Origin of the sequence: Chryseobacterium sp. LAM-KRS1 (assembly GCF_013184525.1) — a bacterium.
Lineage (GTDB): Bacteria > Bacteroidota > Bacteroidia > Flavobacteriales > Weeksellaceae > Chryseobacterium > Chryseobacterium proteolyticum.
The window spans coordinates 230,687-288,357 of the sequence record NZ_JAAOIZ010000006.1; the positions used below are offsets into that span (position 1 = coordinate 230,687).

General features: G+C 37.1%; 56 protein-coding genes and 1 riboswitch (2 of these 57 running past the window's edge). Of the genes, 16 read left to right on the top strand and 40 right to left on the bottom strand.

The genetic code is table 11. The annotated features are described in order from the left end of the window. Positions 1–657 carry the 3' portion of a hypothetical protein gene (locus G9C87_RS18525; RefSeq protein WP_172283914.1) on the top strand. Its footprint begins 192 nt before the window's first position, so 657 of the gene's 849 nt are visible here — the last part of the coding sequence; the start codon falls outside the window, past its left edge; its stop codon occupies positions 655–657. A gap of 27 nt (positions 658–684) precedes the next feature. Here the strand turns inward: G9C87_RS18525 and G9C87_RS18530 are convergent, their stop codons facing one another. The 3 genes from G9C87_RS18530 to tsaD are packed head-to-tail and all read right to left on the bottom strand — an operon-like array spanning position 685 to position 2,845. After that, a complete protein-coding gene (locus tag G9C87_RS18530; RefSeq protein ID WP_172283916.1) occupies positions 685–1,380 on the bottom strand; it encodes an RsmE family RNA methyltransferase in 696 nt (231 codons plus the stop codon). Positions 1,381–1,418: 38 nt separating this feature from the next. Continuing rightward, positions 1,419–1,784: a four helix bundle protein gene (locus tag G9C87_RS18535; RefSeq protein ID WP_172283918.1), complete on the bottom strand. Its 366-nt coding sequence runs from the start codon at positions 1,782–1,784 to the stop codon at positions 1,419–1,421. A gap of 44 nt (positions 1,785–1,828) precedes the next feature. Continuing rightward, complete coding sequence (tsaD, locus tag G9C87_RS18540; RefSeq protein ID WP_172283920.1) at positions 1,829–2,845, bottom strand: tRNA (adenosine(37)-N6)-threonylcarbamoyltransferase complex transferase subunit TsaD; 1,017 nt, start codon at positions 2,843–2,845, stop codon at positions 1,829–1,831. Positions 2,846–2,849: 4 nt separating this feature from the next. On the opposite strand from tsaD, the gene G9C87_RS18545 reads away from it, so the two are divergent. From G9C87_RS18545 to G9C87_RS18565, 5 genes are all read left to right on the top strand, one after another. Then, positions 2,850–7,652 carry a translocation/assembly module TamB domain-containing protein gene (locus G9C87_RS18545; protein ID WP_172283922.1) on the top strand — a complete coding sequence of 1,601 codons (4,803 nt, stop codon included), beginning with the start codon at positions 2,850–2,852 and terminating at the stop codon, positions 7,650–7,652. Positions 7,653–7,786: 134 nt separating this feature from the next. Then, entirely contained in the window at positions 7,787–8,257 is a 471-nt protein-coding gene (locus G9C87_RS18550) for an Lrp/AsnC family transcriptional regulator (protein WP_089029148.1), read from the top strand. Positions 8,258–8,295: 38 nt separating this feature from the next. Continuing rightward, the gene (locus tag G9C87_RS18555) at positions 8,296–8,703 is read left to right on the top strand and encodes a hypothetical protein (RefSeq protein WP_228457049.1); all 408 of its coding nucleotides are present in this window, start codon (positions 8,296–8,298) and stop codon (positions 8,701–8,703) included. A gap of 108 nt (positions 8,704–8,811) precedes the next feature. Next, positions 8,812–9,339: a TetR/AcrR family transcriptional regulator gene (locus G9C87_RS18560; protein WP_172283924.1), complete on the top strand. Its 528-nt coding sequence runs from the start codon at positions 8,812–8,814 to the stop codon at positions 9,337–9,339. A gap of 2 nt (positions 9,340–9,341) precedes the next feature. Beyond that, positions 9,342–9,755: a nuclear transport factor 2 family protein gene (locus G9C87_RS18565; RefSeq protein ID WP_172283926.1), complete on the top strand. Its 414-nt coding sequence runs from the start codon at positions 9,342–9,344 to the stop codon at positions 9,753–9,755. A gap of 77 nt (positions 9,756–9,832) precedes the next feature. On the opposite strand, the gene G9C87_RS18570 is transcribed toward G9C87_RS18565, so the two are convergent. From G9C87_RS18570 to G9C87_RS18655, 18 genes are all read right to left on the bottom strand, one after another. After that, positions 9,833–10,780 (bottom strand): transketolase family protein, encoded by a 948-nt coding sequence (locus G9C87_RS18570; RefSeq protein WP_172283927.1) that lies wholly within the window; start codon positions 10,778–10,780, stop codon positions 9,833–9,835. 10 nt (positions 10,781–10,790) lie between these two features. Then, a complete protein-coding gene (locus tag G9C87_RS18575; protein ID WP_172283929.1) occupies positions 10,791–11,954 on the bottom strand; it encodes a hypothetical protein in 1,164 nt (387 codons plus the stop codon). A gap of 32 nt (positions 11,955–11,986) precedes the next feature. After that, positions 11,987–12,841: a transketolase gene (locus G9C87_RS18580; RefSeq protein ID WP_273651083.1), complete on the bottom strand. Its 855-nt coding sequence runs from the start codon at positions 12,839–12,841 to the stop codon at positions 11,987–11,989. 104 nt (positions 12,842–12,945) lie between these two features. Next, positions 12,946–13,467 (bottom strand): hypothetical protein, encoded by a 522-nt coding sequence (locus G9C87_RS18585; protein WP_172283933.1) that lies wholly within the window; start codon positions 13,465–13,467, stop codon positions 12,946–12,948. 36 nt (positions 13,468–13,503) lie between these two features. Next, complete coding sequence (locus G9C87_RS18590; protein WP_172283934.1) at positions 13,504–15,003, bottom strand: sodium:solute symporter; 1,500 nt, start codon at positions 15,001–15,003, stop codon at positions 13,504–13,506. A gap of 109 nt (positions 15,004–15,112) precedes the next feature. Then, positions 15,113–15,397: a GNAT family N-acetyltransferase gene (locus G9C87_RS18595; protein WP_172283936.1), complete on the bottom strand. Its 285-nt coding sequence runs from the start codon at positions 15,395–15,397 to the stop codon at positions 15,113–15,115. A gap of 1 nt (position 15,398) precedes the next feature. Next, the gene (locus tag G9C87_RS18600) at positions 15,399–15,797 is read right to left on the bottom strand and encodes an OsmC family protein (protein ID WP_172283938.1); all 399 of its coding nucleotides are present in this window, start codon (positions 15,795–15,797) and stop codon (positions 15,399–15,401) included. After that, positions 15,797–16,015 (bottom strand): (4Fe-4S)-binding protein, encoded by a 219-nt coding sequence (locus G9C87_RS18605; protein ID WP_172283939.1) that lies wholly within the window; start codon positions 16,013–16,015, stop codon positions 15,797–15,799. The genes G9C87_RS18600 and G9C87_RS18605 overlap by 1 nt, the downstream gene beginning before the upstream one ends. Beyond that, entirely contained in the window at positions 16,015–16,593 is a 579-nt protein-coding gene (locus tag G9C87_RS18610) for a TMEM175 family protein (RefSeq protein ID WP_172283941.1), read from the bottom strand. Before G9C87_RS18610 ends, G9C87_RS18605 begins: the two co-directional genes overlap by 1 nt. After that, positions 16,593–17,126, bottom strand: a complete 534-nt coding sequence (locus G9C87_RS18615; protein ID WP_172283943.1) for an NADPH-dependent FMN reductase — start codon at positions 17,124–17,126, stop codon at positions 16,593–16,595. The genes G9C87_RS18610 and G9C87_RS18615 overlap by 1 nt, the downstream gene beginning before the upstream one ends. Before the next feature lie 33 nt (positions 17,127–17,159). Next, positions 17,160–18,059, bottom strand: coding sequence for a pirin family protein (locus G9C87_RS18620; RefSeq protein WP_172283945.1), 900 nt, complete (start codon positions 18,057–18,059; stop codon positions 17,160–17,162). A gap of 61 nt (positions 18,060–18,120) precedes the next feature. After that, positions 18,121–18,438: a GNAT family N-acetyltransferase gene (locus G9C87_RS18625; protein ID WP_172283947.1), complete on the bottom strand. Its 318-nt coding sequence runs from the start codon at positions 18,436–18,438 to the stop codon at positions 18,121–18,123. A 122-nt stretch (positions 18,439–18,560) separates the two neighbouring features. Then, complete coding sequence (locus G9C87_RS18630; protein ID WP_172284185.1) at positions 18,561–19,436, bottom strand: pirin family protein; 876 nt, start codon at positions 19,434–19,436, stop codon at positions 18,561–18,563. A gap of 117 nt (positions 19,437–19,553) precedes the next feature. Next, positions 19,554–20,954: an MFS transporter gene (locus G9C87_RS18635; RefSeq protein WP_172283949.1), complete on the bottom strand. Its 1,401-nt coding sequence runs from the start codon at positions 20,952–20,954 to the stop codon at positions 19,554–19,556. A gap of 236 nt (positions 20,955–21,190) precedes the next feature. Further along, on the bottom strand, positions 21,191–22,000 hold the full coding sequence (locus tag G9C87_RS18640; protein ID WP_172283951.1) for a hypothetical protein: 810 nt from the start codon (positions 21,998–22,000) through the stop codon (positions 21,191–21,193). 216 nt (positions 22,001–22,216) lie between these two features. Further along, positions 22,217–23,890: an asparagine synthase B gene (gene asnB / locus G9C87_RS18645; protein ID WP_172283952.1), complete on the bottom strand. Its 1,674-nt coding sequence runs from the start codon at positions 23,888–23,890 to the stop codon at positions 22,217–22,219. Positions 23,891–24,212: 322 nt separating this feature from the next. After that, complete coding sequence (locus G9C87_RS18650; RefSeq protein WP_172283954.1) at positions 24,213–25,877, bottom strand: GLPGLI family protein; 1,665 nt, start codon at positions 25,875–25,877, stop codon at positions 24,213–24,215. 193 nt (positions 25,878–26,070) lie between these two features. Further along, positions 26,071–27,276, bottom strand: a complete 1,206-nt coding sequence (locus tag G9C87_RS18655) for an RsmB/NOP family class I SAM-dependent RNA methyltransferase (RefSeq protein ID WP_172283955.1) — start codon at positions 27,274–27,276, stop codon at positions 26,071–26,073. Positions 27,277–27,495: 219 nt separating this feature from the next. Here G9C87_RS18655 and G9C87_RS18660 point away from each other — a divergent pair, with 219 nt between their 5' ends. Next, the gene (locus tag G9C87_RS18660; protein WP_172283957.1) at positions 27,496–27,840 is read left to right on the top strand and encodes a zinc ribbon domain-containing protein YjdM; all 345 of its coding nucleotides are present in this window, start codon (positions 27,496–27,498) and stop codon (positions 27,838–27,840) included. 307 nt (positions 27,841–28,147) lie between these two features. On the opposite strand, the gene G9C87_RS18665 is transcribed toward G9C87_RS18660, so the two are convergent. Beyond that, positions 28,148–29,083 (bottom strand): sulfate/molybdate ABC transporter ATP-binding protein, encoded by a 936-nt coding sequence (locus G9C87_RS18665; RefSeq protein ID WP_172283959.1) that lies wholly within the window; start codon positions 29,081–29,083, stop codon positions 28,148–28,150. Between the two features lie 75 nt (positions 29,084–29,158). Between G9C87_RS18665 and G9C87_RS18670 the strand changes: the two genes are divergently transcribed. Further along, complete coding sequence (locus G9C87_RS18670) at positions 29,159–29,818, top strand: YceI family protein (protein ID WP_172283961.1); 660 nt, start codon at positions 29,159–29,161, stop codon at positions 29,816–29,818. A gap of 130 nt (positions 29,819–29,948) precedes the next feature. Further along, the gene (pheS, locus tag G9C87_RS18675; protein ID WP_172283962.1) at positions 29,949–30,959 is read left to right on the top strand and encodes a phenylalanine--tRNA ligase subunit alpha; all 1,011 of its coding nucleotides are present in this window, start codon (positions 29,949–29,951) and stop codon (positions 30,957–30,959) included. A 45-nt stretch (positions 30,960–31,004) separates the two neighbouring features. On the opposite strand, the gene G9C87_RS18680 is transcribed toward pheS, so the two are convergent. Continuing rightward, on the bottom strand, positions 31,005–31,775 hold the full coding sequence (locus tag G9C87_RS18680; protein ID WP_172283964.1) for a DUF3108 domain-containing protein: 771 nt from the start codon (positions 31,773–31,775) through the stop codon (positions 31,005–31,007). Positions 31,776–31,925: 150 nt separating this feature from the next. Here G9C87_RS18680 and G9C87_RS18685 point away from each other — a divergent pair, with 150 nt between their 5' ends. Both G9C87_RS18685 and G9C87_RS18690 read left to right on the top strand, forming a co-directional pair. Next, positions 31,926–32,981 (top strand): NAD(P)/FAD-dependent oxidoreductase, encoded by a 1,056-nt coding sequence (locus G9C87_RS18685; protein ID WP_172283966.1) that lies wholly within the window; start codon positions 31,926–31,928, stop codon positions 32,979–32,981. A 12-nt stretch (positions 32,982–32,993) separates the two neighbouring features. Continuing rightward, positions 32,994–33,323 (top strand): 2Fe-2S iron-sulfur cluster-binding protein, encoded by a 330-nt coding sequence (locus G9C87_RS18690; protein ID WP_172283967.1) that lies wholly within the window; start codon positions 32,994–32,996, stop codon positions 33,321–33,323. Between the two features lie 180 nt (positions 33,324–33,503). Here the strand turns inward: G9C87_RS18690 and G9C87_RS18695 are convergent, their stop codons facing one another. The 3 genes from G9C87_RS18695 to G9C87_RS18705 all read right to left on the bottom strand — a co-directional run bounded on the left by G9C87_RS18695 (position 33,504) and on the right by G9C87_RS18705 (position 36,171). Further along, entirely contained in the window at positions 33,504–34,949 is a 1,446-nt protein-coding gene (locus G9C87_RS18695) for an aminoacyl-histidine dipeptidase (RefSeq protein WP_172283969.1), read from the bottom strand. Positions 34,950–35,057: 108 nt separating this feature from the next. After that, entirely contained in the window at positions 35,058–35,546 is a 489-nt protein-coding gene (locus G9C87_RS18700; RefSeq protein ID WP_172283971.1) for a hypothetical protein, read from the bottom strand. A 19-nt stretch (positions 35,547–35,565) separates the two neighbouring features. After that, the gene (locus G9C87_RS18705; protein WP_172283973.1) at positions 35,566–36,171 is read right to left on the bottom strand and encodes a hypothetical protein; all 606 of its coding nucleotides are present in this window, start codon (positions 36,169–36,171) and stop codon (positions 35,566–35,568) included. Between the two features lie 116 nt (positions 36,172–36,287). On the opposite strand from G9C87_RS18705, the gene recR reads away from it, so the two are divergent. Then, positions 36,288–36,899 (top strand): recombination mediator RecR, encoded by a 612-nt coding sequence (recR, locus tag G9C87_RS18710; RefSeq protein ID WP_172283975.1) that lies wholly within the window; start codon positions 36,288–36,290, stop codon positions 36,897–36,899. A 2-nt stretch (positions 36,900–36,901) separates the two neighbouring features. After that, positions 36,902–37,741, top strand: coding sequence for a glycosyltransferase family 2 protein (locus G9C87_RS18715; RefSeq protein ID WP_172283977.1), 840 nt, complete (start codon positions 36,902–36,904; stop codon positions 37,739–37,741). Positions 37,742–37,790: 49 nt separating this feature from the next. Here the strand turns inward: G9C87_RS18715 and secG are convergent, their stop codons facing one another. The 3 genes from secG to G9C87_RS18730 form a co-directional block, all read right to left on the bottom strand. Continuing rightward, positions 37,791–38,141, bottom strand: coding sequence for a preprotein translocase subunit SecG (gene secG, locus G9C87_RS18720; RefSeq protein WP_172283979.1), 351 nt, complete (start codon positions 38,139–38,141; stop codon positions 37,791–37,793). Between the two features lie 122 nt (positions 38,142–38,263). Beyond that, a complete protein-coding gene (locus G9C87_RS18725; protein ID WP_172283981.1) occupies positions 38,264–40,297 on the bottom strand; it encodes a M16 family metallopeptidase in 2,034 nt (677 codons plus the stop codon). 49 nt (positions 40,298–40,346) lie between these two features. Next, entirely contained in the window at positions 40,347–41,660 is a 1,314-nt protein-coding gene (locus tag G9C87_RS18730; protein ID WP_172283983.1) for a M16 family metallopeptidase, read from the bottom strand. A 170-nt stretch (positions 41,661–41,830) separates the two neighbouring features. On the opposite strand from G9C87_RS18730, the gene G9C87_RS18735 reads away from it, so the two are divergent. Next, positions 41,831–44,161: an ATP-dependent helicase gene (locus tag G9C87_RS18735; protein ID WP_172283985.1), complete on the top strand. Its 2,331-nt coding sequence runs from the start codon at positions 41,831–41,833 to the stop codon at positions 44,159–44,161. A 122-nt stretch (positions 44,162–44,283) separates the two neighbouring features. After that, positions 44,284–47,007, top strand: coding sequence for a TonB-dependent receptor plug domain-containing protein (locus tag G9C87_RS18740; protein WP_172283987.1), 2,724 nt, complete (start codon positions 44,284–44,286; stop codon positions 47,005–47,007). Between the two features lie 14 nt (positions 47,008–47,021). On the opposite strand, the gene hxpB is transcribed toward G9C87_RS18740, so the two are convergent. The 9 genes from hxpB to G9C87_RS18785 form a co-directional block, all read right to left on the bottom strand. Beyond that, a complete protein-coding gene (gene hxpB, locus G9C87_RS18745) occupies positions 47,022–47,675 on the bottom strand; it encodes a hexitol phosphatase HxpB (RefSeq protein WP_172283989.1) in 654 nt (217 codons plus the stop codon). Further along, positions 47,666–48,316 carry a thiaminase II gene (gene tenA, locus G9C87_RS18750; protein WP_172283991.1) on the bottom strand — a complete coding sequence of 217 codons (651 nt, stop codon included), beginning with the start codon at positions 48,314–48,316 and terminating at the stop codon, positions 47,666–47,668. Before tenA ends, hxpB begins: the two co-directional genes overlap by 10 nt. After that, positions 48,303–49,136, bottom strand: a complete 834-nt coding sequence (gene thiD, locus G9C87_RS18755) for a bifunctional hydroxymethylpyrimidine kinase/phosphomethylpyrimidine kinase (protein WP_172283993.1) — start codon at positions 49,134–49,136, stop codon at positions 48,303–48,305. The genes tenA and thiD overlap by 14 nt, the downstream gene beginning before the upstream one ends. Next, positions 49,133–49,768, bottom strand: a complete 636-nt coding sequence (thiE, locus tag G9C87_RS18760) for a thiamine phosphate synthase (RefSeq protein ID WP_172283995.1) — start codon at positions 49,766–49,768, stop codon at positions 49,133–49,135. The genes thiD and thiE overlap by 4 nt, the downstream gene beginning before the upstream one ends. Further along, positions 49,768–50,562, bottom strand: coding sequence for a hydroxyethylthiazole kinase (gene thiM, locus G9C87_RS18765; RefSeq protein ID WP_172283997.1), 795 nt, complete (start codon positions 50,560–50,562; stop codon positions 49,768–49,770). Before thiM ends, thiE begins: the two co-directional genes overlap by 1 nt. Positions 50,563–50,620: 58 nt before the next feature. Next, positions 50,621–50,713, bottom strand: a riboswitch (TPP riboswitch). Between the two features lie 55 nt (positions 50,714–50,768). Next, positions 50,769–52,610 carry a carbon starvation protein A gene (locus G9C87_RS18770; RefSeq protein ID WP_172283999.1) on the bottom strand — a complete coding sequence of 614 codons (1,842 nt, stop codon included), beginning with the start codon at positions 52,608–52,610 and terminating at the stop codon, positions 50,769–50,771. Positions 52,611–52,854: 244 nt separating this feature from the next. Then, positions 52,855–53,892 (bottom strand): alpha/beta hydrolase, encoded by a 1,038-nt coding sequence (locus G9C87_RS18775; protein ID WP_172284001.1) that lies wholly within the window; start codon positions 53,890–53,892, stop codon positions 52,855–52,857. A gap of 19 nt (positions 53,893–53,911) precedes the next feature. After that, entirely contained in the window at positions 53,912–54,295 is a 384-nt protein-coding gene (locus tag G9C87_RS18780) for a DUF3037 domain-containing protein (RefSeq protein WP_172284003.1), read from the bottom strand. Further along, positions 54,282–55,055 (bottom strand): HipA family kinase, encoded by a 774-nt coding sequence (locus tag G9C87_RS18785; protein WP_172284005.1) that lies wholly within the window; start codon positions 55,053–55,055, stop codon positions 54,282–54,284. The genes G9C87_RS18780 and G9C87_RS18785 overlap by 14 nt, the downstream gene beginning before the upstream one ends. 136 nt (positions 55,056–55,191) lie before the next feature. On the opposite strand from G9C87_RS18785, the gene G9C87_RS18790 reads away from it, so the two are divergent. Further along, complete coding sequence (locus G9C87_RS18790) at positions 55,192–56,040, top strand: alpha/beta hydrolase family protein (protein ID WP_172284007.1); 849 nt, start codon at positions 55,192–55,194, stop codon at positions 56,038–56,040. A 60-nt stretch (positions 56,041–56,100) separates the two neighbouring features. Here G9C87_RS18790 and G9C87_RS18795 read toward each other — a convergent pair whose 3' ends face one another. Together G9C87_RS18795 and fahA are read right to left on the bottom strand one after the other, a co-directional pair. Further along, positions 56,101–56,937 (bottom strand): flavin reductase family protein, encoded by an 837-nt coding sequence (locus tag G9C87_RS18795; protein WP_172284009.1) that lies wholly within the window; start codon positions 56,935–56,937, stop codon positions 56,101–56,103. A 109-nt stretch (positions 56,938–57,046) separates the two neighbouring features. After that, positions 57,047–57,671, bottom strand: partial view of a fumarylacetoacetase gene (gene fahA, locus G9C87_RS18800; protein ID WP_172284010.1) — the 3' portion only. Its footprint extends 623 nt past the window's final position; 625 of the gene's 1,248 nt are visible here — the last part of the coding sequence; its start codon lies beyond the right edge, outside the window — the gene reads right to left on this strand; it ends in the stop codon at positions 57,047–57,049.

Here is a 57,671-nt window from a genome sequence, read left to right on the forward strand (position 1 = left end):
TTTGCCGGACTTTTGATCGTATGTGCTGCTCTTTTGATTATTACGGTTTTCAAACCATCTTATCTTCTTAATTTTTTTATTTTTCTGTTAGTCGCTATTATTAATCTCCCTATTGCGGCCAACTTTGGAGTCCATCACGATGGGCACATCATCGTTCTGGGATTTTTTCTTGGTATTTTTTTACTCCCAAAGGAATTAGAAGACAAGGATTATAAACTTGTACAATACTTTTATTTGGGAATACTAATGACCTATACCCTTGCAGGAATGAGTAAAATCCTGGGTACGGTAAAGAATTTGATTAAAAATACGGATAAGCTCACCTGGGTTAGCAAAGATGCTGCAAAGCTTAATACCTATGATAATTATTGGATGGCAGATATGCAAATACCTCCTGTATTTAAAAGTATTTATGCCTATGATCATATTTGGGTTGTAATAACTGTATTAGGAATTTTGACGCAATTCCTTTGTTTTCTTGGGGCTTTTAATCGGAAACTGCTTACCTTCTTTTTAATATTCCTTTACATTTTTCATGTTTACACAGCTATATTTGTTTTAGCTGAATTTGAAAATGCAAATTATTTCCTGATTGTCATCTTTTTCCCTTATCATCTTTTGAGACCTCTGTTTAGAAAAAAATATTTGGTTGCTTAGAAGATATTATCTTGTAATCTTATGCAGCTATTTTAGATGAAGGTAATTCCATGATGCGACAAATATGCCTGCTGTTTCGGTTCTGAGTCTCTGATTTCCAAGGGACACGGCTCTTACTTTCTGATCTGCAAGAGTTTGAATTTCCTTTTCAGAAAAATCACCCTCAGGACCAATAAGAAAAGTGAAATGGTCCAGTTTGGGAATTTGATTAAGCTCAATTCTCTTCAGGTTTTCATGGCAATGAGCAACAAAAGTACTTTCCGGGGATATACCTTTTATAAAATCTGAAAACTTTACGGGATCATGAATGACAGGAAAGTGAAATCTCAGACTTTGTTTTGAAGCTGCAATAGCTTGTTTTCTTATCTTATCAATGTTGATATTTTTACGTTCTGTCTTTTCAGTTATTAAAAAACTGATTTCGGAAATGCCCATTTCTACAGCTTTTTCTACAAAAAACTCTATCCGGTCAATGCTTTTGGTAGGAGCAATCGCGATATGGAGTTTAGGATTGAAATCCGGAAGTCCGGTTTTGATGTCGGACACCTCCAAAAGAGCTTTTTTACCTTCCAAAATCAATTTTCCAAAGGCAAGATTTCCATTTCCATCTGTTACATGGATTTCCTCTCCGTTTTTCATACGAAGAACTTTTACAATATGCTGTTGTTCCTCATCATGTATTGTTACGGTATTGTTTTCTATATGTCCGTGAAATAATTTCATAAGTTGATAGCTTTTGATCGCTGAATTGTTAATTAGGGCTAAGATTCATTATCGATGGACTTCTTTAATGAATTAATTTGATTAGAAATGAATTCTGACTGACCTCTTAAATGAAGGTAGTCTTCATAATTTAAAAGTTGCAGATCGTGCGAAAGAATTAAAAAATTAATTACTTCTATTGTTGAGCCAAAAGCGATATCTAAAAAACGGGATTTATCTTTCTTTGATTTTCTTAACACACCTTTTGCTATATGAGCCGTAATGTTTATACTTGCTTTTCGAATTTGATCTGTGATTCCAAACCTCTCACTTTCTGGAAAAGATTGAGTTGCAATATAAATTTCCTTGACCAATTGCCGGGCATTTTGCCAGACTTCTAATTTTTCAAAGTAAAACTGATCCATCTTTTACGATTTTCAAATTTGCAACTTTACAATTTAGCAAAAAATTACAAATCATATTTCGATGTTGCACTCGTTCTCAAATCTGTAAATTCTCCTCTTTCGAACTTGAGTTGTGCTACCATAGCGATCATGGCTGCATTGTCCGTTGTGTATTCAAATTTTGGAATGTAGATGTTCCACCCAAGTTTTTGATGGTTGTCCTGCATTACTTTTCTTAATTCTGAGTTGGCTGATACACCGCCGGCAATGGCTACTTCAGTGATGTTAAGTTCTTTCGCGGCTTTTTCAAGCTTGTTCATTAATATCTCAATAATAGCTTTCTGTACGGAAGCACATAGATCGTTGAGGTTTTCCTTTATGAAGTCAGGATTCTTTTTTACCTCTTTCTGGATAAAGTAGAGTACTGAAGTTTTTATCCCACTGAAGGAGTAATCGTAATTTTCCAGTTTGGGTTTGTTGAATTTGAATGCGTCGGGATTTCCTTCTCTCGCTAATTTGTCGATAATAGGACCTGCAGGATAATCAAGATCAAATATTTTTCCGATTTTATCAAATGCTTCTCCCGCTGCATCGTCTGTGGTTTTACCAATAATTTCCATATCGAAATAGTCTTTTACCAAAACGATCATGGTGTGTCCTCCACTCACCGTAAGGCATAAAAATGGGAATTTTGGCGGCATAGGATTTGCATCGTCAATAAAATGCGCTAAAATGTGAGCCTGGAGATGGTTTACCTCGATCAATGGGACATCTAAACTCATAGCCAGGGATTTAGCAAAAGACGTCCCCACAAGAAGAGAACCTAAAAGTCCTGGTCCGCGTGTAAATCCTATAGCAGAGATCGCATTTTGTTGTATATTTGCTTTGGTGAGAGATTTTTCAACAACGGGAATGATGTTTTGCTGATGGGCCCTTGAGGCCAGCTCAGGAACAACGCCTCCATATTCTTTGTGAATAGCCTGATTGGCAGCAATATTAGAAAGAATAGTGTTCCCTTTGATGATAGCTGCTGATGTGTCGTCACAAGACGACTCGATACCTAAAATTATAGACTCGCTCATAATAATGGCAAAGTTAGAGAATAATAACGAAAATGAGAATAAAAAATCTGTAACTGAAAACTTAAGTGATCAGGTACAAAAGACTGTAGAAAATGTTGAGGAAAAAGTAAAAGAAACGGTAAAAGAAGCCTCTGAACTTGCTTCCGATGCTGTTCATCATCCGGTGGAAACTGTTCAGGAATTTGGGAAACAGGCCGCTAAAGATGTTACCAGCTATTCATGGTGGACGAGACTTTTACTTATTTTATTCTGGTTGGTCGTTTCTGTTGTTGTTGCCATTGTCATTATTATTAATCTTCCTGTTACCAAACAATGGGCTGCAGATCAGGCGTTGCAGATTGTCAATAAGGATTTTAAAGCAGATATGTCCACTGAAAGTGTGGAAGTAAATTATTTTGGAAATGTTACCATCAAAGGATTAAAAGTTAAAGATTATAAAGGATTAGAGTTTATTAAGGCACGTGAGTTCCGGGCAAATTCGGACTGGTTATCGCTGGCAGTAGGGGCTATTTCCGGGAAAAGCAACTCTTTGAGCTTTAATTCCCTTACGATGATTAATGCCGATGTTAAAGTAATTACATATAAAGGAGATAGCATTTCAAATTTTATTCGTTTTACCCAATTATTTGATAACGGTAAGAAAAGGGATCCGAAAAAGCCGGCTTTTGAATTGAATTCTCGCATACAAATCATTGACTCTAAAGTTTCTATCGTTAACCAAAACTCACCGGGAGAGGCAGGGAAGTGGCTTACTGCGACTAAGTTCAACCTGAAGGCTCCTAATCTTAAAGTGAGTGGACCTGATGTTTCTGCGTTGATCAATAATATGTCCTTCGTTACAACACGATGGGGAAAATCTCATTTTGTGGACACCTTCTCGACGGAATTATCTTTAACCCATAAACATCTTTCTCTTAAAGATTTAACGATAAATACAGATCATACCCTTTTGCAGGGAGATATTAAATTTAACCTCAATAACGGATCCTGGGCGGATTTTGCAGACCGGGTACGGTGGGACATGAATCTTAAACAGGGAAGCCAGTTGAGCGGATACGATATCAGTTATTTTGTCACCAACTGGGATAATTTTAAACCTTTCAATGTCTCCGGGAAAATGAATGGCCCGCTGAATAAATTTTATCTTGAAAATTTCCTTATCAGAAACCCTGATGTCAATATAGCAACGCAGACGATGAAGGTCAATAACCTTCTGAAAGGAAACTTCCAGATCGAAACCAACAATCTTTCTACTGATTTTACCTACGTGGATCTAAAAGCCATGATGCCTTCATTCATTTCAAAAAAGATGAAGAACTTTGCAGATGATTTCGGAAGGCTGAAGTATAACGGAGCGGCAAGAGTAAACCCTGATCAAATCTTTATTCCGAACGGAAATCTTATGACCGGAATCGGACAGGCCAGGATTACAAAACTTACTTTGTCCGGCTATAGTACAGCTATGCCAAAATATGCAGGATATGTAGAAGCAACAGATCTGAATGTTTCCGTAATTACAAAAAATAAGGCTGTAGGTTTAATTTCCGGGAAATTTGATATTACCGGACAAAGCTTTGATGTTAATACCATGAGGTTGACCACAAAATCTCAGATTTCGAAGGTTGAGATCATGAATAAGGAAATTAATAACCTCTATCTGGATGGCTTACTGGATCACAAGAAGTATAACGGAACCATTACTGTCAATGATGAACAGGCTAAGGCTACTGTAAAAGGTCTTATTGACTTCAGCACTTCGCGAATCGCCATGGATGTAAATGCTGATGTGGATTACCTGAACATGAATTATTTTACAGATAAGCCCGGAAGTCAGGTAGTAAGCGGACAGGTAATCGGAAAAATGTCCATGGCCACCATTAATGACCTGGCGATGGATGTAGAGGCTAATAACATTAATTTTGCTACAGCAACGCAAAAATATATCATTCCCAATGCTAAACTCAAAACATTTATAGAATCGGGTAGCAGGATTATTTCCGTTGATGCTCCGGGAGCTGTAAATGGAAAAATATCAGGGAAGTACAACCTGGCTGATCTTACGGGAATGGTAGAAAACGGCTTGGGGAAAATCCTGGTAGGGCCGCCACCCAGAAAGTTGTATCGCGGACAAAATTTTGCCATGAATTTTGATGTTCAGCAAGGATTGGTAAGCTATTTCCTGCCGGATCTTAAGCTGCCTCAAGGTGCCGTAGTAGAAGGGGAATATGATGGAAATGCCAACAACCTTAGGTTGAATATAGATGCTGCTTCCCTAAAGTATATAATGACCAAAGAAGCGGAGATTACAGAAGCCGATAAGGCATTGGCAGAAGCTAACCCTGCTTATAAAATAAACGAGAGGGGAAATATTACGAGAGACAGTGCTTTAGTGGATAGTGTAATGGTAAGAATAAATACGGCTAACCTGGATGAACAATTGTACGCTAAAATAAATAAGGTACAATACAATAATAATGTCCTTAAAGACATCACGCTTAGTGGTAAAAATGAAAACAATTCCATATTACATTTAGCAACCAAATTTAAACATGGCAGTCCGGCAGATGAACTGGATGATAATCTTAAAGAATATGCGATTAACGTTAATCAATCTACCAATGCCGGAGGTGATTTTGTTTTTAAATTTGATCCTACTGAAGTAAAATTCAATGATGTAACCTGGGCCATAGATACAAGTCCTGAATTGAATCACTCAATTACTTACAGGAAAAAGACCAGTGACTTTGAAATCAGTAATTTGAAAATATATTCGGATAAAAGTGTTCTTTTTATTAAAGAATCTACCTTCAAATCTGCTAAAGACTTTTATGTAGATGCAGATATCAATGATTTTGCTATTGAAAAGCTCCTGGAAATGCAGTCTGGTGGGAATTCCATGGACATCAAAGGGCTGGCAAACGGAAGTGTGAAAATAAGGATGGATAAGAGCACCTTACAACCTTTGGTGGATTTAACGGTTGATGATATCAAGATGAACGGAACGGATATGGGAGATCTTACCATCTCTGCAACCAATGGCTTCTCGCTTAATGTTTACGATATTGATGTAAAAGTAACATCAGCAGGGGTGCTGGGAAATAATAATTTGAATCTTACCGGAACTGTAAATAACAACACTGCTTCTCCAACGATTGATCTGGTAGCGGAAATGAGGGATTTTAATATTTCATTTGCTCAGCAGTTTGTGCAGTCTATCTTCGGAAACCTGAGAGGTAAGGCAACAGGGGACCTTAAAATAAACGGTACCTTAAAGAATCTTGACTACAGTGGTGATATAGCTTTAAAAGATTTTGGATTAAAACTTTTGTTTACAGGAGTAGACTATTCGTTTGACGATACAGTCATTCCATTATCAAAAGGATTGGCAATTTTAAATAATATTGAAGTTCATGATGGGCGATCCAATTCTAAAGGTAATATTTCCGGGGCAATCCAGTTTGAAACCCTTTCTTCAATGGGAGTCAACCTTGTAATGAGGGCTGATAATCTTTTAGTTCTGAACAGCACGCAAAAAGATCTTGATCTTTTCTGGGGTAGAGTATATGGACAAGGGGATCTCTATATTGATGGTCCTGTATCTGGTCTCAGTATATCCACGCCAAATATGAAGGCTCTTAGCGGAAGTACATTTACCTTTAACTCAGGTTCAACTTCCAATGTTGAGGAGTTCAAAATGCTGAGGTTCCTAAAAGAAGGAAAAGACGGATTGGTAACCCTTGAAGAAAAGAAAAAGACGGGAGCCAATATGAATATAGACTTTTCTCTTGATGTAGATAAGGGAACGACTGTAAATGTACTGGTAGGAGATGATGTAGGTAATATTACGGTAAAAGGGGAGGCTCAAAACTTAAAATTCCTCATGAACAGACAAGGGGCTATTGCAATGGGAGGAACTTATAAGGTGGAAAATGGTACTTTCGTTTCAAAAGCTATTCTTAATAAAACATTCCAGATAGAAAAAGGAAGCAGTATCCGTTGGGATGGTGATGCGATGAGGCCTGCACTTAATATTACGGCGAATTATGTGAGGATGGTTTCAAATGCAGGGCAATATTTGAATATGGGTAGCCTTCAGCCAATCAGTATCTTATTACAGGCAAATATTACGCAGTCATTGACGGATCCTAAAATTGACCTTGATGTTTCTGCTCTGGACGTTTCCAGCCAGGTAAAAGAAACCTTGGCAGCAAAAATGAGCCAGGAGGGAGAAAAAGTATTGCAGTTCGGATCTATATTGCTATTGAATAGTTTTAATATTTCAAATACCGGAGGTGTGGGTGTAGATGTTGCCGGTGTAGCGGAATCATCAGGATATAATATGCTTTTAAAGCAATTGGGATCTGTTCTTAATACAATGAGTAACGAATTTCAGATTGACCTGAATTATGTAAAAGGAGACCAGAACTCCAATACAGGAGACAGGGCGAACGCCGGTGTAAGCTTTGCACTTTCTCCGAGGATTAAAGTGAAGACAGGTTTGGGTATTCCTTTAACAAAAACAGAGAGTACGGAAGCTAATTATCTCTCCGGAGAGGGATCTATTGAATACGATATTTCTAAGAAAAATGACGGAAGTTTAGTTTTAAGAGGTTACTCTAAACCTACGAATATCGGAATGGGTGTGGTAGGTGCAGGTACTAACGGATCTGCAAATCAAGCCTATGGAGGCGGTGTTGTGTGGAGTAAAAGCTTCAATTCTTTGTTTAAAAGAAAGAAAAAAGACAAAAAACCTGTAGAGACTGGAAAAGAAATAAAAACAGATTCCCTAAAAGCAATGGGTAAATAATTTGAATATTTTAATGATTTTTATCATCCGTGTTAATTATTGTTAATTATTGTTATAATTTTTTTAGTTAAATTATTTTTTATAGATTTGCAAAAAATACATAGATTTTTTAAAAAAATTGTAATTTAACTAATATGAACTATCAACTGGACGAAATAGACAAAAAGATTCTTGATTTCTTAGTAGAAAACACAAGAATGCCTTTTACTGAAATTGCTAAACAGATGGATGTGTCTGCGGGTACAATTCACGTAAGAGTGAAAAAAATGGAAGATGCAGGTATTATTTTGGGATCATCCCTTAATATCGATTATGGTAAGTTGGATTATCACTTTACTGCTTTTATCGGAATTCTTTTAACTAAATCAAACCGTACTCAGGAAGTTTTAAAAGAGTTATCAACTCTTCCAAACGTAATCGAGGCGAGTGTGATCTCTGGAAAATATAATATTTTCTGTAAAGTAAGAGCGAAGAATACTGAAGACGCGAAAAGAATTATCTATCAGATAGACGATATTCAGGATGTTATGAGAACAGAAAGTATGATTTCCATGGAAGAATACTTAAGTGATAAAAATAGACTAATCAACGCTATTTCTATTTAATCAAATTCTAAACGAATAATTATAGAAGAACTTATGATATGATTCATAAGTTCTTTATTTTTGTACCTATGGAAGAATACAGTTACTTTGATGAGGACCCAAAGAAGGGATGGGGTTTTATTTTAGCATTTGCATCTTTAATGTTATTTACAATCATGGGATTGGGGATAGATGTAGATGAATACCTGCAGCACGAATACCTTAATATTCCCAGATGGTATTTTTATGTCATCTTTTCTATAGACATTCTTATGATGATAAGTCTCATACTGATGTTTTTTTATAAGAAGATAGGCATATTTACTTTTCCTGCTTTGCTAGTGCTGCATTTCTTTATGCACAACTATTATCTTTCAACATTCCTGTACACGGATGTTACCAATCTTTTCCTCTTCACAGGATTTGGGATGCTTGCAATAATTCCTAAATGGAAATTTTTCAAATAAAAATAAGAAGCCTTCGTAATGAAGGTTTTTTTTATTTGAAAATTAACAGACAGACCTGTCTGTATGTTATTATTTTTTTCTACCTTTGTTTCAATAATATATTGGTTTATGATATCTCCAAAAGAAAGGATCGTAGCAACGACAATGAAATTATTTTCCACCCAGGGATACAACTCTACAGGGATTAATCAGATTATTTCAGAAGCGAGTGTAGCCAAAGCGAGTTTTTATCAGTATTTTAAGTCCAAAGAAGATTTGTGTGTTGAGTTTTTGAATACCAGGCATACTTACTGGTTCAGTGAGCTTGAAACCTTTACGGCGGGGAAAAGAGGTGCTAAATCGAAAATAATGACTGCTTTTGACTTCCTGATTGACATGAATCGAAAAGAGAATTTCAGGGGCTGCAGCTTTCTCAATATCTTATCTGAAATTCCAACTGATAATACCAAGATTCTTAATGTAATTCAACATCATAAAACAGATCTCCGTAATTACTTTATGAAAATAGTGGATGATGCTGAAATCAGTGATCATGTTTACATGCTTTTTGAGAGCAGTATTATAGAAAGCCAGTTGTTTAGATCCAATGAACTTATAGAAAAATCAAAAAAGATAATCACCAATTTAATACCATAAAAATGGAACAGAAACACCCACTTCCACCTTTTACCCTTGAAACGGCAAAAGAAAAAATCCAGTTAGCAGAAGATGCCTGGAACAGTCAGGATCCTGAAAGGGTTTCTAAAGCGTATACTCAAGACAGTGAATGGAGAAACAGAGACCAGTTTGTGAACGGGAGAGAAGAGATCATTGAATTTCTCCGTCATAAATGGGAAAAGGAGCTCAATTATAGGCTTAAGAAAGAATACTGGGCACATACCGATAATCGTATAGCCGTACGTTTTGAATATGAATATCAGACAAAAAATGGAGAGTGGTTCAGAGCGTATGGAAATGAGAACTGGGAGTTTGATGAAAACGGACTTATGAAAAAGAGATATGCCAGCATCAATGATTTAGCGATTAAGGAAGAAGAACGGAAATTTAAATAACAGCAGAACGCGATTCTGTAAAAAATAAAAGCATCCCATCTGGGATGCCTTTATGTATATAAAAATTGTCAGAGAAATTATTTCTCTAAAATTCTTTTTACGGCTTCTTTTACAGCAGCAGCATCAATCTTGTATTTCTTCATCAATTCAGCAGGAGTAGCAGACTCTCCGAAAGTGTCATTTACTGCCACAAATTCTTGTCTTGTTGGTCTTTTTCTCGCCAACATTCCCGCAACTGACTCTCCTAAACCTCCTAAATAATTGTGCTCTTCAGCAGTTACTATTTTGCCGGTTTTTTCAACTGATTTTAAGATGATTTCCTCGTCAAGCGGCTTAATAGTGTGGATATTGATCACCTCACAAGAGATACCTTCTTTTTCAAGCTCATCTGCAGCTACAAGAGACTCCCAAACAAGATGTCCGGTTGCCACGATTGTTACATCTGTTCCTTCCTGCAACATAATTCCTTTTCCGATTTCGAAAGGCATATCTTCAGGAATGAATACAGGAACGGTAGGTCTTCCAAATCTTAAGTATACAGGACCCTCAAAATCAGCGATAGCAATAGTAGCTGCTTTTGTCTGGTTGTAATCACACGGATTGATTACCGTCATTCCAGGAAGCATTTTCATCATACCAATGTCTTCAAGAACCTGGTGAGTAGCCCCGTCTTCTCCTAATGTAAGCCCGGCATGTGAAGCACAGATTTTTACATTTTTTCCTGAATAGGCAACAGATTGACGGATCTGGTCATATACTCTGGAAGTAGAGAAATTGGCAAACGTTCCGGTAAAAGGAATTTTTCCTGTAATACTAAGACCTGCAGCGATACCGATCATATTGGCTTCAGCAATTCCTACCTGGAAAAATCTTTCCGGTGCCTTTTCAATGAATTTCTCCATTTTTAAAGATCCGATAAGGTCTGCACAAAGTGCTACTACATTTGGATTTTTATCTGCAAGCTCAGCTAATCCGGCTCCGAATCCTGAACGTGTGTCCTTTTTTTCTGTATATGTATATTTCATTTTTATTTTTTTAATCTAGAGTTTTTAAATAATTATTTAATTTCTTTTTATCAGATTGATCAAGTTTTTCCTGAATCGTATTAAGGTAAAGAACTTCTCTTCTTATTTCATCCAAAGTAAGTTTGATACCTACATTGTGTCCTGTCGATTGTGTAAGATACATATCACACATCTGACCCACATAATTTCTCAAATGTCCTTTTACTTCTTTAAGCTTAAAGGTTGGAAGATCTTTTTCGAAATTTTTACAATGCTTAGGCAGTCCTTTCCAAAGAGTTTCAGCCGGAATGTTTGCAATAGCCAAGCTTCCGTCTTCATCCTGGTTCTCCTTATATGAAGAAACATAGTCGGGAATATAATAATAAGTCTCATCAGCATATGGAACTGCGGCTGTAGCAGCAGAATCAGCTACGATAGCGGTAGAATCAGTTGTTGCATATACGGAATCAGCCTTTGCATATTCTTCTTCCTGCTTTTTGTAGGCAATCATCAGAGAGTCCTGTTTTCTTTGTCTGTCCATCATTGCTTTTCTATGATCAAAAAATACCTGATCTTGAGAATCTTTTACCGATTCCAGTACAAAGTATTCTTTATCATACGTTTTTTCAGGACCCACTTTTAAAATAAGGCCTTTCAGGCCGGAGCTTTTCATTTTTACGCCCGGAAGATACTGATTCAAAAGTCCGTTAAATACAGACATGTTATTGATAGACGATTGATCATCAATACACAATTTTAAATCTTCATTTTCCTTTTTCGTTCCATCTTTTGAACGGTAGTTGACCAGATAATGTGAGCAGGGCATTCCCAGAATAGTTTCTTTTGTATCCAGTTTTCTGGCTTCCAAAGTATACTCTTCCTTTTCTCCATAATCATAGCCACTGTACCCCAAATACATCAAAGCACTCAAACCTGAACCTGCAAGACGGCTGTTCATTTCTAATGAAACCGTGCTTGTTCCCAATGCGTCGGTATAATAATACATGGGAATCTCTTTGATGTTCAGACGGGTGAGAAATTCACTATTCTTACTTGCATACATCTTTAGGGTAGGTAAAGAAGCTTTCTTATCAATCATTTGATAATTAAACACTTTAGAGAAAGAAATTTTCTTCTCTTGAGCGACTCCTAAAATAAAGCTTGTAAGCAAGCAGATTATGATGAATTTTTTCATGGAATACTTGATAATTGTGACAATCAAAGATATTAGTAATCTGCAGGAGCTTCCAGGTAAAGTTGCTTAAATGCTGTGTCTAATTGCTCGTCATTAGGCGCTTTACCATGCCAAGCATGACTTCCCATCATATAATCCACTCCATAACCCATTTCAGTATGAAGAAGGATCGCTACCGGTTTTTGTTTACCTGTTTCTGTTTTTGCTTTTTCAAGAATAGCAATCACCGCTTCAAGGTCGTTCCCGTTTTTCTCTTCTAATACAGTCCATCCAAATGCTTCCAGTTTAGCATGCAGATCACCTAAACTCAATACATCATCAGTATCACCATCGATCTGACGACCATTGTAATCGATCGTAGAAATAATATTATCTACTTTCTTCGCTGCAGCAAACATTAAAGCTTCCCAGATTTGTCCTTCCTGTAATTCACCATCACCATGAAGTGAGTAAACCAATGATTTATCTCCGTCTAATTTTTTACCTAAGGCAGCCCCTAAAGCTACAGAAAGTCCTTGTCCCAAAGAACCTGAAGCAATACGGATTCCAGGTAATCCCTCATGAGTAGTCGGATGTCCCTGTAATCTTGAATCAAGCTTTCTGAAAGTCTTTAATTCCTCAACCGGGAAAAAGCCAAATCTAGCCAAAGTAGAATAAAAAACAGGTGAAATGTGGCCATTGGAAAGATAGAAATGATCCTCATTTTTACCTTCCATAGTGAAAGGAAGATGATAGTTCAATACTTTTCCATAAAGCGCTGTAAAGAATTCCGTACATCCTAAGCTTCCACCAGGGTGTCCTGAATTAACAGCGTGAACCATTCTTAAAATGTCTCTTCTGATTTGTGTAGTAAGAGATTTCAACTCTTCGATACTTTTACTCATTATATCTGATTTATTTGCACGCGAATTTACGATTTTTTACTGGCTTATGGAAATTCAAAATCCGGACGGAATGCCCGGATTTTGAATTATTTAAAGATTTGAAGCTTTTAGCAGCCTTCATTAAGCGATACTGAAATCTCGGTAACAATATTATCAACCAATTTAAAAGACAATATGGTTGAGGCATCACTGTCGTTCAGAATGAAATAACTTTGATTTTTAATGGGCTTGCCCTTATCATCCCATCCCGGATATGCACTATAGCTTGGATAATTTTTGTAAGCATTAATAATCTCATCTTTTGTACTGCCTACACCAATACCACTTTTGGTTCTGAATTTTTTGCTGGTTGTGGAAATGCCATATATACTATATCCATTAGTTTCTTTTCCATCATTATCATATTCCTGGCTGGTGCTGATCATAAGGATTTCACCATTGTATTTTACAGAGTTTTTATATTCTCCGTCGGTTATTTTCAGTTTTGTTCCTGAAATTTTTTCTATCTCCGCACTTTTCATAAATACTTTATAAGGGCCTATTCTAAGGGTTGAAACTTCAAAGTTTTCCTGTGCTGACACAAAGCTGAAAGCCAAAAGACCCAATAAAAGCTGAAAGATTTTTTTCATGGTATGTATTAATTATTTTGAGTTTGGTTATTGATTTTATTTTTTTCTGATGATTAAAAGCCCCAGGAATGTTAATAGTCCGTTAATGATCAGTAATTCCAGTCCTATTTTAAAGTCTCCGAAAATGGACGTCTGATACTTATCAATAAAATAGGATATAATAGGTGCTGCAATACAAACATAAGGAACAAGTTTGTCTTTAACCTTGTATGTAGTAAAAATACCAAAAGCGAAAAGTCCTAAAAGAGGGCCGTATGTAAATCCAGCTAATTTCAGGATCAATCCGATCATGGAATTATCATTGATGATCTTGAAAATAATTACCATAACCAGGAAAGAAAGCGCTACCAGAAGGTGAACATTTTTACGGAATTTCTCCTTTTTATGATCTGTCCATTCTTTCTTTTCCTTCATTCCAAAGATATCAATACACAAAGAGGAGGTAAGTGCTGTCATGGCTCCGTCTGCACTTGGAAATAAAGCTGAAATTAAAGCAATGATGAAGATAATTGAAATAAACCCGGGCATATGGTTTAATGCCACTTCAGGGAAAATCTTATCTCCAAAAATATCTTTCCCGTTCAATATAAACTCCTTTTTGGGGATACCATCTATAATGACCTCTGTAAGGTGACCTCCCTGGCTTTCTCCAAAAAGATAAAGAAGGCCTCCCATATACAGGAACAATGAAATTACTCCTAATAAAATAAATCCTAAGGTTACCATATTTTTCTGAGAATCCTTCAGCTTCGTTACGGAAAGACTTTTCTGCATCATTTCCTGATCGATTCCGGTCATGGTGATGGTAATAAATGCTCCCGCAAGAATCTGTTTGATAAAGAACCCCGGAGAATTAAAATCCATTTCAAATATTTTCGTATAACCTTTACTGTTCATGGCACTCAAACTCTGTCCAACGCTAAGATCCAGGTGGTTCAGCATGTAGATGGTGCAGATAATCAGTCCCAGAAGCATACAGGAAGTCTGCAGGGTATCGGTCCATACAATGGTCTTTACCCCTCCTTCATAAGTATATAAAATAATCATGGCCAGAATGATGAGAGTGGTCACAATGAACGGAACTCCTAAGCTGTCCAATATGGTTACCTGTAGGATATTGACAACCAGGTACAATCTTGCTGTAGCTCCTACCAACCTTGAAACAATAAATATCCAGGCTCCTGATTTGTAAGAAAGCTGTCCCATTCTCTGCTGAAGATAGCCGTAGATGGAAGTAAGTTTAAGGCGGTAATACAAAGGAAGCAATACATATGCAACGGTAATATACCCGATAAGATAGCCCAGGGTTATCTGCAGATAAGAGAAACTGTCTTTGCCCACAGCTCCCGGAACACTCACAAAAGTTACTCCGGAAAGTGAAGTTCCTATCATTCCAAAGGCAACAAGCATCCAATTACTTTTACGGTTTCCAATGAAGAAACTCTCGTTGTCACTTCCTTTACCGGTTTTATAAGCTACCCAGAGAAGCAGCGCAAAGTATACAACGATAATGGACAGTAATATAATTGGAGACATATTTTTGTAATTAAAATTTTACAAATATAGTTTTTTTATGTTCTGATAAAAAAGAAAAACCTTTCAGGGATCTGTCCTGAAAGGTTTTTCATCTTCCTTTTCCTGTTAACTAGACTACGACGTCCTGAAGATCTTCGTTTTTCTGGAAAGTAGCTTTCGCAAAAGGACAAAGTGCAATTATTTTTTTGCCTTGTTTTCTTGCGAAATCTACCGCCGCTAAAACCATTTCTTTGCCAACGCCTTTTCCGTTGTAAGCTTCCTCTACTTCCGTATGATCAATAATGAATCTTTCGTCTCCAGCCCAGGTGTATGTCATTAGCCCTGCGCGGTTTCCGTCTATGAAAGCCTCAAAACTTCCGTGTTTTTCGTCGTTGTTTTGTTTTACCTCTATCATATTATGAAAATTTGGTTAATATTTCTATATCGTTTGTTAGTATCTTATGTATCGGACACGCATCAGCAATCGTATGCAGCCTTTTCAATTGTTCGTCATCGAGGTTGGTTCCTTCAAAGCTGATATCTCTTTTAAAAACAGCTCTTTTGGTAAGGGGGAAATTTTCCAGATCAACCTCTACGTTGATTTTTTCCACATCCCATTCCTTCCGTTCAATATACATTCTTAAGGTTGCAGCAGTACAGCTTGCCAAAGAAGTGGCAAGAATTTCAAAGGGGTTGAATCCTTTGTTTTGCCCTCCTTTATCTAAAGGTTCATCCGTGATGATTTTATTTTCACCGGCTACTACTTCTGTATAGTATTTTGTTTTTCCTAAACTTGCTTTTACTGTTACGCCCATTATTTTTCAGTATTGATTTTGTAACTCAATGCCTCGGAAGGACATTGTTCTATTTGATTGATGAGTTCCTGAGTTGTTGCGTTTTCTACCTTGATCCATGGTCTGTCCTTTGGATTATAAACCTGGGGTAGCATTTTTACACAAACTGCAGAATGGATACATTTCTTAGGCATCCAGACTACGGTAAGATCTCCGTTGGTATATTCGTGTGTTTCCATTATTCTTCTTTTAGTAATTTTTCGATTCTTCTGTCCGGAATCAGCCATATAAGAGCAACAATGTAATAAAAACATAGAGCAATATAAGGATAAAAAAATGAAGTCGCGATTCCGGATATATAAAATACAATTGAAATATATTCCTTAAACCTGGAATGGATGGCTTCTTTTAGCTTTGAATTCTCTCCCTCACAGCGGACAATTAAGTTTTCCATAATTGTATAGGCTATGGCGCACATGAACAATCCGATTCCATAGGCAGCAACCGGGTTTTTAGCGAAATGTGTAGTACCTATCCATTCCGTAGCAATCGGCATTAAAGAGAGCCAGAACAGTAAATGCAAATTTGCCCAAAGAATAGTTCCGTTGATTTTTTTGGCTGCCTGGAACAAGTGATGATGATTGTTCCAATAAATTCCCACATAGATAAAACTAAAGACATAAGCCAGAACTTTTGGGATAATCGGCTTGAGACTTGCCCAGCTGTCACCTTCCGGTACTTTAAGTTCCAGTACCATAATGGTAATGATAATGGCTAAAACACCATCACTGAACGCTTCCAGTCTTCCTTTGGTCATCAGTTTGTAATCTCTGTTTTAAAATTTTTGATTTTTTCATTCAGCTCTTTGAGCATATCCGGATTTATGACACCACTTTCCAGATCAAAATTTTCATAGAATTTCGGTAAGGAGAAGGTTTCCTTAATATTCGCTGCGAACTGGGGGAAGAACGTTTTGGCTGTATTCATTACATTTCCACCACCATAACCACCCGGTGAGGTGCTCATGAGAAGCATGGGCTTGTTTTGAAAAACCTTTACATTAATCCTTGAAGCCCAGTCAAATATATTTTTAAAAGCAGCGCTGTATGATCTGTTATGTTCGGCCAGGGAACAAATAATAACATCACAGTCTTCGATTCTTTTTAAGAATTGATGTGCGGCATCCGGGAATCCTTTTTTTTCAAGATCTACAGAAAAAACAGGCATTGTATAATCGTTAAGGTCAATTAAATTAATATCTTCATTTTGAAAATCCTTCAAAACAAATTTAACCAGTTCTTTGTTGATAGAGGTGGAAGAGCTACTTCCCGCAAATGCTAATATTTTCATGGTGTCTTGTCGTTATAAAATTTCTGTCCGGAATTATTTTCTGTTCAGAATTGCTTTAGGAAGCGGAACAAATTCGTCCTCATCTCCGGGAACTAAAGGAAAAGCATGGTGGTTCTGGTCATTCCAGTTTACTTTAGCCTGATCAATTACTTCTCTATCCGAATTTACGAAATTCCAGAATATAAAGCGCTCTTCTTCAAAGGGTTCGCCTCCGAAAAGATAGACGGTTGCATTTTCGCTCATTTTAAACTCACATAGCTTGGTGTCCTTTGCAATAAGCAATTGTTTCGAGCCATAGGTGTTTCCTTCGATATTTACAGTGCCATCCAGAACATACATGGCCGCTTCACCGTACAAGTCCTGTCCGATGCTGATTTTTTGTGCCGATTTTGTTTTTATCTCAATGAAAAAAAGCTTACTATGAACGGGAACGGGAGATTTTTTTCCAAAAGCTTCTCCGGCAATTAGTTTGTAGTGGATGTCTCCATTTTCCCAAACCGGAAGTTCATCTGCCTCCGTATGATGGAACGTCGGTTCACTTTGCTCCAGATGTTTTGGAAGGCCTACCCAGATTTGAAAACCATGTAATTTTTTATCAGTTTCTCTTAAATATTCCGGAGTTCTTTCGGAATGTACCACTCCCTTTCCTGCTGTCATCCAGTTGACGGCTCCCGGTTTTATTTCCATGGCACTTCCGATACTGTCACGGTGAAAAATAGATCCCTCCAGAAGATAAGTTAAAGTGGACAATCCGATATGGGGATGAGGTGGTACATCCAGGTTTTGATAATCTTTTAATTCTGACGGTCCCATATGATCTATGAAAACAAATGGGCCTACCGCTCTTTTTTCACGGAAAGGTAAAAGTCTTCCGACTAAAAAGTTTCCTATATCTGCGGCTTTTTCTTCTATGATAAGTCCAATATTTGACATAATTATGATTCTTTACGATTGCTGGTGGTTATTTAATTAAATTATTTAGCTTTTTTAGATATTAAAGCTGGTCATATCTTTCAAACGTTACGTCCACAATGCGTTTCCATTCCGGATGCTTTTTAATGTAAGCAAAAACATAAGGACAAAACGGGAGTAATTTTTTAAGACTTTCTTCAATGTAAACCAATGTTTTCTCTACAACTGCTACGGCGGCTCCGGTACCTGCCAATTCTGGGTCAGCCTCCGTATGAATTAAAATGATCTGACTGTCGGTTTCACGGTAATCAATGAAAGCAAAATGGCCATTTACTTCAATTTCGAATCTCTTTTTTGATTCATTTTTTACAAGTGGAATATTTTCAAATTCTGGTTTCATTGTTTAAATTTTTGGCTGTATACTTAAAAAGTAAAAGTATTATGTTAAAGGTAATAAAAAAGCAATAATTAAATAACCGACTTAAGATTAAGATTATTTAATTATTGCCAAATTCTGTATGGTTAATCTTCTAAATATCCGAATTTTCCGGTATTGAAATCTTCAAAAGCCTGCATGATTTCCTCTCTTGTATTCATTACAAAAGGGCCATGCGGAACAATGGGTTCATTGATTGGCTCTCCACTAATGATCAGTACCACTGCGTCTTCACTGGCTTCAATGCTAAATTCCTCTCCTTTGTTTTCAAATAATACCAATTGATCGGTTTTTGCTTTTTCATTTCCATTCACAATAATACTCCCTTCAATGATAAGGGCAGCAGTATTAAAGTGAGCAGGAAAATTAAAATCAGCTTTTCCGCCGGATTTTAATTTTGCGTTCATCATGTGTACCGGAGTGAAGGTATTTGCAGGTCCTTTATTTCCTGCATATTCTCCGGCGATCACCTCAATAAACCCGTTTTCTTTCAGATCAACGATCTTCATATCGGAGTTTTTGATGGCCTGATATTTAGGTTTGCTCATTTTATCCTGCGCTGGAAGATTCACCCAAAGCTGAACCATCTGAAAGATTCCACCGGTTTTAGACCATTCTCTTTCGTGGTATTCTTTATGTAAGACACCTCTTGCAGCGGTCATCCACTGAACGTCTCCCTGACCAATTATACCACCACCTCCCGAACTATCGTGATGTTCTACTTTTCCCTGATACGCTATGGTTACGGTTTCAAAACCTCGGTGCGGATGTACTCCAACTCCTCTTGGTTTCTCAGATCCGTTAAAATGGAATTTTGAATTATAATCGAGCATAATAAAAGGATCCATTCTTTTCATATCTAATCCTGATGCACCGGGTATAAAATTATGAACTCTGAACCCATCACCTACAAAATGGGCAGGCTTTGGAGATACTACGATTTCTACTTTTTTAGTTGTCATCATAATGTTGATTTTTTATAATAACAAAAATAGAGTAGATAAGAATCAATTGCATTGATCTGTGTTAAGTTCGGATTAGATTGATTTTCATGACTTATTATAGTCGAAATAATAGGGTTACTCCTTTGATTTCATATTCTTGCCATCTGAAATATGAAGTCTTCGGAATACCAATCCGGATAATATTGTGAGAAAACCAACTGTAAGAAAAGTATAGCGGAAAGCATTATGGATTTCTCCTTTAATAAGATCGGTACTTTCAAATATTTTTAGAACAATAAGACCAAAAGCAATTCCAAAACCAATGGCGAGCTGTTGATTTACAGATATTAATGAATTACCGCTGCTGGTCTGGAAATTTCTTAAATCAGCAATGGAAATGGTATTCATGGAGGTGAATTGGATAGAATTGAAAAAGCCTAAAACCGCTATGATCGGGATGAACCATAGAAGATTCGTATGAATATCAGGAATGGCCAGCATGCATATTAATGTTCCAATGACGAATGTATTAACCATTAAGGTCTGACGGTAGCCGAATCTATCCAGGATTTTAATGACTGATGATTTTCCGAGTATAGCTGTCAGAGCCATGGGAGCAACGATCCAGCCAGACGTAACTGCTGTTTGTTTATAGGCGATTTGTATCATCAGGGGAAGTAGCAAAGGAACAGCACTGATTCCTAGACGGGTAGCCAGATTTCCTACAATTCCCACACGGAAAGTTCGCACCTGGAAAAGATTTAAAGGAAATATAGGATTTCCTTCCTTTTTTGCATGTTTATAGTAATAATACAGAAATAGAAATCCTAAGATAAAGATCAGAAGAACCGGTGTTATATTCTGAAGATCTCCAAAAAGTTCAAGAGAAATGGATAGCAGGAGGGAGGCTGCAGCAAAAATCATAAAACCTTTGAGATCGAAATCAACGTCCTTCGACTTGTAATTAGGCATGTACTTAATTCCCAGAATAATCCCTAAAAAGCCAATTGGGATATTAATAAGGAATATCCAGTGCCAGGATAAATAATCCACCATATAACCACCAACCAACGGCCCCAATACAGGACCGATAAGAGCGGGAATGATAGCGAAATTCATAGCTTTTAATAATTCACTTTTATCAAAGGTTTTAATGAGGGCTAATTTTCCAACGGGTGTCATTAAACTGCCGCCCACTCCCTGGATAACTCTTGAAATAACAAGGTGAGTGAGGTTTTGCGATAATGCACAGAATAAGGAACCCAGGCTGAAGAGAACCAGGGAGAAGATGAAAACTCTTTTTGTTCCGAATCTGTCTGCTAAAAAGCCGCTCGCAGGCATGAAAACTGCCAGAGTCAGAACGTAGCTGATTATGGCGTTCTGCATATTGAGCGGAGACTCTTTTAGATCTTTGGCAATAGAAGGTAAAGAAGTGTTCAGAATTGTAGAATCAAGCATCTGCATGAAAATAGCGGTAGCAAGAATCAGTGGAAGGATTTTTTTAATCGACGTTAGAGATGAATTGGTTTCAGACATGTTATATCAGCTAGGATCTTTATATAATTTAGTCTTTCGATAAGTTTGCTATTTCGATCAAGGCAAATTGAAGAGATCATTCTGGAATAAAAATAAATGGATTGAACAGGTTTTTTCCCTCTCTTCCGGCCATTATCTAATATAATGTATTTTGAAACTTAAAAGACTTGTTTCTTAGATAAAGAAATATGTATAAAATTAAAAAAGTCCTGTGAGATTTCACAGGACTTTTTGATTTATTTTTTAGTTTTTTCTACTCCTTTCCATTCATCGCCGGCTTTTCTGTACTGGCTTAAAATGAAAGTTTTAAAATCTGTTGTTTTATACTCGATGTTATCTGTATTTTGCTCAAACGGCATGATGTAATAGTAATCCACATCTGTTTTATCGGTTTTGTTCCCTTTTTTTACAGAAGGAACATATTTTGAAAACTTATAGTTGGGAAGATATTGTTTTAGTGAAGCATAAAACTTCTTATCTTCTTCACTCGGAATAATATCTACAATTTTAAAATCATCTTTTTTCTTGTCTATCCAAAGGTAATAAGTCTTTTCCTCCTGAGTTTTTCTATTCAGGGAATTGAAGGCAAAAAGTTCTTTAGGCACCAATTCCTTGATTTTTTCAGGATCTACCTTTGTGAAGTACTCACCCTGAGAAGGATCAACATACGTTTCAAGATTATACATTAAAACGGCATTGTTTTCAAAATTCTTATTCTTAAAGTATTGATTTAAAGATAATTCAGCTGTTTCGCGTAGTTCTTTTCCTCTGGCATCCAGTTTTTTGGTTGGATTCTGTGGGTTTACTTTTTTCACAAATTCATAGAGAACAACTGGCTTTACATCCTTAAGGTGCGGATAGGTTTTTAATTGTTCAGCTTTCGCAAGCCAGTAATATTGTTGATAATAATTTTCTTTTTCGTTGTCCTTTACAGTCTTATAAGTAAGTGCAAGTTTCTTTGAGTTAAGATATTTACCAAATTTACCCTGGCCAAAAGCAAAATTTATAGATAATAAAGCAAAAAAGATAGTAACGGTTCTTCTCATTTTATAATATTGATTTTTTCGTTTTCCAAATATAATTATTTATTAGATACTATTTTTGATTGTTAGTTAAAATCTGTTAATATTATTGATGTTTATTCAAAAGAAAATCCTGTATTGCTACAGGATTAATAAATTTTAGTTCCCAAGGGTTTGAAAGGTGAGTTGGAAAATTTTTTATCAGGGTGTTCAAAAACTCCTTTGATTATTCCCCAAATATTATCCCTCATAGGAAGTTTCGTGTACTTTTACAGCCCTTCCGCTTGGATCGTTCATTTTCTTAAAAGCTTCATCCCATTCCAGTGCAATAGGAGTGGAACATGCCACAGATGGTACAGACGGAACTGTTGCTGCCGCCGTTTCACTTGGGAAATGTTCTTCAAAGATCGTTCTGTATCTGTATTCTTCTTTATTCTGAGGAGTGTTCAATGGAAATCTGAATTTTGCATTCGCCATCATTTCGTCCGTAACTTCTTTCTCTGCCACTTCACGCAAGGTATCAATCCATGAATAGCCTACGCCATCGGAGAATTGCTCCTTTTGTCTCCAGACAATAGATTCCGGTAGGATATCTTCAAAAGCTTTTCTTAAAATCCATTTTTCTATTTTGCCATCAGCAGTATCAATCATTTTATCTTTAGGGTTAATATTCATAGCAATGTCCATGAATTCTTTGTCAAGAAAGGGAACACGTCCTTCAATTCCCCAGCTCATCAATGCTTTGTTGGCTCTTAAACAATCATAAAGGTGAAGTTTTCCTAATTTTCTTACTGTTTCATCGTGAAACTCTTTGGCATTCGGAGCTTTATGGAAATATAGATATCCACCGAAAAGCTCATCAGAACCTTCACCTGATAGTACCATTTTAATCCCCATGGATTTGATTACTCTTGCTAAAAGATACATGGGGGTAGAAGCTCTTACGGTTGTTACGTCATAGGTCTCCAGATGATAAATTACATCGCGTATAGCATCTAGTCCTTCCTGAACGGTAAAATTAACTTCATGATGAACAGAGCCGATATGTTCTGCTGCTTTTTGTGCGGCTGCAAGATCAGGAGATCCTACTAACCCTACTGCGAAGCTATGCAGTCTCGGATACCATGCTTCCTGGGTGTCTCCGCTTTCAATTCTTTGACGGGCAAATTTTGCAGTGATCGCTGAAATTACAGAAGAATCCAATCCTCCCGATAATAGTACTCCATAAGGAACGTCGCTCATAAGCTGTCTGTGAACTGCATCTTCTAATCCTTGTCTCAGTTTTTTTATATCGCTCTCATTATCCTTCACATGATCAAAATCGGTCCAGTCTCTTGTGTACCATTGTTGAAGCTCCATACCGTCTTTACTGTAAATAAGGTGTCCCGGTAAAAAGGGTTCAATGGTTTTACAAATTCCTTCCAGTGCTTTTAATTCTGAAGCGATATAGAAGTTGCCGTTTCTGTCCCATCCCTGATAAAGCGGGCAGATTCCCATATGATCCCGCGCGATGAGATAAACATCATTTTTGATATCATATAACGAAAATGCGAAAATACCATTAAGCTTTTCCAGGAAGTCTTTACCATACTTTTCGTAAAGTGCTAAAATAACTTCGCAATCGGATTGGGTTTGAAATTCATAGTTGGGAAATTCTTCCTTCAGTTCTCTGTGGTTATATATTTCCCCATTTACGGCTAATACAATATTCCCATCTTTAGAAAATAAAGGCTGCTTTCCGGATGTAGGATCTACAATGGCTAATCTTTCGTGAGAAAACACCACTTTTTCATTCTGAAAAACTCCACTCCAATCCGGACCTCTATGACGGATTTTTTTTGACATTTCCAAGACCTGAGGTCTTAATATTTCTGTTTTTTGTTTTGCGTCAAACAAACATACGATTCCACACATTTTTTATCATTTATTTAGGAGCAAAAATAGACTTGTAATTTAAAAAAGAAAACATTAATTAAATATAAGTTAATATTTTTAATTAAATAATCTATTTTAAAGAATTTAATTAATTAAATTGAATGATAAATATGATTTTGGTTAATATTTTTCTTACAGAAGAATACTATGCATAGCTATACGAAATTAAAATGGGATATTTATTAATATATGGTAATTAATTATATGAATTTTTACTTTTACTTTGTGGCTCGAAATAATTTTTTTTCATCATTTGTGTTTTTACCTTCTTGTGATTAATATCACGAGAAGGTTTTGTTTTTTATTGAATTCCTAATAAAACCCCGGAAACATTCCATGAACTGAAACTTGTGCCCTCTGTAGGGCCTTGAGGAATTTTGATCTGGATACTGTGTTTTCCGGCCTTTAAATCTCCCAATGAAATAAATTCTGGATTCGTAATAGTCCCGGGACACCAGTTTGATCTGCTTAAATCTGATGAAGAGAGTCCATCCGGAAAATTTCCTGATGCAGGGTTATATAAACGGTATGAACCACAGTCTGTTCTCCATGGTGTAAAAGAGAAAATCATTTTTCCATCCACAAATATGGAATTGACTTTCGGAACGAACTCATCTCCGTTTTCCCATCCGCCATGTCCTGTCGTTATATAACGTAACTGCGCATTTTTCAGATCTTTTTTTAGAGTGAATTCTACGAAGAGTCCTTTCTCGGCATTAAACATGGTAGAATAATCCTGTCCCGCCATTTCCATGATGTTGACGGTATTGAACAACGGAATTACAGTATTGTTTTTGTAAACAGTCTGATCACTTTTATGAATCGTGATTTCCAGATTTATTGTATGTCCGCCTTTATCATAGTTTCCTATAAAGGTTCCAATCCATAATTCTTTATCAGATAAAGAAGGCTTTAGTTCTGTAATATCCTGACGGTATGGACTGATTGTTTGCCAGTCTTTTCCTTTTAGCTGGATGTGGTTGAATTTTTGAATCCCAAATGCGGTAAAGAAACGCATCATTTCAATGCTCGGATCATAATTATCTGTAGGGATAATGCCATAATATTGCTTTCCATTTCCGTTTTCGTATACCGGAAGTGTTTTAGCACCTTTTTCCAGGCCATCAAAAAAGGATTGCGATTTATTCTGAGGAATAAAGAAAACGGTTCCTGTTCTGTCATAAGCATCACCATTGGATTGCTGTTTTAATTCAATGAAAACATTTTCTCCTTCAGATATCTTTGGAAACTTTACCTTTTTTAAGATAATTGTTCCATTTGCATATCTTTTTATCTTTTCGTCGGATTTGGATTCGTCCGAGAAGTTGATCATTTCGTTTTCAAAAACTTTCAAAGTAGTAAAGCGGCTTTTCCAAAGCTGGTCTTTGTAACCTAAAAGATCTGTAGAGGTAATGGGCCCTTTAATGATATCCGCAATATTGGTTTTTTTTACTTTTTTAATAGAAGTGGCAGTAATCAGAGAATTTTTATTTCTTTCAATTTCCAGAACCAATCCCAGGTTTTGTCCTAGCACTGAAGGTCCGCCACTTATCTTTAAATCTCCTGTGTACCAGATTTCTATGGTGTTGGAGTTGATTTTAGTGACAGCCTTCCGGCAGGTGTAGTCGAGAATTTTTTTTGTTTCATTGGTTAATTCAAAGGTCTGTTTGGCTACTGATTCTTTATCGGCAGTAGAAATAATCTCATCAGGCTTTAAAAACCCGTATGATACAATTGTATTTGAAGGTTTTTCAATTTTTGTAATTTCAAACGGATATTCGCTCTTTTGTTCCCTGATAGAGTTATTAAGGATAAAGTTTTCACTGCCGTTAACCCATATAAAAGTCGGTGACTGCTCTGTCTGTATTTTTCCGTTGTAAGAATTGGTATACTGTATTTCATAGGTTTGGGCAGATGAAACATAATACAGAAAAGCAAAGAAAGCAAATAAAAATCGTTTACACATGTGCGGGTGGTTTATCACAAATATACAATGTCTTACAAATGTCTACCTGTAAATTCAATGGCATTTCATGAATAGGTATTCCAAGGATACCGAAATGTTACGAATATTGAGAATTTTTTTTGATTAATGATGTATTGTAAAAAAAACTACTCCAGAAAATGGAGTAGTTAGTATATTGATAATGTAAGGCTGGTTAGGCTAACCTTTCTATAAGAGCCATATAGAATCCGTCATATCCTTCGCTAGGCATTACTTTTTCGTCTTTAATAAGTTTGAAGTCCGGGTTGTTTTTAAGAAATTCCTTAACCTGTCCGGTGTTTTCAGAAGGCAAAATAGAGCATGTGGCATACACCATTTTTCCACCTTTTTTAAGGATTTTAGAATAATCCTGAAGGATTTGTTGTTGTTCCAGTTTGATTCTATCAATGAAATCCTGGTCGATTTTCCATTTACTGTCAGGATTTCTTTTTAAAACTCCTAAGCCTGAGCAAGGAGCATCAATAAGAAGCCTGTCTGCTTTTTCGTGAAGACGTTTGATCACTTTATTGTCCGCGATCATACGGGTTTCAATATTATGAGCGCCTGCTCTTTTGGCACGGCGTTTTAGTTCTGCTAGTTTCCATTCAAAGATATCCAAAGCGATGATCTGTCCCTTATTTTGCATTAGTGCTGCGAGGTGAAGTGTTTTTCCTCCTGCTCCTGCACATGCATCAACTACTCTTTGTCCTTCTTTTACATCAAGGAAATATCCTATTTTTTGTGAAGAAGCATCCTGAACTTCAAATAATCCTTCTTTAAAAGCTGTTGTTAAAAAAACATTCTTTTTTTCTTCCAACTGTACAGCGTCCTGATAATTTCTCACGGTAAAAGAGGCGATACCTTCATCAGATAGATCGGAGATCAGTTCTCTGGGCGTTGTTTTAAGAGAATTTGCTCTCAAAACAGTAGGAGCCTGCTCATTTAAAGCTCTCATTTCCTTTTCCCAGCCAGCGCCTAATTCTTTTTCAAGGGTTTCGGCCAGCCATTCAGGAATAGAGTGCTCAATAGCTTTTGTAGGAACAGTATCTTTTTTTAGCTTTGTAATGATATCAGCGATTTTTATCCCGTCGAACTCTTCAAACTTTTTATAGTTTGTTTTGCTCCAAAGCAAATAAGCAAGAATGAGTTTGTATATGTTATTCGGTTTTACACCTTCTCCCATATAATACTCCAAACGCTTTTTCCAACGGATGATATTGTAAAAAATCTCAGAAACAACGGCTCTGTCCTGACTTCCCCATTTTCTGTGAGCCTTTAAAAGTCTTTCAATAACTTTATCAGCGTATTTGTTTTTTTCAAAAAATGTCTCCTGTAGGGCATCGTGAATTCCGATTGCCAGGTTTCTGTGAATAAGTTCCATAATTGCTTCTGCTGTTTTCAATCTGCAAAAGTACAAATTATAGTTGAGATTTGAGATTGATGAAGGAGATGGGAAACAGGAGGTACGATAGATGTTGATAGTTAATACATAAATAGATAAATAGTGTGGGTGATTTTTCTCCCGATACCTGATCTTATCTCTAAACCTTTCTGTTGACTTGATCCTTTAAAAAACTCTACCTTTGCAAAAAATTAAAATATGAGTGATATTGTTCTTTGTCCGAAGTGTGGTTCCGAATTTACTTATCCTAGCGACAACATGACGGTTTGTTCCCAGTGTTTTTATGAATGGAATGCTGATGAGGCAGCTGCGGAAACAGCCAATGAAGGCAAGATACTTGATTCCAATGGAAATGAGTTACAGGATGGTGATTCTGTAGTGGTTATCAAGGACCTGCCGGTAAAAGGAGCTCCAAAACCTGTAAAAGCGGGAACAAAGGTGAAAAATATCCGTCTGAGACCTGATAGTGACCATAATATCGATTGTAAAATTGACGGCTTTGGTTCGATGGCTTTGAAATCAGAGTTTGTTAAGAAAGCGTAAACCTGATAATATATTCATTGATGCGTCTTTAGGGACGCATTTTTGATATGTAAGAAGTTATAGGAAACAAAAAAAGGAAAAGATTGGACAGTGTAATCTTTCAAAGACTAGATTGCAGGATTCTGCTAATGTTCGTCCAGGAGGCAGAAAGAGAATTAACCAAAAGTTTCCTTATGCTATAGAATTACAAATGTAATAAAAAGTTTTAAAAATGAATTTCCGGAATCCGGACTTTTATCCACAAACTAACAATAAGCATATTAAGAATATGTTAATTTTGTTTTTTCCGCCATTTAGCAGTTCGGCTTTATGCAAAGACAATTTTAACGGGGCCTTCAATCTTGCTGTTGGTATATAAAACGAGATCCTTTTCCTTTGCTCTTACTTTATTCCAATAATGGTTACCGGCAAACCTGCTCTCCAGAACTTCTGCATCCATACCGTTTTCCGAAACTTTAATTTCATGCGGGTAATAGGAAAATTTAGAGATCCCAAAATTCTTCATTTCATGATCGGTGAAAATATTTACTTCCCCAAAAAGTTTAGCAACATAAGGATTGTAAGGTTCTTTATAAGTTTCTTCCGGATGGGTGTTTTGGATCAGTCTTCCACTTTGAAGAACAACGATCTGGTCTACCCAAGGTATAATATCCTGAAGTTCATGAGTTGAGATGATTAAGGAAATTTTATGTTGCTTTACATACCTGAAAAGCCTTTCCCGAAGTTCTATTTTTCTTGGAAAATCAATATTACTAAAAGGTTCATCCAGGATCAGGAGCTTAGGCAATATAGACAAAGCACGCGCAATAGCAACTCTTTGCTGCTGTCCGCCACTTAAATTTTTTGGGAAAACATCAGCATATTCCTGCAGGCCTACTACTTCAAGAAGTTCATGAACGGTTTCTCTTTTTTTTGATAGATTGATATTTGAAATAAACTTACCCACATTGTCTGCAACGGTGGAATAAGGCATCAGGTCAAAATTCTGTGCAACAAATTTCATTTGAGGTTCTCCGGGAACAAGATTGCCTTTCGGGCCCATAAGTGGAGTGCCGTCAAAAATAATTTCACCGCTTTCCCAGTCTAAAAGTCCATAAATTAAATTTAATAATGTAGATTTTCCACAGCCGCTTTCACCGGCCAGGGCAATGATTTTCCCTTCCTCAAATCGTATATTGAGGTTTTGAAAAAGAGGCTGGTCTTTACGATGTGAAAAATAAAGATTGTTTATCTCTAATAGCATATTACAAATGTAGTATTTTTAAAAAAGAATTATTTTTTTTATTATCTTAGCGAACGTAATAAAAAAATATCAAAAATGAGAAAAAAACTGTTTTATTTCGTTATCCCTGCCGTTTTTGCTACAGCTGTTGTTGTTTCTTGTAAAAAAGACAAACCGCTTACAAGTGAAAGTAATGATGTTACGACAACAAAAGAAGGTGCTCAATATGCATTGGATACTTTAAATAGTAAAATAGAGTGGAAGGGGTATAAAGTCTTCAAATCTGAAAGTACAAGCCATTTCGGAACAATTAAGTTTGAAAGTGGTGATCTTACAGTGAAAGACGGAAAATTAGAAAGTGGAAAGTTCGTTGCTGATATGAATTCATTAACATCTGTGGATTTAAAAGATGACGCAGAGCAATTAGGAAAACTGAACGGGCATTTGAAAAGCGGGGATTTCTTTGAAGTTGAAAAATTTCCAACTGCTTCTTATGAAATTACTAAAGTTACACCGGCAGCTGAAGGTGATTATAATACTTTATTGGATGGTAATTTAACCATTAAAGGAATTACCAAGCCGCTTCAGCTTAAAGCTAATGTGTCTGTAAAAGAAGGTGAAGTAACCGTAGCTACTGAACCTAAAGATATTAAAAGAGAAGAGTTTGGTGTGAAATTCCAGGCTCCTGCTGAAAACGGAGTGATTAAAGATGAGGTAACTCTTCAGATCAACGTTAAAGCTTTAGAAAAGAAATAATTTTTTTATTTAAGTGAAATAAGTGATTGAAGTCTGCCTCTGAATAAGGGGCAGATTTTTTATGATAAAATAAGAAAGTTTTTAAACTGAAAAATCGTATTTTTGCAAAACATTTTGAAAGGGTAAAATAATGATAGAAAAGATAGAAGAACTACTCGTTGAGGTAAATAACTTCAATACTACATCTAAAGAGGAGATCGAAAATTTCCGAATCAAGTATAATGGTAAGAAAGGAGTTCTAAACGATTTTTACGAAACATTAAAGGAAGTTCCAAACGATCAGAAGAAAGAATTCGGACAGAAAGTGAATTCTTTAAAACAGGCTATTGCCATAAAATTAGAAGATCTGAAAAGCGCTTCTGAATCTTCAGTCGTAGTAGAGAAAGATGATCTTACAAAACCTGCTTTTCCCTTGGAGCTGGGATCGAGACATCCTATCAACCTGGTGAAGAACAGGATTATTGAGATCTTTAAATCTATTGGTTTTGCGGTAGCTGATGGGCCTGAAATTGAAGACGACTGGCATAACTTTACGGCACTTAACCTTCCTGAATATCATCCGGCAAGAGATATGCAGGATACTTTCTTTATTGAACAAAATCCTGATATTCTTTTGAGGACGCATACTTCTTCAGTGCAGATTCGTTATATGGAGGAAAACCAACCCCCAATAAGAATTTTATCTCCGGGAAGGGTTTTCAGAAATGAAGCGGTATCTTCACGTTCTCATTGTATTTTCCATCAGATTGAAGGGTTATACATCGATGAAAATGTAAGCTTTGCGGATTTGAAGCAAACCATCCAGTTTTTTACTACTGAACTTTTTGGAAAGTCCAAAATCAGAATGAGACCTTCTTATTTCCCTTTCACTGAACCTAGTGCTGAAATCGATGTCTACTGGGGATTAAACTCTGAAACGGATTATAGAATTACTAAAGGAACAGGCTGGCTGGAAATTATGGGTTGCGGTATGGTGGATCCGGCTGTTTTAAAAAATGTAAATATTGACCCGGAAAAATATTCTGGGTATGCTTTCGGAATGGGTATTGAGAGGATTGTAATGCTTCTTTATCAAATGAGCGATATCAGAATGTTCTTTGAAAACGATATCAGAACTTTAGAACAATTTAAGACACTATAGAAAAAGCCTCCGGTAGGAGGCTTTTTTATGTTTGTTAGTGGCTTTTTATTTAGAAAACCTTAAGGGGTATTTTACATTTTTAAAATCGTCGATACTTGCTTTTAAAGAACCGACAGCTAATTCAGCTTTAAGTAACATAGGAACGTGATTAGCATCATTAGAAACCCACATGGTTACTCCCTCTTTATCTTTAAATACTCTTCCACTCATTACTGACGGAACGATTTTTAAGCAATTGATGACTCCGAACTTTGTCTTTAAATTTTCGGTACCTACAACCCTTAAACGAAAAGGAAACATTTCATCATCAATCCAAACATTCATATTAATTACCGTACCCACTTTAAGCTCCGTCTGGCTTTGGCTTCTGAGGTAATAAAAACAAGAAAGCATATCCTGTATTCCTTTTACAGACTTGATTACTTTGGAGCCGTTAGCCGGTGTTTTTTTATCCGTCAGGATCAGTGTATTGTTGTCATGGTTGAACACAGTTTCAAAATGTTGGCGATAGCTTCCTTCTTTTACATTTCGAACGTAGAAACTGGGAAGTCCCGTCTGTATATCAATGAAACTCTCATAAAGATCATCCACTTTAAAAAAAGCTTTTACAGCACCGGAGGTTTGTCCCGTTCCTTTTACATAGAGGTGGGGAGCTCCTTTGTAAGTTGTTTTTTGAGTTGTAAGCGTTGCATTTCCGGCAGTTAGTATTCCGTAATGAATCCTGAAAGTAATAGATTCGCCATCTGCTATATTATCAATCTGGCCAAAACCGAGAAAGAATACGAATAATGCAATGATATTGAGAATTTTCTTCATAATATGGTTTTTACAAAAACGCTGCCAAAATTAAAATTTTTCTATTTTACCCGTTATTTGATAAATCTCAGGTTTTTATTTAGACTCAATTAAATCAGCTTCGAGTTAAAATTAGTAAATTTGCAGTTATATGTAAAATTAAATTTTATTATGATTACTACCGACATATTGATTATAGGAGCCGGACCAACTGGACTTTTCGCAGTGTTTGAAGCAGGTTTGCTTAAAATGAAATGCCATATTATAGATGCACTTCCACAACCAGGAGGTCAGCTTGCCGAGCTTTATCCTAAAAAGCCTATTTTCGATATTCCGGGTTATCCTTCGGTAAATGCCGGTGATCTGGTAGATAATTTAATGGAGCAGATCAAGCAGTTTCAACCTGGGTTTACTTTAGGCGAAACGGCGGTTACGCTTACAAAAGTAGATGAGGAATGGTTTGAGGTTGTTACGAATAAAGGAACGGTTCACAGAGCGAAAGCGGTTGCTATTGCCGGTGGATTAGGAACTTTTGAGCCAAGGAAGCCTACCATCGAAAATATTGCAGATTACGAAGAAAAAGGTGTTGAATATTTTGTTAAAGAGCCTGAACACTTCAGAAATAAAAAAGTGGTTATTGCAGGAGGTGGAGATTCAGCATTGGATTGGAGTATTTTCTTATCTAACGTTGCCAGTGAAGTGACTTTGATCCATAGAAGAAATGAGTTCAGGGGAGCGTTGGATTCTGTAGAAAAAGTTCAGGATTTAAAGAACCAGGGAAAAATAAAATTAATTACCCCTGCCGAGGTTACTGCAATAAAAGGAGAAGGAAAAGTTTCAGCGATCACCGTTCAGGTCGATGGTGAAGAAGCTCATGATATTGAAACGGATTATTTTATTCCTTTATTCGGTTTAACTCCAAAGTTAGGAGATATTGCCAACTGGGGGCTGAATATTGAAAAGAATGCCATCGTTGTAAACAATGCGCTGGATTATCAGACAAATATTGACGGAGTTTACGCTATTGGTGATATTAATACATATCCGGGTAAATTAAAATTGATCTTATGTGGTTTCCATGAAGCAACATTAATGTGTCAAAGTGTTTATAACAGATTGAACCCTGGGAAAAAATATGTTCTTAAATATACTACTGTGAGTGGAGTAGACGGGTTCGACGGAAGCCGTAAAGAAGCAGAAAAAGCAGTTGTGAAAAAAATTGACTAATTTTGCAAAATTATGTCAGATATCAATATAAAAATTACCGATAGGGAAGGTGTAACGCACGATGTTATTGCACCAACGGATATGTCTATGAATTTAATGGAAGTTATCCGTTCTTATGAATTAGCAGAAGAAGGAACAATCGGTGTTTGTGGAGGAATGGCTATGTGTGCTTCCTGCCAGGTGTATGTGATCAATGATCCGGGCTTAACTGAAATGGGAGATGAAGAAGATGCTATGTTAGCTGAAGCTTTCCATGTGAAAGAAAACAGCAGATTAGGATGTCAGCTGCACATCGTGGAAGACATGGAAGGGCTTGAAGTAGAAATTGCTCCTTATCCTTAAAAAATTTTTAACTTAAAAATATAAAAGTCCTGAAATTTTTTTTCAGGACTTTTTTTATGTATTGGAAAATTTAGAATTCCCGGATAACATACGTATACTGTATCTTTGAATTGTATTTTCCAGCTGATGAAATCATGTGAAGCCTATGGACTCCACATGACTGATTATTACTTTGAATAATTATTTCTGAGGAATATTCGCTAAAATTTCTTTCAGGAAACTCCAGAATTTTTGTGTTGAAGGGATATTGGCCTTTTCATCAGGAGAGTGGGCTCCTCTGATGGTAGGTCCAAAGCTTACCATTTCCATTTCCGGATAGTTAGCACCGATGATCCCACATTCCAGACCTGCATGGCAAGCTACCACATGAGGCTTTTCAGTGAATTTTTCGGTATAGATCTTTTCCATGAGCTGAACGATTTCAGATCCGGGTTTTGGTTTCCATCCTGGATAGGAACCACTGAATTCTACCTGCATTCCTGCCAGTTCAGAAACTGATTTTAACTGTTCTGCCACAGCATATTTAGTTGAGTCAACTGAAGATCTCGACAGGTTTAATATTTTTAAATTTCCACCTTTAAGTTCTACTCTTGCCACATTGTTGGACGTTTCTACAAGATCTTTTACATCCGGACTCATTCTGTAAACACCATTGTGAAGAGATTTTAGGACTAAAATAACCTTTTTAGAATCTTCTTCAGACAGGGCTTTATCAGAACTTGTTGAATTTTCTATATTGATCTGAAGACCTGGCTCAACAGTCGCAAATTCTTCTAAAATTTCTTTTTTAAGACCATTGGTCAGCTCCTCAATAAACTCATTGGCGTTTCTTACAGAGATAATAGCTACTGCTTCTCTTGGGATCGCATTCCTTAAACCACCACCATCGATTGAAATCAATTGTACATTTTCTTTTGCTAAACCGCTGTAAAGCAATCTTCCCAAAATAATATTGGAATTCCCGAAACCTTTATGGATATCCATTCCCGAGTGACCTCCCTGTAGTCCTTTGATTTCAATTCTTACAATCTGTCCTTTCGCTGCTTCAAGCTCATAGTTTTGAGTGATAGTAACATCTATTCCTCCTGCACAGCCGATATCAATCTCATCATCTTCCTCGGTGTCAAGATTCAATAGGATCTGTCCGGTAAGCTGTCCTGGCTTTAACCCAAGAGCTCCGGTCATTCCTGTTTCTTCATCAATGGTAAAAAGTGCTTCTAAATCCGGATGCGGAATGTCTGAACTTTCTAAAATAGACATGATCGTAGCTACACCTAAACCATTATCTGCTCCTAATGTAGTTCCTTTAGCTCTTACCCAGTCTCCGTCAACTTCCATTTTGATACCTTCTGTATCAAAATCAAAATTAACATCACTGTTTTTCTGACAAACCATATCCAAATGTGATTGTAGTACAATCGATTTACGGTTTTCCATTCCTGCTGTTGCAGGTTTTTTAATAATAACATTTCCTACTTCATCTACTGTTGTGGGTAATCCCAGACTTTCACCAAATCCTTTAATAAATGCGATTACTTTTTCTTCTTTTTTTGAAGGTCTTGGAACAGCATTTAATTTGGAGAAATTCTTCCAGATAATATGCGGTTCTATATTGGATAATTCCATAAAATTTATTTTTATCAAAATTACGAATAAAAAATGCTCCCGTAAATTCGGGAGCAGTCTTTTTTATTTTGGAGAGGAAAATTTTTGAAAAGCGGAATTGCAGGATGATTAGCATCCACATTCTCCATAAATAGGCAATGTGATGACAGTTCCGTCAGGTTTTTCAATGGTTATGGTCCCTTCAAATAATAGAGCTTCTTCCCCTTTGATTTTTTTACCTTTTACGGATATTTTATAATCGTCATTTTCTATTTCTTTGGTTAGAAGTTCATCAGCTTCCATATCGCTGGATGAGATCAGGTTCATGGCTAATCTTTTTCCGTCCAGTTTCATGTAAGCTGTTTTTCCTGCGTCATCAGCATAGATGTACTTTTCCGCTTCGAAATCAGCTTTGCTTTTTGCAAAGTAACATGAGCATTCTTTAATCTCCTTGGGGAAGGCTATCGTTTCAATCTGTATTTTTCCTGAGCTCTCCACTTTTGCAGAATCCTGAACAATATTCAGTGAATCTTTGGGAGTGGGTGTCAAAACGTTTGGTTGTTCTTTTTTACAAGCTACTACCAAGAGTGCTGAAAAGATAATAATAAGGTATTTCATTGTTTGTGGTTTAATCTATTTATCCTCTGGCTCTTTCAAGCAGAACCATCATTAATAAAGAAAGTATAACCAGACTTTCGTCCTCATCATCGATATCGATCATTCTGTCTAGCTGGAATCTTCTGCCAAAAAATGAAGGCATCTTTTTTAATTTAAAATATTCTTTTCCATCCACACCTCTTACCGTGTAAGCAGGATTTAAGAAATATCCGGTAAACATACCGATGATCGGAATTTCACTTACCATCCCGTCGAAGAATTTTGTCCATGCATTATCTTCCGTTACTGTAAATTTAGGCTGATCATTTGCGTCCAGGATATTATAAGTTGACTTCCAGAGTGAACGCATTCCTTTTCTTGCCAGCCTTCCGAAGTTTTTTTTATCAACAAGATCATTTAAAGAGTAGGATGCATTAAAATCGATCCACTTATTGGCCTGTATCCTGAAAAGCTCCTTAGATTTGCTTTCATCATTAAAGACAATAACATCTTCCTTTAGCTTAAACATTTTTTGGCGAACATACGCCACATAGTTCCCGTTTCTGTCTGTAATATTAAAATCACTGGCTAATGTTGTGATTTTGAATTTGAAATCCAGAGGATAATTAAGGTTGTTAAGAATCATTTAGTTTATTTTTTTCATATATTTTCCAAAGATATATCTTTTATTGGAGAAGGAGATGATTTATGCTTGAGAAAGCCCTATAGACTCATCTTTTTATATTATTTTTGTAAGTAATTATGGATTATCCAAGTAAAGTTTTGGCAAAAGCAGTGGATGAGATTTCAGGACTTCCCGGAATTGGCAGGAAAACAGCTTTGCGTCTGGCGCTTCATTTATTAAAACAGCCCAATTCCAGGGCCGTTGGTCTAGGCAATTCTCTTATCAGTTTAGTTAATGATATAAAATACTGTAAGGAATGTCATAATTTTTCGGATTTTGATGTTTGCGAAATCTGCAGCAGTTCCAAAAGAAGTGATGAAGTGATTTGTATAGTAGAGGATGTACGGGATGTTATTGCTATTGAAAATACAGGAAAATACACAGGGAAATATCTGATTCTGGGAGGTAAGATTTCTCCTATGGAAGGGATCGGTCCGAATCAACTTAATATTCCAAGCATTGAAAGGAAATTGAATACAGGGCTGGTCAAAGAGTTTATTTTTGCTTTGAGCGCAACCATGGAAGGTGATACCACAGCGTATTATATTTATAAGAAATTTAAAAATTTCAATGTAAGTTTTTCAAGCATTGCCAGAGGGATTTCAGTAGGGGATGAACTTGAGTATGCAGATGAGATTTCTTTGGGCAGGTCCATTATCAACAGGCTTCCTTATAACGAAAAGGATTAAAAATGAATACCAGGCTCTCAATAATAATTGTTAATTATAACGTTACCCAGTTACTTCGGAATTGCCTTTTATCCATTAAAAAATATGTAAAAGAAGTTCCCTATGAAGTCATCATTATTGACAATGCTTCTACAGACACCTCATGGCGAAATCTGATAGAAGAATTTCCGGGTTTTCATTTTATCGCTTCCGAAAGTAATGATGGTTTTTCAAAAGCCAATAATACAGCTATAAAAAGGGCAGTGGGAGATTATGTCCTGATCCTCAATCCCGATACAGAACTTGAAGGCTGTTATATGGATGAGATTTTAGATTTTGCAGATGCTCAGACTGACTTTGGGTGTCTGGGAGTGAGAATGCATGATTCGAAAGGTACATTTTTACCGGAAAGCAAACGTTCAGTTCCGGATATGTTCAACTCCTTCGAGAAGTTATTTGTGAATTTTAAGAATAACAATTCAAAATCCTATTATCGGAATGACATTGATGAAAATGCAATTGATAAGGTGGAAGTGATCACCGGTGCATTTTTTCTTGTTAAGAGAGAGGTTTATGAAAGAGTAGGCGGCCTGGATGAAGCTTATTTCATGTATGGTGAAGATATCGATTTATGTTATACCTTACTTAGGAATGGCTTTACGAATTACTATTATGGTAAAGCTTCACTATTGCACTATAAAGGAGAAAGTACTGTAAAAGATGAGCTCTATCTCGAGCGCTTTTATGGGGCTATGCAGATTTTTATCAGTAAATATTACAAGGAATCGAAGCCTTTGCAGTATTCATTTTTAAAAGCAGGCTTAAGGCTCCGGCACAAAATAGAAAAGATCAAATTAAAATAAAAAGCAACTCAATTGAGTTGCTTTTTTAATATGTAAAAATAGTATTTGCTTATTTAGCAGGAGTAACAGGAGCCTGAGCTGGTGCTGTTGTTTGAGAAGCCGGAGCAGATTGTTTTGCAGGAGCTTCTTTTTTAACAGGTTGCTGAACAGGAGCAGTTTGTGATGGCTTTCCTGTGATTACAACACTGATAAGGATAAGAACAATGATTGTCGCTCCTAAGGTCCATGTTGCTTTTTCCATAAAGTCGTTGGTTCTTTGTACTCCGAATTGCGCAGATGATGCACCTCCGAAGGTACTGGAAAGGCCTCCTCCTTTAGGATTTTGAGCCATAACGATAATTACCAGTAAAACACTAGCAATCATAACAAGAACCATCAATAGTATAAATATAGAATCCATTAATTTGATATCTTTTTGAATGGGCAAATTTAATCTTTTTTTACCGAACAGCAAAATAAGATTTTAGTAAAAAGAAAAAACAGCAACAATTGTTGCTGTTTTTTCTTTAAAAGAGATTATTCTTATTTAAAATCAGAATCTTTAGCCTGATTGATCTGATAAGATTTTACAGCCAGGTTTATATCCATTCCGCCCATATTCTGAATAATGGTATGAGGTAATTTCACGCCGGATACATCTTTATAATCAGCATAGCTTGTAGGGGTAGAACCTTGCTCTCCACTTTTTACCTCTCCTGTTTTCAGACCGGTTTTTACGCTATAATAATATGTGTCTTTTGCGCCTTTCACTACGTAGGAATCTTCGTTGTTATATTTTTCAATTCCTGCTAATTTATATTCAGTAGATTTTGCGAAATTAATTTCCGGGAATAGTTCTTTCTCATCAGACATTTCGGCTTTCTGCTTGTCGCTTAGAGGAACCTTTTTCCCTTGAACTTCCATGTAGCCATCTTTCCCGTCGAATACAATTTTTTGTACGGTATTTCCCATCATGCTGATGTTCATAGCCATTTTGCCTTCTTTAGCCTGAATCATTTTCATGTTCATTTCCATGCCCTGTACTTTTGTAGTAGCGTCACTGGAAATAGAATTGATCTTCTGAACAGCAGCAAGACCTCCGATTGCATTGATGTATTTATCCGCTACAGATCCGATCGTAACACCGGCATCCACTTTTTGTGCAGCCGGTTTTGCTACAGGGTTAGCTTCTTTATCAAAATATTTTACCGGGTAGCCTAATTTTTCCAGACCTTCAGAAATATCAGAAGCTTTACCTGCGATGAAAATTCTGCTTTGATTAGGAAGTATTGTCGCTTTAACCGCACTTGTAACGTCTGCAGCGGTTACTTTATCAATGGACTTCAGATAATTGGTATAGAAATCTGAAGGAAGATCCTGTACTTTTTGATTTAATGCAAATCTTGCAATGGTTTCAGGTTTCTCCAAAGACATGATGAAGTTTCCTTTCAGCTTTGCTTTAGCATTTTCAAGCTCTTCCGGTTTTACGGTAGAAATAGCATTCAGTTCATTCATGAATTCTTTAACGGCTTTGTCTGTAACCTCGTTTCTTACACTTGCCTGTGCTGAGAAATTAGGAGAATATTTGCTGGCAGACATGCTTGAATAAGCTCCGTAAGTAAATCCGTTTTTTTCACGAAGATTCATGAAAAGTCTAGCTTCACCACCTCCTCCAAGGATGTAGTTGGCAATTGTTGCAGGGAAGTAGTTTGGATCTTTCATTTTCAGTGTATTCAGGTTGCCTACGGAAACAACCGATTGTACAGCTGAAGGAACATCAACAACATTGATCTCTGTTTTTGCAACATTTGAAGCAGGTTCTAATGCGGTAAAAGCAGTATTGGATTTTTTCCATCCGCTGAATGCTTTTTCGATCAAAGGTTTTACCTGATCATATTTAACATCTCCAACGATAACTAAATAAGCATTGTCCGGAGCGTAATATTTTTTGTAGATATTCTGAACATCGGCCAGCTGGATTTTATTGATGGACTCAACGGTCTCAAACTCTCCTCTGGATGTGTTTTTTCCATACTGTAAAGCATTGGAAACCCTTGCTGCTATAGAAGAAGCGTTTTTATCATCAGATTTTAAACTTTCAATAGCTCTTTCCTTAGAATTCTGGATTTCTTCGGCAGAAAATTTTGGATTAATAATAGCATCAGCCATTAATCCCAATACCTCAGGGAAATATTTTGAAAGAGAACTTGCGAAAGCTCCGGAAGATGAAAAGTTAAGGTTAGCTCCCAGAAAATCTACCTTTTTATTAAATTCATCTTTGCCGATATTGGTTGTTCCGTTTTCGAACTGTTCTGCCATGATTTCGCTTACACCGGTCACATTTCCTTCATGGTAAGGAGGTCTGTCCATAGATAGATTGGCGCTTACTCGTGGTAACTTGTTGTTTTCTACAACCATCACCGTAAGGCCATTGCTTAGCTGGAAAGTTTTTGGCTTGGCAATGTTTATCGCTGGAGTAGGACCTGGCTTTGGCATTGCATTAAGATCTATTTTTTGTGCTGAAAGCATTCCGGTAAATAAAAATGCTACGGCTATATATGTTAATTGCTTTTTCATTTGTAAATAATTATTTGTTATAATCACTTTTTAACCCAACTGATCTGGATTATTTTTTTTCAGGTACGTAATTAATGATTATTCTTTGATTAGGATTCAGGTACTTTTTAGCAGCATTTTGAAGATCTTCTCTTGTGATGGATCTGTAAATGTCAATTTCTTTGTTGATTAAATTGGTGTTCCCCATCAATACGTGGTTTGTTGCTAATGAAGCAGCAATTCCCTGAATACTTGAATTCTGATTTACAAACTGGTTTTCAAACTGATTCTGAATTTTCTGATAATCTTCCTGAGAGATTAAAGTTGTTTGTAATTTTTTGATCTCAGCATCAATGTCAGACTGTAAAGTTTGCTTTGTAGTCTGTCCCATTGGGATTGCGAAAAATGCAAATATACTGTAGTCTTCAAGCCCCTGATTGAAAGCCGCTACCTGAAGTGCTTTTTTGTCCTGATCTACTAATTTTTTATACAAAACAGATGATTTTCCGTTGCTTAAATAGGTTGAAAGCATATCCAGAACATAGGCATCTTTCTCTTTATTGGCAGGTGTTCTGTAGGCAAAAACATAGGCCGGAAGCTGGATGTTAGGATCTGTAGCAGTAACTTCCTTCTCCTGAGTGATAGGAGCATCTTTCGGGAAATCTTTAGGATAGATTGTTCCTTTTGGAATTCCTCCGTAATATTCTTCAATCCATTTTTTAGTCTGTTCAGGCTTAATATCTCCTGCTACGACCAAAGTGGCATTGTTAGGTACATAATATTTTTTATAAAATGCCTGGAATTCTTCAAGCTTAGCAGAATTCAGGTCCTCCATTGATCCGATGGTTGGCCAGTTGTACGGGTGATTGGTGAAAAGATTTTTTTGGATGGTGGTAAAAAGATTCCCGTAAGGCTGGTTGTCCATTCTCAATCTTTTTTCCTCCTTTACAACCTCTCTCTGAGTATCTACTCCAACCTGGTTGATAACTGCGTGACGCATTCTTTCAGCTTCCATCCAAAGTCCCAGTTGTTCGTTGTTGGAAGGGAAAGTTTCATAGTAATATGTTCTGTCATTGGTTGTATTGGCATTGTTTTGCCCTCCGTTGGAAGAAACTATTTTAAACCAGTCACCTCTTTTGATATTAGGTGTTCCTTCAAATAAAAGATGTTCAAAGAAGTGAGCGAAACCGGTTCTTCCTTTTACTTCATCCTTGGCACCTACGTGGTACATTACTCCTGTTGTAACTACCGGTGCTGTATTGTCCTGATGAAGAATCACGTGTAAACCGTTTGGTAAATCATACTCTTCGAATTTGATTTGTTGTGCATTCAGCATCACTCCAAAGAAAGCTACAGCAGCAACAGAAAGAAGTCGTTTTTTCATAAAGTAGAAATTGTTTGTCAATAAGTCCTAAAAATACTTTAATTGTTACAATTATTATGTGAAATTTTTAACTGAATTATTGGTTTTGTTAAATATATCATACCTGCATTTCAAAAATTTGAATTCTCCTTTTAATACATTATTTTTGTATTCCCAAAATTTTTTGCAGCATGGACTATTTGAAAGGACTCAATGAATCACAATACGAAGCCGTTACTACTTTACAGGGACCTTTAATGGTACTTGCAGGAGCAGGTTCGGGGAAAACGCGTGTACTTACTATGCGTATCGCCCATCTGATTACAAACGGTGTCGATCCTTTCAATATTTTAGCCCTTACCTTTACCAATAAAGCAGCACGTGAAATGAAGGAGCGTATTGCAAAGGTAGTAGGCCCCGGTAATGCAAGAAGTTTGTGGATGGGAACTTTTCACTCGGTATTTGCAAGAATTTTGAGAAGTGAAGCTCATTATCTGGGATTTCCATCGAATTTTACAATTTATGATCAGCAGGATGCATTGAATGTAATCCGGAAAGTGCTGAAAGACATGAATATAGATGCGGATCTGTATAAACCTAAAAAAGTCCAGGCAAGAATTTCAAACTATAAGAATAACCTGATCACGGTAAAAGCCTATTTCAACAACCCTGAATTGATGGAGGCTGATGAAAAAGCGAATATGAAGTTTATCGGTCAGATTTATCAGAAATATGTAGAAGCCTGTTTTAAAAACGGGGCGATGGACTTTGATGATTTATTGTTAAAAACCAATGAATTGCTTACCCGGTTTCCTGAGGTTTTAGCCAAATATCAGGACAGATTCCGTTATATTCTGGTAGATGAGTACCAGGATACGAATCACTCTCAGTACCTGATTGTAAAGGCACTGGCTTCAAAGTTTGAAAATATATGTGTAGTGGGAGATGATGCGCAATCGATCTATTCATTCCGGGGAGCCAATATTTATAACATTTTAAATTTTAAGAAAGATTATCCTGATGCGGTGACGGTTTCTTTGGAACAAAACTACCGTTCAACACAAAATATCGTGAATGCCGCTAATGTGGTGATTGCAAAAAACCTTCAGCAGTTCAAGAAGAATGTATTCAGTGAGAATGAAGAAGGAGATAAAATAAAAATCTACCGTTCGCTTTCGGATGCGGATGAAGCCAACTTTGTGGCTGGAAATATATGGGAGCTTCATAACAGGGACCAGCGAAAATTTAGTGATTTTGCCATTTTATACAGGACGAACTCTCAGACCAGGGCTTTTGAAGATGCTCTGAGACGTAAGAATATCCCTTATAAAGTATATGGAGGTTTATCTTTCTATCAAAGGAAAGAGGTAAAGGACCTTATTGCTTACCTGCGTCTTCTTATCAATGAAAATGATTCGGAAGCATTGACAAGGATCATCAATTATCCTACGAGAGGGATCGGAGAAACAACGCAGAATAAACTGGTCGTTTTTGCAGATGCCCATAATGTGTCTGTAGCAAAGGTCCTGGATAATCTTCCGATGTATTCTCAACAGTTAGGATTCAATAATGGTGTTCTTAACAAACTGAATGATTTCTGGTCAATGATCAAGGCTTTTCAGGTATTGCTGAAAACAGAAACAGCTTACAGTGTTGCCATGGAAGTTGCAAAACGAAGTGGTCTGATCAAATTTCTGAAAGATGACGGAACTCCCGAAGGGATTTCAAGGGTAGAAAACGTACAGGAACTCATGAACTCTATGCAGGGTTTTATAGAAGAGCAGATGCAGCTGGAGGACGGAGATCCTAGTTTATCGAATTTCCTTGAAAATATTGCCCTTTCAGCAGATACGCAGGCAAAAGATGAAGAAGATGATATGGTTTCCCTGATGACCATTCACCTTTCCAAAGGACTTGAGTTTCCTGTTGTGCATCTTGTAGGAATGGAAGAAAATCTTTTCCCTAGTTTTATGAGTTCAGCAACAAGGGAAGATCTGGAAGAAGAAAGACGTTTGTTTTACGTAGCCCTGACAAGAGCCGAGAAGCAGGCATTTTTCTCTTATGCCATCTCCAGATTCCAATGGGGAAAAATTACGGATGCAGAACCATCAAGATTCTTAAGTGAAATTGATGAGGAGTATCTGGAATTCATCAATCCTGCAATGGAAAAACGTTTTATTAATCAAAGCGGGCTTAAATCCAATATTTTTGATGAGCATCCTTCAGAAATACGCAGTTTTAAAAAGGTAGAGAAGAAAACCATTGAAAAGAATGAGAATTCAAAACCAATTGCTGAACCTCGTAAACTGAAACCCGTAAGTACGGCCAAAATCATTAACCCAAGCGGAGCCTCTTCTCAGGATATTGAAGTGGGGGATAAGGTGAGACATGATCGTTTTGGTGTCGGGGAAGTTACTTTTCTGGATGGAACAGACCCTCAGAATATCAAGGCTAAAGTGGTCTTCATGCATGAAGGCGAGAAAAATCTTATTCTGAAATACGCTAAACTAACTAAAATTTAAAAAACATAGACGTAAGCTATCAGAACTTTTTATAAATTATAAGTCTACTTATTTTGTGGACTTATAAAAATGACATACATTTGCTCCTCAAAAAAAGTTAAAAAAAACTTAACATAAAATGTATGAAAAATAGAAAGACAATTTTTTCAGCTTCTGTTTTATTTTTTCTGGGGGCAACTTATGTTTATGGACAGGAGAAGGATACAGTAAAAACCGCTAATGTGGAAGAGGTCGTTATTCTGGGATCCCGAAGCGGAGCAAGATCTAAAGTTGACAGCCCGGTTCCTGTGGATGTATTTAATATAAAAGAATCTTCGCTGGTTCTTCCTCAGACCAATATTTCTCAGATCCTTAACGCTATAGCACCCTCATTTACCTCTACGATTCAGACCAACGCTGATGGTACGGATCATTTGGACCCTGCACAGCTCAGAGGCCTTGGTCCCGATCAGGTCCTGGTTTTGGTCAATGGTAAAAGAAGACATACTTCGGCATTGGTTAATGTGAACGGAACTCCGGGAAGAGGAACTGTAGGTACGGATTTGAATGCTATTCCTTCTTTCGCGATCAACCGGATTGAAGTTTTGCGGGATGGTGCTGCGGCACAATACGGATCAGATGCCATTGCGGGAGTGATCAATTTAGGGCTGAAAAGAGATACCGGAAGACTGACAGGTCAGTTTACTTACGGAGGAAATCTTACGCCGGCTGCCAATGATCATACAGGAAATTTTGACGGACAAAACTTTCAGGTAGATCTGAATTATGGTGATAAAATAGGAAAAAAGGGAGGTTTTTTCAATATTACTTGGACTTCACAGTTTAGAAATCCAACCTATAGAGCAGGAACCGAAAGCGGGACAATTTACAATGCTTACAATGCTATTGAGAAAAGAGCATTAAATGATGGCGTGAATCTTTCTTCATTATTTACAAATATTGGTACTACTCCCAATGCTCAGCAGATCGTAAATTATATTCATCAATATGCACAGAATGTTAATTATTTCTCCCAGGATTTTCAGAATCAAATTCAGGGAGCGAATACAATTGGTGCGCTACAGGGATTGTTAGGAGCTGATGTAACCAATCAGGAGTTGGGCTACAGAGGTCTTGAAAGAAAAGATTTCAATATGCAGGTAGGCCAGTCAAAACTAAATAACCACCAGCTTTTTGCAAATATAGAGGTTCCGATTGATGATAACTGGAAAGTCTATACTTTTGGAGGTTATAGCTTCAGGCATGGTACTTCGGGAGGATTTTTCAGAAGACCTAATCAAAGCAGAACCTTTACAGGAATATACCAGGATGGTTATCTGCCGCAGATCGGAACAGATATTCAGGACTTGTCTCTTTCAGCAGGTATAAAAGGAAACTGGGATGGCTGGAATATTGACTTCAGTAATACTTACGGACAAAACTCCTTTGATTATACTATCCAGAATACAGGTAATACTTCTTTAAGATTTGCTTCCCCCAATGAATTTAGTGCCGGAGGACTAAGGTTTTCTCAAAATACGATCAATCTTGATTTTTCAAAGAAATATGATGTGTGGCAGGGAATCAACATAGCATTTGGGGCAGAGCACCGATATGAAAATTTTAAAATAACAGCAGGAGAAGAAGCTTCTTATGCAACTTATGATATCAATGGAAATGTATGGAACGGGACCACTTCCAGGCCAACCGATTTCTTTGGAAATTCACTTCCAGGAGGATCACAAGTATTTAGTGGTTTCAGACCTGAAAATGCTGTAAATAAAAACAGACAATCTGTTGCGGGATATGCAGATTTTGAATTCAATTTTACAGATTGGTTGCTGGTAGATGCTGCTGCGAGATATGAAAACTATTCGGATTTCGGATCTACTTTTAATTATAAGATCGCTTCAAGAATTAAGCTTGATAAGAACTTTAATTTAAGATTTGCCGGATCTACAGGATTTAGAGCGCCATCTATCCATCAGATCTATTATAATGTAACTTCTACCTTATTTACCAATAATCAGCTTTTAGAAGTAGGAACTTTCAGCAACGACTCTAAAATAGCAGGATTATTGGGAATTCCAAAATTGAAACAGGAAACTTCCCAATCAGCAAGTATAGGATTTACATATAAAATTCCATCTGTTAATGTAACATTTACGGCAGATGGTTATTTTACTAAAATTAAAAATAGGATTATCCTTACCGACCAGTTTACCAGATCAGCAGTTCCTCAGCCGGCAAAGGAGGCATTTGATGCTGCGGGAGTAAATGCGGGACAATTTTTTGCCAATGCAATTGATACGGAAACGAAAGGGCTGGATATTGTAATCGCTCACAATGTAAGATTTTCAGAAGTGAAACTGGATAATAGTTTTGCAGTTAATCTTAATCAGACCAAAAAAGTAGGAAACGTTCATTCATCGGGTTTGTTGGAATCTGCTAATCTTGAAAATACATATTTCTCTGAAAAATCAAGAGTATATCTTGAAGAAGCGGTTCCAAGAGTAAAGGCAAGTTTATCCCACAGTATTTCGTGGAAAAATGCCAGTTTCTATTTAAGAAATACGTATTTCGGGAAAGTGACAGGTGCTGATGTTTTAGATGCCAATGGCGATGGGGTTATTGCATTTGATGAACATCAGAAAATAGCAGATAAGGTAATTACTGATGTTTCCCTAGCGTATCAGTTTACTAAAAATGTAGGCTTAACGCTGGGAGTGAATAACGTTTTTGATATTTATCCAACCAAAAACCTTCCGGTATCAACCAATAACGACCAGTTTATCTACTCCCGTTCCACGTCTCAATTCGGACAGAACGGAAGGTATGTTTTTACGAGACTTAATTTTACTTTTTAAGTAAAAAATAAAAACTAGCTGAACAATGCAGGCAAAGGATCTTCAAAACTGATTATTCTGTGATCTGCGAGATCAAAATAAATTTTTGAATTTTGATTGGTAAAAGCAATGACAGTCATTCCCGCATTTTTGGCAGCAAGAATACCGGACTGACTGTCCTCTATTACAAAACAATGTTGAGGGTCAACTTTCAGGTTTTTTGCTGATGTACAATATACGGCAGGATGAGGCTTACCATGTTCTTCAAACTCAGCTGAGGTAATATGATCGAATAAATGGGCAATCTCCGCTTTATCAAGAACGGTTTGAATGATCCTGTAAGGAGAATTGGTGGCTAGGCCTATTTTGTATTGCTTTGATTTTAGATCTTCTATAAACTTTTTTATACCCGCAATAGTACAATCTTCTGTTGCGATCAGTTCAATGACCCTTGAGATGACTTGTTGTTCCACAATGTCCAATGCAATGTTATCCCAAGGGTATTTTTTATACCAGAATTCGGTAACCTCAGCAGTAGTCATCGACTGAGTGAACTGTGTGAATTCATCAGTAATCTTTACACCCAATGAGCTGAATACTTCGGACTCAGCTTGTTTCCAGAATTTTTCACTGTCGATAAGAACACCGTCCATATCAAAAATAACAGCTTTTGCAGGTTTTATTTCCATATTTTTAATTCATAGGCCGCTTCCCAAAAATGGTACTCCATCCGGGTTGACATGATAAAAGCTTCTGTCATTTTATGTCTTGTATCATCTGTAGCTTTTTCTGCGATCTTATCACAAATAGCAATGGCATGATCTACAGCAGCAGAAAATTCCTCTCCACCATAAGTATCGATCCACTTTTGATAAGGATTATTAATATTGTTCTGATATTTAAAGATAAAGTTTCCTACTTCCCTATAGATCCAGAAGCACGGCAATACTGCAGCAACTGCAACTTCAACACATTCCAGAGCAGCAGTACTCCTCAGAAAATGGATATAGTGATGACATGCAGGCTGTAAAACACCTTTATCGGTAACACCAAAATCCTTAAAATAAAATTCATGTAAAGCATTTTCGACCACGATCGCATTTTCGGCAAACCTCATAAAAGAAAGAACATCCTGGAGATCAGGGATCTTAGCAGCAATTAGCGAAAGCGTTCGTCCAAAATGTTCAAGATATAGAGAGTCCTGAGCCATGTAAAATTTAAAATTTTCAAGCGGCAAATTGCCGGCTGAAAGCTCTTTGATAAAATTCATTTGCAAAATAGACATGTATTTGTCTTCAATGGCTTGCCAGGTTTTTTCAGACCATTTCATTTTTGATCAGTTTTTGAGGGTTAAAAAAGTGATTAAGCGGGCCGTTTCCCAAACCGGTTTCTACATCTTTTCCATTTTCTATGGCTTTATAAACATATTGTTGTCCAAGAGAAACAGAATCAAATAAGGTTTTTCCCTGAGCCAGATATGCGGCTATAGCCGAAGAAAGGGTGCAGCCTGAACCATGGGTGTTGTGGGTTGCAAATTTGATGGTTTCAAAGGTATGGTATTGATTATTTTCATCGCAGAATAATGAGGTAATCGTTGAGGTGTCCTGATGTCCGCCTTTTAAAAGAATGCTTTTGCAGCCCAGACCTTTGATCAGTTTTCCTGCTGCATAAAGGTCTTCAAGCGTTTTCACCTCCATGCTGGCTAAAATTGCTGCTTCATCCATATTAGGGGTAATCACATCTGCAATAGGGAAAAGTTTTTCTGTAATAGCGGTAATAGTCTCTTCTTCGATTAAACGATGTCCACTTGTCGCGACCATTACCGGATCGAATACAATAGGAATCTTTTTATATTTACCGAGTGTTGAAACGATGGTTTCCACAAGCTGGGAAGTATGGACCATTCCGATTTTGATTGCATCAGGAAAAATGTCATCTAAAATAGCTTCGATCTGATCAGCTACTGCTTCTACAGGAATTGGATATATCTTTCTTACTCCCTGGGTATTCTGGACCGGTAAAGCAGTTAACACCGATGTTGAAAAGCATCCCAGGGCAGAGGCGGTTTTAATATCAGCCTGGATGCCAGCCCCTCCGCTTCCGTCGAATCCTGCTATCGTTAATACGGATGGATATTTAAATTTTTTCATTTTACAATTTCATTTTTGAGTTCATAAGCTGCTCTTTGAGGATCATCAGCACCGCATATTGCAGAAACCACGGCAATACAGTCTGCTCCCGCGTCCATAATAGCCTTGGCGTTGGTTAAGTTGACACTGCCAATAGCAACAAGGGGCTTTGAGGTGAGTTGCCTTATTTTTACTATTCCTTCCAATCCCCATTCAGTAACTGTATCTGATTTGGTAGTCGTGCGGAAGACCGGGCTGATGCCCAGATAGTCTGATGCTGCAGTCTGATCATTTTCAAGCTGATCGAGATATTCAATGGAGTAACCAATCATTTTATTGTGAATGAGTGGCTGCTCCCTCAAATAGACGGGGCTTGCATCGGTATTACCCACATGGATGCCTGCCGCATTTACTTTTGTGGCCACTTCTACGTTGTCATTAATAATCAGTGGAATATGATGTTTTTCTGTAATTGCTATCAGTTGTCTGGCTTTTTGGAGGAATTCATCGGGAGAGCTGTTTTTCTCTCTTAGTTGTATGATATCAACGCCGCCTAGAATAGCTTGCTCTGCAACCTTTAAAAAGTCTCTTCCGGGACAATCTGCCTCAGAAATAACAAGGTAAAGCTGGTAAGGAAAAGGATGTCGATTCATTATCTTTCATACTTGAGATGACTGAGAAACTCCTCTTCGGTAATAGTATATAATTTATCGAGAAGGTTAACCTGAAGGCTTCCAGGACCTTTGCTTTCCAAAACAGCCAGTTCACCTGCGATACCCATTAATGTCATTGCGGCCGCAGTTGCTTCAAAATACTTTTCGGTAACTCCTGCAAAAGCACCAATAAGGGCAGTTGCCGAGCAGCCTAATCCGGTAACTTTGGTCATTAAATGATGCCCGTTACGGATAAAGGAGGTCTGCTGTCGGTCAGTAATAATATCTGTAGCTCCGGAGATACAGACAATCGTATCGTATTGATTGACGAGATATTGTGCGGCATTGATCGCTTCATCACTTTTTGCTGTGCTGTCAACTCCTTTTGTAACCATGGTGTTTGCTTTAGCCAAAGCAATGATTTCTGATGCGTTACCTCTGATTACAGTCGGCCGGTACGGTAAAAGCTGGTGTAAAATCTCATCACGGAAACCCGTTGCACCGGCACCTACCGGATCCAGAATCCACGGTTTTTTTAATGAATGGGCAGCCTTTGCGGCTATTATCATTGACTCTGCCCAATATTCATCCAGCGTACCTATGTTAATAACGACTGAATGTGCAATACTGACCATTTCATGAATTTCAGATTTTGCATGCGCCATGATCGGAGAAGCTCCCACAGCCAAAAGGGCATTAGCTGTATTATTCATCACCACGTAATTGGTGATATTGTGTACAAGGGGGGATTGCTGTTTTACGAGCTGTACTTGTTTCCAAAGATTTTTATCCATTATTATTGATTAAATAAATAGCTTCAGGAAAAAATCCAAAACAAAAGTACATTGTAAAGAATGTCTTTTTGCTTTTCCCTACGTCGGTGTAAGCCGTATCAGGTTCAAAGGGACTCTCTCAATTCTTCTCAGAATACCCCTAAAGCATAACAAATGTAAGAAAAATATCAGATATGGCCTTATCATTAATTAGTAACCCAAACCTTTTATCTCTCTACCAGCTCCTTTACGCTTTCTCCGTAATAATCAATTTCCGATTTATTAATTTTGATAAGCTCATACCACTTTCTGAAGGCTCCTACAAATACAATAAGCATTAAGACCATTGCAACCACAGCAAGTGTTGCCAGTAAGTATTGTCCTTTGGGAATATAAATGGAGGTAACCTGGATATAACCTGCCCAGAATGTGATCCCTGCCATGAACACACCCGGTATAGCTGCACACAAGGCATATTTGCCTCTGTTTAACCGTATGAGCATTGTTGTACAGACGATCAGCCCACAGGCAGCAAGCAGCTGGTTGCTGATCCCGAATAATGGCCATATACTGCTGACGTTTCCTGTAAATACAAGGTATCCCCATGCAAAAGTGAAGATCAGACTACTGATAATAATGCCCGGGGTCCAGTTTTTGTCATTGAATTTCGGAATTACAGAACCCAGCATTTCCTGCAAAAAGAAACGTCCTACTCTTGTTCCTGCGTCAATAGCCGTAAGAATAAAAACAGCTTCAAACATGATTGCAAAATTATACCAATAAGCCATTAACTGATCCATATAGGGGATCTTATTGAATATATGAGCCATTCCCACAGCCAGAGATACAGCACCTCCGGTTCTGCCATGAAGATCGATCCCGATTTTCTGTGAAAAATAATCAATATCAACTCCGTGTAAAGAAGGATGAGCAGCCAGAAATGCATCATAAGAGTCTTTCGGAGTGTTTATGGCAAAATAATCTCCGGGCATTAATGTACATGCTGCGATCAATGCCATTAGGGCAACAAATCCTTCAACAAGCATTGCTCCATATCCTACAAAAAGAATTTCCCTTTCTTTATTTAGCATTTTAGGCGTTGTTCCGGTTGCTATAACAGCGTGAAAACCCGAAATAGCACCACATGCGATAACAATGAAAATGAATGGAAAGACAGGTCCTCCGATCACGGGTCCGCCACCGTTTACAAATTGTGTAAGGGCAGGCATCTGTATCGTGGGATGGATCACAATTACTCCGATAGCAAGCATGATGATAGTTCCGATTTTCAGGTATGTCGACAGATAATCCCTTGGGACGAGCAGCAGCCATACCGGTAGAACGGATGCCAAAAAACCATACAAAGGAATAGCTATAGAAATGGTGGTGATATCCCAGGAGAACAAATTATGCATGGTTTCATTCTGCATCAGGTTATGCCCTCCGATAATACCCGCAATAAGAAGGACTCCTCCTAGGATACTGGCAAAAGTGACACTATTTTTGCGATAGCGCATAATCAGACCCATAATGATGGCAATAGGCATTGTAATCACTACGGTAAATAATGACCATGAGGCTTCGTGCATAGCATTGATACACGCCAACGATAGTCCTGCCAGCGTAAGAATGAGAATGAATAAAATGGCAAATCCGGCTACTGTTCCGGTTGTTTTTCCAATTTCTTTAGAAGCAATGGTTGCCAGACTCTGGCCTTTATGCCTTACGGATGCGAACAAAACGACCATGTCATGAACGCCACCTCCCAATACACAGCCTATCAGAATCCACAATGCTCCGGGAAGGTATCCGAATTGCGCGGCAAGAACAGGCCCAACCAATGGTCCGGCAGCTGCAATTGCAGCAAAGTGATGTCCGAAAAGAACGTTCTTATTAGTTGCAACATAGTCTTTACCATCCGCAAACTCCAATGCAGGAGTCGTATTTTTGTTATTAAGACGTAATACCTTATTGGCGAGAAAAATTCCATAGATGCGGTATGCTATGGCGAAAATAAGGAGCGATGTGAAAACTAAAGTTAAGGCGTTGATGTTATTTAGGAAATCCATATCGTCTTGATTTTTTATGAGTAAATAATTAAATTTTTTGTTTAATTTATTTTGAATAATTTAAACAATGGCCAAGTTAATTATTTTGTAAATAAAAAATAAGAATATGTATACTAATCTAGCAAATTAACAAAAATTGAAAATAACTACTTATTTAATATCCTGATAATTAATATTTTATATTGTTTTCTGTTTGAGTTAACTATAATTTATTGTTAGTTTAGAAGTATATTTCATTTCAACATTAATGATTGCTGGACTTAGTCTTTCTCTGAGAAACAATAAAATCTACCATTTCATCAACAAGCTGATTAAGGTAGTTTTTATCGGTGGTTCCGAAGCCGTGTATACCATCTTCTACGATAGTCAGTTTATTTTGTACTTCATTTTCTTCAAGTTTTCGTTCCAGTAGTATCGATTGCTTGAGAGGTACAATCTTATCCTTATTTCCTTGCAGAGTTAGGGTTGGGATTGCATGATCAGCATAGGTTACCGGTGAAAGCGTTTCAAAGTATTTGATGACTTTCTTCTTGTCTTTTTTGATGTCGTATCCTGAAATTCCTAAGATCAGTTTTCCCCTTAGATCAACAATTTTCTTTGAAAAAAGGCTAATAAAAAAGGCACCTACATTTCCCACACGGGTATGTAAAAGTTTATTAAGATCAGTAGGCCCGAAATTATTGACTACATAATTTACTTTTGCAGAATAAGATGAGAGCTCAGGTGCTCCGACGAATTCATTATCTTGCGTATAGGCAGCCAGCAATGAAAGATGCGCCCCGGCAGACGCCCCGAAAAGTCCTATATTGTTGGTATCAAAGTGATATTTATCTGCGTTCTTTCTGACCCATCGTATAGCATCCTTAGTATCCTGGATAGGATTTGGAAAATGTATATCTTTATTCACTAAAGTATAGTTGATGCTGATTACAGTATATTCCTTTTCTACCAGCTTGAGAATAAGGTTTTCTATATAGGAATCTGCATGAATGATCTTATCACCGCCGACCCATCCCCCTCCATGGACATAAATAAGCACAGGATGTTTTTCCGCAGAGGTTGTTTTTGGGCTGTACATATCCAAAGCTATTGAACCTTCCTTATTGGTTTTATAGAAAATATCTTCTGATGAAATGGTCCTTTCTTTTAAAAGACTGCTTTTTGGGGCTTTAGGCTGAAGCTGATTCTGGGAAAAAGCGACAGGGGAAATGCTCAGAAGTAAAATAAAAAACAGGTTTACATAAAACCTGTATATTGTAATATTGCTTTTGAATGATGCCATATAATTTTTGAGAAATTGGTTATTTTACTAACTCCTCAAAAAGTTTACCAAAAGTTTTTTCAAGATCTTTGGATTTTCCGGGATGAGGCCTTGATGTTTGTATAACGGAACTTCTTACCGCTGTTAACCAGCGAAAACGCTCGGGAATATCAAGCAGGGCTATTGGTCCACCATCCTTATCTCCATTGGCAATCTTTTGAAAACTTTGCAGGTTCTGAATAATGTCTTCATAGTCAAGTTTGCTGTGCATAAGTCTGAATTTATCTGGGCATAGATAAAAATCTACACGAATGAATTTTTCTTTTTTTGAAAACATCACGAGGCCTATATTGAAAAATTCTTCTCTTTCAACCTTAGGTACCAGACGTATTACGGCATATTCGTATATTTTATCCTCTTGCATTTTTAGCTTCGTTTACAAAGATTTGTGAATTTTCTAGCCTTGTTTTCATAAATTGGAAGTACACCTCACGGATTTCTTCAGGACTTTCGTCCGCATCGTTCCAGTGTAGCCAATCTTCGGGAATCAGATTTACAATTTCCCGGAATACTTTTTCATTTAAAACCTCATGTGCCCATTGGTCGGCTTCATCCAGCATTTTAGCTTTGGGAAGAAGAACATGATCTTTTACATATTTGAAAGGAGTCTTTGCCGCTGCATCAAAGTTTTGCCATGAATGATGAAAATAAAAAGAAGCTCCGTTATCAATTACCCAGAGTTCCTTATGCCACATCAGCAGGTTGGTATTTTTATAAGTACGGTCGATGTTGGTGATGAATGCATCCAGCCATACTATTTTTGAAGCCAGTAGAGGATCGATGACTACACCCGGATCATATGTGATCGATCCGGAAAGATAGTGAAGTCCCAGATTCAGCCCTTCCGAAAATTTTAGCAAATCCTGAATTTCTTCATCAGCTTCCGTTCGTCCAAAATCTACATCCAGGTTTACAAAAACAAGCTCCGGAATTTTTAATCCCAAAACTTCTGTTATTTTTCCTCCTAAAAGTTCAGATATCAGCATTTTTACTCCGTGGCCGGCACCCCGGAACTTCAGGACATATTTAAAGTCATCATCAGCTTCTGCCAAAGCCGGAAGCGAACCACCCTCTCTTAATGGAAGGATGTAGCGCATTACCGTTACTGTTCTTAAATCCAACATACCGCAAAAATAAGATTTTACTTTGTGTTTGTTCCTATTTTTAATATTTTTAGTTGAAATTATGTCAGCCATCAAAGTGGAAGAAATATTCTTGTGATAAGATGTTCTTTTCTGGCTGATTCTTTAAGAAGTGAGTATGGAAGTTATAAAAAAAGAGAATATTGTTATTTCAAATCCTGAAACAAAGGATTTTCTTGCAGATGCTTATTATCCAGAAAGTAAACGAAAATTACCGCTGGTAATTTTTGTACATGGATATAAAGGGTATAAAGATTGGGGAGCATGGGGGCTTATGGCTGAAAAAATAGCAAAAGCCGGTTTTTTCTTTGTTAAGTTTAATTCCTCCCATAACGGGACAACAACAAATGATCCTCATAACTTCGGGGATCTGGAAGCTTTCGGGCAAAATAATTATTCTAAGGAACTTTCCGATCTCGGTGCTGTTATTGATTTTTTTATTACAGATGATAGGGTAGATGATCAAAAGGTCATTTTAATAGGGCACAGCAGAGGAGGAGGCATTTCGATTATAAAAACCTCCGAAGATGAAAGAATAAACGGCTTAATTACCCTTGCAAGTGTAGATACCCTTGAGCGTTTTCCAACAGGAAATGCTTTTGAAAACTGGAAAAAAGAAGGTGTGTATTATGTTATGAATGGCAGAACAAAGCAGGAAATGCCTCATTATTTTCAGTTTTATAAAGATTTTGAAGAGAATGTGCATCGTTTCGATGTAGAAAGAGCAATGGAAATGGCAAAAGCTCATATTTTAATTATCCATGGCACCAACGATGAAAGTGTTGCTCCAAAAGAAGCGGAACATCTTCATATTTTGAACCCGAATTCTGAATTGTTTTTAATTGAAGATGCGAATCATACATTCGGAGCCAAAGAACCCTGGGAAAGTCCGGATTTACCGGAAGACCTGAATAAAGCTATTGAAAAATGTATTGACTTTATTAACGATAAGATTGTACACGAATAAAAATAAAAAAGGAGTGGCAACGTCACTCCTTTTTTATTTTAGATCTTATAGATTTCAAGTTTAGTCATTCTGTGTCGGCTTGGTTAAAATACTCCAGGCCTCGTTAATTTTACTTTCAAGCAGAAGTTTCTGCGCTTCCTGATGAATGTTTTCTTCAGAATGAAAACTACCCTCCGGTAAAACTTCAATGTTTGCAAGCATGCCCAGGTCATTTCCTGTAAAAATTTTACTGTATCGTATTTCAATAGGAAGAAGATCAAATCCAATTCCCTTTGTTACCAATGGTTTAGGAACTTCAAAAAGACTGTTTTCATTACTTCTTGAATACCAGTTTACTCCCAGACGGGCTACCATATCCAGTTTTTTCTGATCCAGATTGCCTTCTTCATTCAGATATTCTTCCCTTATGTGAATCTTCCGTACTTCACAGATGATCAGATTTCCTGCTCCGCCCTGATCTCCCAGGGGTTTTATTTCGAGTACTTTACATTCAAAATTAACCGGGCATTCTTCAATCAGTTTGGGCTGTACAAGATCTGCGTCCTTCATTGTAAGGCCGGATTTGATGAACTCATTAACCCCGTCTCCGTATTCTGTTGAAGCTAAAGATATTTGTTGTACAATAGGAAAATTGACTGTTCCGATTACCACCTCTGGAACTTCTGAAACATTTTTCAACGTGTGTTTAGTGGTGTTATCACGGACTCTTCTTGAAGGTGAAAAAATCAGGATAGGTGGAACGGTACTGAACATATTGAAAAAGCTGAAAGGCGATAAATTAATAGTACCATTCTTATCAACTGTCGAAGCCAAGGCAATAGGCCTCGGTGAAACAGCGGTCTGCATTATCGTTTGTAATTGAACCGGTGTTATTTCAGATGGGATAACTGTTTTCATATTTTATAATAAGTCACTTCAGTTTTATCAATATTAATTGAAAAACTAAAGTGAACTTAATTTTACCATAATATTTTAACTTAAGTAGCTCAAACGTTTTTAACTCTTTTTATAAACTTGGAATTATTTTACCAGATACTTCCCCGAAACCTACTCTTACGCCATCTTTTTCAGCCCATGCTTTCATGGTAATGGTATCATTATCTTCAATGAATTTTCTTTCCTGGCCGTTACTTAGCTGAATAGGATTTTGACCCCTCCATGTCAGTTCAAGCATAGATCCGAATGATTTTGGATCGCTTCCTGAAATAGTACCACTGGCATAAAGGTCACCAACTTCAAGATTACAACCGTTTACCGTGTGGTGTGCCAGTTGCTGGGTCATGTTCCAGTACATGAATTTATAATTGCTTTCAGAAATTAGGTTTTCTTCTCCGTTTTCAGGCTGTAAGTATACTTCAAGGTTGATATCATAATTTTTATCACCTTCAAACTTCAGGTAGTCCAAAACTTCCGGATCCTGTACCGGTGAAGCGGTTCTGAAAGGAGCTAATGCTTCTAAAGTAACAACCCATGGAGAAATAGAAGAGCCAAAGTTTTTAGCTAAAAACGGTCCAAGCGGAACATACTCCCATGCCTGGATATCTCTTGCAGACCAGTCATTAAAAATAACCATCCCAAAAATTGCATCTTCAGCATCTTTTGTGGAAATGCTCTCGCCCATATCCGTATTT

Coding starts and splice junctions, on each gene's coding strand:
- G9C87_RS18530 (WP_172283916.1), bottom strand. CDS start 1,380: ATGAAATTATTTCACGGACATATAGAAAACAATACCGTAACAATACAT.
- G9C87_RS18535 (WP_172283918.1), bottom strand. CDS start 1,784: ATGGATCAGTTTTACTTTGAAAAATTAGAAGTCTGGCAAAATGCCCGG.
- tsaD (WP_172283920.1), bottom strand. CDS start 2,845: ATGAGCGAGTCTATAATTTTAGGTATCGAGTCGTCTTGTGACGACACA.
- G9C87_RS18545 (WP_172283922.1), top strand. CDS start 2,850: ATGGCAAAGTTAGAGAATAATAACGAAAATGAGAATAAAAAATCTGTA.
- G9C87_RS18550 (WP_089029148.1), top strand. CDS start 7,787: ATGAACTATCAACTGGACGAAATAGACAAAAAGATTCTTGATTTCTTA.
- G9C87_RS18555 (WP_228457049.1), top strand. CDS start 8,296: ATGATTCATAAGTTCTTTATTTTTGTACCTATGGAAGAATACAGTTAC.
- G9C87_RS18560 (WP_172283924.1), top strand. CDS start 8,812: ATGATATCTCCAAAAGAAAGGATCGTAGCAACGACAATGAAATTATTT.
- G9C87_RS18565 (WP_172283926.1), top strand. CDS start 9,342: ATGGAACAGAAACACCCACTTCCACCTTTTACCCTTGAAACGGCAAAA.
- G9C87_RS18570 (WP_172283927.1), bottom strand. CDS start 10,780: ATGAAATATACATATACAGAAAAAAAGGACACACGTTCAGGATTCGGA.
- G9C87_RS18575 (WP_172283929.1), bottom strand. CDS start 11,954: ATGAAAAAATTCATCATAATCTGCTTGCTTACAAGCTTTATTTTAGGA.
- G9C87_RS18585 (WP_172283933.1), bottom strand. CDS start 13,467: ATGAAAAAAATCTTTCAGCTTTTATTGGGTCTTTTGGCTTTCAGCTTT.
- G9C87_RS18590 (WP_172283934.1), bottom strand. CDS start 15,003: ATGTCTCCAATTATATTACTGTCCATTATCGTTGTATACTTTGCGCTG.
- G9C87_RS18595 (WP_172283936.1), bottom strand. CDS start 15,397: ATGATAGAGGTAAAACAAAACAACGACGAAAAACACGGAAGTTTTGAG.
- G9C87_RS18600 (WP_172283938.1), bottom strand. CDS start 15,797: ATGGGCGTAACAGTAAAAGCAAGTTTAGGAAAAACAAAATACTATACA.
- G9C87_RS18605 (WP_172283939.1), bottom strand. CDS start 16,015: ATGGAAACACACGAATATACCAACGGAGATCTTACCGTAGTCTGGATG.
- G9C87_RS18610 (WP_172283941.1), bottom strand. CDS start 16,593: ATGACCAAAGGAAGACTGGAAGCGTTCAGTGATGGTGTTTTAGCCATT.
- G9C87_RS18615 (WP_172283943.1), bottom strand. CDS start 17,126: ATGAAAATATTAGCATTTGCGGGAAGTAGCTCTTCCACCTCTATCAAC.
- G9C87_RS18620 (WP_172283945.1), bottom strand. CDS start 18,059: ATGTCAAATATTGGACTTATCATAGAAGAAAAAGCCGCAGATATAGGA.
- G9C87_RS18625 (WP_172283947.1), bottom strand. CDS start 18,438: ATGAAACCAGAATTTGAAAATATTCCACTTGTAAAAAATGAATCAAAA.
- G9C87_RS18630 (WP_172284185.1), bottom strand. CDS start 19,436: ATGACAACTAAAAAAGTAGAAATCGTAGTATCTCCAAAGCCTGCCCAT.
- G9C87_RS18635 (WP_172283949.1), bottom strand. CDS start 20,954: ATGTCTGAAACCAATTCATCTCTAACGTCGATTAAAAAAATCCTTCCA.
- G9C87_RS18640 (WP_172283951.1), bottom strand. CDS start 22,000: ATGAGAAGAACCGTTACTATCTTTTTTGCTTTATTATCTATAAATTTT.
- asnB (WP_172283952.1), bottom strand. CDS start 23,890: ATGTGTGGAATCGTATGTTTGTTTGACGCAAAACAAAAAACAGAAATA.
- G9C87_RS18650 (WP_172283954.1), bottom strand. CDS start 25,877: ATGTGTAAACGATTTTTATTTGCTTTCTTTGCTTTTCTGTATTATGTT.
- G9C87_RS18655 (WP_172283955.1), bottom strand. CDS start 27,276: ATGGAACTTATTCACAGAAACCTGGCAATCGGAATTCACGATGCCCTA.
- G9C87_RS18660 (WP_172283957.1), top strand. CDS start 27,496: ATGAGTGATATTGTTCTTTGTCCGAAGTGTGGTTCCGAATTTACTTAT.
- G9C87_RS18665 (WP_172283959.1), bottom strand. CDS start 29,083: ATGCTATTAGAGATAAACAATCTTTATTTTTCACATCGTAAAGACCAG.
- G9C87_RS18670 (WP_172283961.1), top strand. CDS start 29,159: ATGAGAAAAAAACTGTTTTATTTCGTTATCCCTGCCGTTTTTGCTACA.
- pheS (WP_172283962.1), top strand. CDS start 29,949: ATGATAGAAAAGATAGAAGAACTACTCGTTGAGGTAAATAACTTCAAT.
- G9C87_RS18680 (WP_172283964.1), bottom strand. CDS start 31,775: ATGAAGAAAATTCTCAATATCATTGCATTATTCGTATTCTTTCTCGGT.
- G9C87_RS18685 (WP_172283966.1), top strand. CDS start 31,926: ATGATTACTACCGACATATTGATTATAGGAGCCGGACCAACTGGACTT.
- G9C87_RS18690 (WP_172283967.1), top strand. CDS start 32,994: ATGTCAGATATCAATATAAAAATTACCGATAGGGAAGGTGTAACGCAC.
- G9C87_RS18695 (WP_172283969.1), bottom strand. CDS start 34,949: ATGGAATTATCCAATATAGAACCGCATATTATCTGGAAGAATTTCTCC.
- G9C87_RS18700 (WP_172283971.1), bottom strand. CDS start 35,546: ATGAAATACCTTATTATTATCTTTTCAGCACTCTTGGTAGTAGCTTGT.
- G9C87_RS18705 (WP_172283973.1), bottom strand. CDS start 36,171: ATGATTCTTAACAACCTTAATTATCCTCTGGATTTCAAATTCAAAATC.
- recR (WP_172283975.1), top strand. CDS start 36,288: ATGGATTATCCAAGTAAAGTTTTGGCAAAAGCAGTGGATGAGATTTCA.
- G9C87_RS18715 (WP_172283977.1), top strand. CDS start 36,902: ATGAATACCAGGCTCTCAATAATAATTGTTAATTATAACGTTACCCAG.
- secG (WP_172283979.1), bottom strand. CDS start 38,141: ATGGATTCTATATTTATACTATTGATGGTTCTTGTTATGATTGCTAGT.
- G9C87_RS18725 (WP_172283981.1), bottom strand. CDS start 40,297: ATGAAAAAGCAATTAACATATATAGCCGTAGCATTTTTATTTACCGGA.
- G9C87_RS18730 (WP_172283983.1), bottom strand. CDS start 41,660: ATGAAAAAACGACTTCTTTCTGTTGCTGCTGTAGCTTTCTTTGGAGTG.
- G9C87_RS18735 (WP_172283985.1), top strand. CDS start 41,831: ATGGACTATTTGAAAGGACTCAATGAATCACAATACGAAGCCGTTACT.
- G9C87_RS18740 (WP_172283987.1), top strand. CDS start 44,284: ATGAAAAATAGAAAGACAATTTTTTCAGCTTCTGTTTTATTTTTTCTG.
- hxpB (WP_172283989.1), bottom strand. CDS start 47,675: ATGGAAATAAAACCTGCAAAAGCTGTTATTTTTGATATGGACGGTGTT.
- tenA (WP_172283991.1), bottom strand. CDS start 48,316: ATGAAATGGTCTGAAAAAACCTGGCAAGCCATTGAAGACAAATACATG.
- thiD (WP_172283993.1), bottom strand. CDS start 49,136: ATGAAAAAATTTAAATATCCATCCGTATTAACGATAGCAGGATTCGAC.
- thiE (WP_172283995.1), bottom strand. CDS start 49,768: ATGAATCGACATCCTTTTCCTTACCAGCTTTACCTTGTTATTTCTGAG.
- thiM (WP_172283997.1), bottom strand. CDS start 50,562: ATGGATAAAAATCTTTGGAAACAAGTACAGCTCGTAAAACAGCAATCC.
- G9C87_RS18770 (WP_172283999.1), bottom strand. CDS start 52,610: ATGGATTTCCTAAATAACATCAACGCCTTAACTTTAGTTTTCACATCG.
- G9C87_RS18775 (WP_172284001.1), bottom strand. CDS start 53,892: ATGGCATCATTCAAAAGCAATATTACAATATACAGGTTTTATGTAAAC.
- G9C87_RS18780 (WP_172284003.1), bottom strand. CDS start 54,295: ATGCAAGAGGATAAAATATACGAATATGCCGTAATACGTCTGGTACCT.
- G9C87_RS18785 (WP_172284005.1), bottom strand. CDS start 55,055: ATGTTGGATTTAAGAACAGTAACGGTAATGCGCTACATCCTTCCATTA.
- G9C87_RS18790 (WP_172284007.1), top strand. CDS start 55,192: ATGGAAGTTATAAAAAAAGAGAATATTGTTATTTCAAATCCTGAAACA.
- G9C87_RS18795 (WP_172284009.1), bottom strand. CDS start 56,937: ATGAAAACAGTTATCCCATCTGAAATAACACCGGTTCAATTACAAACG.